This window comes from Candidatus Zixiibacteriota bacterium, assembly GCA_034003725.1.
GTDB lineage: Bacteria > Zixibacteria > MSB-5A5 > GN15 > FEB-12 > WJMS01.
In genome coordinates, this window is the sequence record JAVEYB010000009.1 from 115,344 (window position 1) to 167,882 (window position 52,539).

The window sequence follows — 52,539 nt, forward strand, 5'->3', positions numbered from 1 at the left end:
AGAGCGCTACAAAAAAGCGGTTGAGTTTTCTCCGACCAATTATGTTCTTTACGAACGGCTGGCAACCTTCTATCAGGAACGCTATGCCGCGTTCGGCAATCCTGCCGACAAAGAAAAAGGACTGGAGAATTTCAGCCGGGCCATGTTTTATGCCCCCGTGGCGCAGCATATCGCTCCGAAATATCACCGGTTACAGGTCAGTGAACCATGGCAGCTGAGAGATACAACTTCATCGTCTCAACCATAGCCCCCGCTATGAATGAGGAAGGCAATATCGACGAATTCTGTCGTCAATATGCCGACATGCTGAAAAACGCCCCCTTTCAGGGCGAACTGGTGCTGATCGACGACGGTTCTTCGGACGGCACGCTGGCCAAAATCAAGGAAAACGCCGCCCGGTATGACTTCATCCGCTGGGCGTCACACCACCGCAATCTGGGACTCACCGAGTCGCTCCAGACCGGGTTCGCGATCGCCCGAGGCGATGTCTTCGTCTTCTACCCAACCGACCTGCAGTACCGGCCCGAGGACATCCCCACGTTGGTTGCGCCCATTGCGGACGGCGCCGATGTCTGCACCGGCTGGAAACAAGGCAAATACAACAAGCGATTTGTCTCGTCGATCTATAATACGATCTCCCGGAAAATATTCGGGCTGAAAGTGCATGACCTGAACTCAGTCAAGGCCTTTCGCCGCGAGGTTGTCGAGCAGATTTTCCTCCGCAAGGACTGGCATCGCTATCTCGTCGTCCTCGCGGCTAATGCCGGCTTCCGCGTGGAAGAGTGCAAGGTCACGCTGTATGAGCGGGCCTGGGGGGAGTCGAAATTCTCGGTCTGGCGTATCCCGGTCGGTGTACTTGACATGCTGGCGGTGAAGTTCCAGATCACCTTTCTCAAGAAACCGCTGCTTTTTTTCGGCGCGCTCGGCAGCATTCTCTTCGCGCTCGGCGTCCTGGTTGGTCTATGGGCACTTTACCTCCGGTATTTCATGAACCACGGCGACCGCGCTCTTTTGTATCTCGTTATCCTGCTGCTCGGACTGGGCGGCGGGCTGTTTATGATGGGCTTTATCGCTGAGGGGCAGACCGCGATCAAGGAGGAACTCGCCGACCTGCGGAAAAAGACTCAGCGCATGCTCGACCGCGAAACGCCCGGTCAATCGGGCCCGTAGCGCCCCGGGTCAGGGCGCTGCCAAAAACTGTTGCCCCGCATTCGTTCCTGACCTATGTTGCACTCTCGGTTGTATACCCGACATAAGCCCAGGCATCCGTACAGAGGAAGGAACTTCCGGTGACACGACGGCAACAGGCGTCCCGAGCCCGCATAACAGCAGCTTCTTCATGGCAGCCGGACGGCTCCCGGTGGTTCGCATTGATCGCCTTTGTGCTGGTCGGACTCTCCCTGCTCATCCTCTTTTCCGAATTCGTGTTTTCCGACCAGATGCTCTACGGCTCCGACGTGCTTCAGGCGGGCATATTTTTCCGCGGCTTCTATGTCGAGCAATGGCAGACGCACGGGTGGTTCACCGTCCCGCAGTGGAATCCCTATATTTACGGTGGACTGCCCTTTGTCGAGGCCTTCCACGGCGACATCTTCTATCCGTTTTCCAAGTTCAAAAACATGGAACTGCTGTTTCCCTGGTGGAAGTGGCTCGGTCTGGAGTTGCTGTATCACATCTTTTTCGCCGGTGTGTTCATGTATCTGTGCGCGCGGCGGTTCGGACTCGGCAAGATTGCGTCGCTGCTCGCCGGTGTCGCCTACACCTACGCCGGGTACCTGATTTCTTTCGTCGCGCCCGGGCACGACGGCAAGATCTACGTCACCACCCTGTTTCCACTCGTGGTCATGTTCCTGCACATGGGGTTTGCGGCCCAACCCGTGCACTGGCGGACGCGATGGTTTGACCTGAAGTGGAGTCCGTTGCTGTGCTTCTCCATGACGGGGCTGGTTATCGGGCTTATCCTCCTGTCGCCTCACGCCCAGATGGCCTATTTCACTCTCTGGGTGGTTTCGCTTTACTCGGCGTTCCGGTTGATCCTGCTCTGGTATGACACCAAATCCATAAAGCCCTGCGTTAAGCCGGCGCTGCTGACAACCTTTGCGGTAGTGATCGGCGTCGCCATCTCCGCGATCCAGTTCTATCCCGGTTACATCTACACCAAGCAGTTCTCGCCCCGGGCCGCCGACGATTCCAAACACGGCTGGGAATGGGCGACATCGTGGTCGCTGCACGAAGAAGAAGCGATGAGCCTGCTCATACCGGAATTCTCCGGCACCAATACCCGGACGCCCGAGACGGTTTACTGGGGGAAGAACTTTTTCAAAGACAACTCCGAGGCGGTCCCGGTGACGGCGCTGTTTGCGGCGATGATCGGGCTGTTTTTTGCGCGGGGGCGCGAACGCTGGTTCTTTGGCGGGTTGGCGTTGTTCGCCCTCACGTATGCGCTGGGCGCGACCACGCCGCTGTTCCACCTGTACTATCTCATACCCAACGTCCCGTCGCTGCGTGCGCCATCGATGATCATGTTCCTGTTTTCATTCTCGATCGCGCTGCTGGCCGCGATGGGTGTGCAGACGTTGATCGACCGCCGTGAGACCAAAGAGCGCGAAGCGACGCCAAAATCGGAGCGAACTCTCTCTCGGTACGTTCTGGTCGTGCCTGCGCTGTTTCTCGTACTCGCGCTCGCGTTCAGCGGCGCCGGGGAAAGCATGCTGAAGCTGTGGACGTCGCTTTTCTACGACAATGTCGGTACGCCGACCGCGCAGGGATATTCGAAGTGGGACATGGCGATGGCTAACCTTCCCGCTATCAAGGCGGGAGCCTGGTTTTCGTTTCTGGCGGTCGCCCTGGCGGCGGCTGTCATCTGGTTGTACCGCCGTGGTTCGGCCGGTCGGTGGCTTCTGCTCGGGCTCTCTATAATTGTCGTTTTGAACGGTATGCGCTTCAACGGACGTTTCATCAGCACTGTCGATTTTGCGCGCGTATCGCAGAAGACGCCGACAATCCAGTTTCTCGAACAGCAGCCGGGACAGTTCCGTACCGCCGACCTTACCAGCGATCTCGCCAGCAATCTGCGCGACTACAGCAGTCTGCAGGACAATATCTACCCGGAGTTCGATCTGGCAATACCTTATGGTTATCACGGCAATCAGCTTCGCTGGTACGATCAGCTGGCCGGCGGTCCGGGTTTGGCCAATCGGCTGAACCCGCGTTTTCTGAATCTGGTTGGAGCCGAGTGGCTCGTTATCCCAAGCAATCAGGGTATTCCCGACGGCTTCTTTGGTCCCCTGCCGGTCACCGCGGCCGCCACGTTTGGTCAGGTCAGCGTCTGGCGCAATCCCAACCGTCTGCCGCGCGTCTTCCTCGCCGACCGGTATCAGGTCGTGCCGGATCGGGCGGACATCTATCCGTACATCCTGCAGGGCGGCGAGGACCTCTCGCGTCTGGTCTATCTTGAAAACGAACCGACCCCCGCACCGCAGGCCGACAGCCTGCAATCGGGTACGGCCGAGATTACCGCTTACACGCTTGACTCGATTGTCGTCGCGGTGTCGACCGACCGGCCGCAGGTGTTGGTGCTGACCGACAGCTACTACGATGCCTGGCAGGCGTCGGTTGACGGCGAACCTGCCGAGGTGCTTCGCGCCGACGGCGCGTTCCGCGCCGTGGCCCTGCCGGCCGGAGCGCAAACAGTGGTCTTCACTTTTGAATCAAAACGCTATTTAATAGGCGAGTGGGTCACCTGGGGAGCATTACTGGTGGTGATTGTTATCTGTGCAGGCTCGATGACGGCGGCGATGGGCCGTCGGCGGAATGAGCGCAACGACGGAGTATCCGATGGCAACGAGTAGGCGCGCCCTGATCATTTTCCCGACCTACAACGAGCGGGAAAACATCGAGAAGATCGTTCATGCGGTTCTTCCGCTCGACGCTCGCATACATGTGCTGATTGTCGACGACAACTCGCCCGACGGAACCGGCGAGCTGGCCGACAAGCTCGCCCGGCAGCAGAACAACGTCTATGTCCTGCACCGGGAGAGAAAAGAGGGCCTGGGCCGGGCCTATATTGCGGGCTTCAAATGGGCGATCAAAGAAGGCTTTGATTTCGTCTTCGAGATGGACGCAGACTTCTCGCACGGCCCGGAGTATATCCGCGACTTCCTGCGTGAGATTCAACACCATGATCTCGTTATCGGCTCGCGTTATATCTCCGGCGTTAACGTCATCAACTGGCCCATGTCGCGCCTGCTGCTGTCCTACTTCGCCAACGTGTACACTCGGTGGATCACCGGCCTGCCGCTTCGCGACGCCACCGGTGGGTTCAAGTGTTTCCGCCGTGAGGTTCTCGAAGCGATTAATCTTGATGACGTCAAGTCGACCGGGTACTCGTTCCAGATTGAAATGTCGATGCGGGCCTGGAAGAAAGGCTTCCGCATCAAGGAGATTCCCATCATCTTCGTCGACCGTGTCGCCGGAAGCTCCAAGATGTCAAAAAAGATCGTGCGGGAAGCCGTCTGGATGGTCTGGCTGCTTCGCCTGCGGAGCATGCTCGGCAGATTTGACTGAGGCGTACCGTGGCCTCGCGTTCCGAAACCGTCTCCATAGTCATCGTTACCTACAACTCGCAACCGGCCCTGCAGACCTGCCTGGGCGCGTTGTCCGTCTCAGTTCGCGGCATCCCCGTCGAACTTATCGTGGTCGACAACGACTCCGACACCGATCCCACCGATTCCGTGAGAGAGCGTTTTGCCGACGCCCGCGTGATCCGCCTTGCGCGCAATGTCGGTTTCGCCGCGGCCTGTAACCGAGGCGCCGCGGTGAGCGCGGGGGAGATGCTTCTTTTTCTCAACCCTGATGTTTTCATAGACGATCGTGCTGTCGAAACCCTGCGCGACAGGTGTGTCTCCGACAGCCGCGCCGGACTTCTCTCGGGGCGGCTGCGCTTTCCGGACGGTTCGTTTCAGGCGACCTGCCGGAACTTCCCGACCGCCGCCAATCTGCTGTACTCGAGGGGTTCCATCCTCAGCCGGTGGTTGACGCGCTTGTCCGGTACAAAGCCCGACCCTTATACGCTGCCCGACTCGGAGACGGTGACAGAGGTTCCGGCGGTGGCGGGGACGATGATGATGGTGCGCCGTTCACTCTTCGAGAAGGCCGGCGGCTTCGACGAACGGTTCTTCCTGTACATGGAGGATACCGATCTGTCGCTGCGCGTCAATCGCGCCGGCTATCGCAACCTATTCGTCCCGACTGCCGGCGCCGTACATGACTGGGGAAAAGGCGGCCGTATGTCACGTGTCCGGCGACTCTGGCGCCACCACTACTCCGTTTGGCAGTACTTCCTGAAACACGAGCCCAACGCGTTTGCCCTGTTTCTGCTTCCGCTTTTGTTGTTTGCCAACGGGGTTCTTATGTCCATATTGCCTCGCACGCACTTACGGAGTAGCAGTCCCCAATGATCCCGGTCATCGGAATGGCCCTTGCCGCTTTCGCCGCCGCCATGTTGACGGCCTTGCTTTGTCCCGCGGTTATCCGGCTCGGGCACCGATATGGCCTGCTGGACCTCCCGGGCAGGCACAAGCGGCACCAGATCCCGACTCCGGCGCTCGGCGGTGCGGTATTGTTTGTCGCGTTCTGGACCACCGTTGCGCTCCTGTCATTGCTGTTTCCTTCCGCCCTTGCCGAATTTCGAGGCGTGCTCGGCTTCACGTTTGCCGCGGCAACGATCATCTTCCTCGTGGGCTTGTCCGATGATCTTTCTCCCGTGTCGGCGTGGGTCAAGCTGATGTCGCAGGTGGCTGCCGGGCTCGTCCTGTATCTGGGCGGGCTGAGTGTCGACCCGCTCACGATTCCGTTTTACGGTCCTGTGCAAACCGGGGTCGCCGGGGCATTGATTACGGTCGTCTGGGTGGTCGCCCTGACCAATGCGATCAACCTGCTCGACGGTCTGGACCTGCTCGCCGCGGGCGTTTCGCTGATCGCGGCGCTGGTGTTGCTGGCGGTAGGGGTGTTGCTCAACGTGGGCACGGTGGTCATGCTCTCCGTCACGCTCGCCGGATTCCTCGTGGTTTTTCTGTATTTCAATCGGCCGCCGGCGAAACTCTTTTTGGGAGACAGCGGGTCGTTGCAGATCGGCTTTTACTTCGCCGTGCTGTCACTTTTAGTACCGATTCGCTCCTACACCGCAGCCGCGCTGTATGTTCCGCTGCTGACTCTTGGCGTTCCTCTCATGGAAGCAGGCCTCTCGATCGTCCGCCGTCTGGCGACGGGCAAGTCGGTCATGAGAGCCGACCGTCGCCACCTGTTTCATTTGCTGGCCCTGGCGGGCTGGTCGAACGGACAGGTCGTCGCCGTATTCTATGTCCTGTCAACGGTTTTCGGGGGTTTCGCCCTGTCCATGTTTTACTTCAATCGGCGATGGGTCCTTGGGTTTTTGGCCCTTTTTATGGTTGTGATTTTTGTGCTAATTCTTATCTTACTGACCAATTTGCCGAAACTGGCGCATCGCGAACACCCGGTCAGCTCCGATCGGTCAACCCCCAGTCGGCGAGGAGAGTGAGCAAGGATGGCCACAGGTCCCTATCTGGAGTTCGAACGTCCGATCATGGAACTGGAGAAGAAAATCTCCGACATGAAGGACTTTTCGATCGGGGAAAACCTCGAACTGGACGGCGAGATCGCCCAGCTCGAAAAGAAACTCGAAAAGCTCCGGGCCGAGATCTATTCCAGCCTCAGCCGCTGGCAACGCGTCCAGATTTCCCGCCATCCCAAACGTCCGTATACGCTCGACTATGTCGAGATGATGTGCACGGACTTTGTCGAGCTGCACGGTGATCGTGGATTCGCCGAGGATGCCGCCATGGTGGGCGGTTTTGCGATGCTCGACGGGCGGCGCATCATGGTGGTGGGGCAGCAAAAGGGCCGCGACACCAAGGCCAAGCTGCACCGCAATTTCGGAATGGCGCACCCCGAGGGATACCGCAAGGCCCGACGGTTGTTTTTCCTTGCCGAGAAGTTCAACGTCCCGATCGTCATCCTGGTCGATACGCCCGGCGCCTTTCCGGGTATAGGCGCCGAAGAGCGCGGGCAGGCGGAGGCGATCGCCAAAAACATCCAGACGATGTTTGAGATCCGCGTCCCGATCGTGGTTGTGGTCATCGGCGAAGGCGCGTCGGGCGGCGCGCTGGGTATCGGGATCGGCGACGAAGTCTATATGCTCGAACATTCGTGGTACTCGGTCATTTCGCCCGAGGGCTGTGCCGCCATCCTCTGGCGCGACGCCGCCAAGGCGCCCGAGGCGGCTGAGGCGCTCAGGCCGACGGCCGAAGACCTGCTCGAACTCGGCATCATCGACAAGATCATTCCCGAGCCCGAACGCGGCGCTCACAACAATCCGACCGTTATGGCCGAGCGGGTCAAAGAGCATGTCATCGAAGCGCTGGATCGGCTCGGCGCGCTCGATGTTGACGAATTGCTCCGGCGGCGGCTCGAGAAGTTCCGCCGTATTGGCGTATTTGCCGAGCTCTGATCATGGAGATAGCTCATGGCGTTATCTAGAAACCTCATTGATATGCTGATCTGCCCCAATTGCCGGCACGAAAAACTGGACTACCATCAGGCGGATGCGCGCCTCAGCTGCTCGTCCTGTCGTTTCGTGTACCGGGTGGCCGACGACATACCGGTATTACTGGTCGACGAAGCAGAAACCAAGGAGTGAAGGCACCGGCGATGAAATTGTCAAAGTTCTGTGATGAAAACCTGATCGTATTCAATCTCGCCTCCAAAACCAAAGACGAGGTCATCGAGGAACTGGTCGATCTGGCCGCTACCTCGACCATGATCAAAGATCGCGACCAGCTGCTTGCGGACGTCCGGGAACGGGAAAATCTGGTCACCACGGGCGTCGGCTACGGCGTCGCCTTTCCGCATGCCAAAACACGCTCGGCCAAAGGCATCGTGATCGCCTTCGGCAAAAGCGACGATGGTATCGAGTTCGACGCGATGGATCACCGGCCGGTCCACCTGTTTTTCCTGATTGCGGCGCCCGAAGACGCTATCGGTGCGCACCTCAACGTGATGGCACGGCTGTCTTATCTTATGAAATCCGAGGAGAACCGGGAGAAGCTCAAACAGCTTACCTCGCCGGGTGAAGTCCTTGCCCTTATGGACAACGTCGACTAACCGCCCGCGCGAACATTGCCAGGATGGCGTGATCGATGAACTGGATTTCCAACCTGTTTTTCAGGTACTGGCGTAATGTCCACTTTTCCGCTGTTGTTGTCGTTTCGATTCTGCTCATCCTGAACTTCCCGCCGGTCAACGGGCTGATTTCGCAGGCCGTGATCGGATCCTTCTACTATCCTTTCGCCAAGCTCAAAAATCTCGTGGTCCGGCTCAGCACGGTCGATCGGGAAAACGAGCGGCTTCGCCAGGCCCTCGTGGACGCTTCCGTCCGGCTGTCTAGACTCGAGGAAGCCGAACGCGAGAATCTTCGCCTTCGCGCCGTCCTCGGCTTCGAACCGCCAACCGGGTATTCGCTTCTGCCCGCCCAGGTGCTGTCCGTCAGCGGCGGGCGGGTTCCCACATCCGCTATCATCAATCGTGGGTATCGAGACTCGGTGTATGTAAACCAGCCGGTCATCAATCAGGAAGGACTCATCGGTCGGATCAACTCGGTGTCGCCGGACTTCGCAACCGTGCAGCTGCTGACAGATCCCGTCAACCGGGTGGCGGTCAGGGTGGCCGACAGTCGCGCGATGGGAATCGCCAAATTTTCGCCGCGGGGAATGGTCCTTGACAACTTCCCGATCCAGGGCGATATCGGGCCTGGCCGTCCGATCCTTTCGTCCGGACTCGGCGGCATCTATCCGGCGGGTTTGCTTGTGGGGTATGTGACCGAAGTCGAACGACCGGCTGAGGCTGCTTTCTGTGATGTGACAATCGAGCCGGCTGCCAACTTCAACTCTCTTGAGGAACTCTTCCTGTTACGCCCGGGGGGATCGTGAGACTGCTTCCCTATCTTATCTACTTGCTGCTGATAGCCATGCACCAGGTTTTCCTGCAGGACCTCACGGCGATAGTCGGCGTCCGCATTGATCTCGCCGCCCTGATCGTCATGGCCGTGGCCCTGTACAAGTCCGAGGTTGTCACCCTGTGGTTCGGGCTCGCTGCGGGCGTCGTTATGGCCGTCTCTTCGCCCGATACGCTTGGCTGGCACGGCCTGTTTATGGCTTTGCTCGGTGTCACGGCGTATCACCTGCGCGAAAAACTCAACCTGGACTTTTTCTACTCGAAAGTTCTGTTCATGCTCGGCGGACTCACCGTTCATACTATAGGCTCCGTCATCATCGACGGTGGCGGGGGCCTGCTGATGCGTCTTGCCGTGAACGCCCTGCCGGATGCGTTGTATACGACTGTAGTGGCGCTGCTGTTCCTGCTGGTCAAGGACGGCGTGATAACGTTCAGGAAGTTTAAGTCGATATTCTAGTCAGACCCATGGATCGCTTCAGACTGTCATTATCGGGCCGGGCCACGTGGGCCATGGCTATGGTCGGCGCCCTGCTGTTTTTCCTGCTGGGCGGACTCGTCAAGCTGCAGCTGATAAATCACGCGGAACTGGCGTCCCGCTCGGAAAACAACCGTCTGCGCGTCGTCCCCATCATCCCCCGGCGAGGGATCGTCTACGACCGCGAAGGTCGTGTCATTATCGATAACCGACCCTCCTATACCGTCTCCATCGTCCCCGCGGAACTGGTTTCCGACCGCACCATATCCAATCTGGCCGGTCTGATCGAACTCGACAGCACGCAGATCGTCGGCCGGATGATCCGCAACCAGGTCAGCCGATACCAGCCGTCACCCGTGAAAAAAGACATCCCGTTTGACGCTATCGCCGTGCTCGAAGAACAAAGCTTCGCGTTTCCCGGCGTCAGCTACCAGATGGAACGTGTCCGCATGTACGTCGATTCGCTCGGGGTCGAAGCCCTTACGGGTTATGTCGGAGAAGTCTCGCCTGATGATCTCGCGGAGATCGACGGCGAACGTCAGGGGTACCAGCCCGGAAGCATGATCGGCAAGAAAGGTCTGGAAAAGCAATACGATCAGTTGTTGCGGGGACGGGAAGGTACGGAATATGTCGAGATAGCGGCCTCGGGGCAGATTCTCGGTCCGTACACCGAGCGCGAGGTGCTCGAAGCCGTGCCCGGCTCCGACATCACTCTCTCGATAGACATCGACCTGCAGGAAGCCAGCGTGCACGCCCTCGACAGTTTCTGCTGCGGCGCGGTGGTTGCGATGGACCCCCGCAGCGGTGAGGTGCTGGCCGCGACGTCCTATCCGGGATTCGACGCCAACATATTCTCGTCGGTGATCCCCGAGTCTCTGTGGTCGGAAATACGGTCCGATCCGACTCACCCGCTGCTCAACCGCATTCTCAACGGTCTGTATCCGCCCGGATCGACGACCAAGCTCATTACGGTGGGGGCGGCCCTCGAGGAAGGCCTGATCAACGAGCACACCACGCTGAAACCGTGCTACGGCGGTATGCAGTTCGGCAATCGGTTCTTTCGATGCTGGGAACACAGTGGGCACGGTACGCTGAACTGCACGCATGCGATTGAGCGGTCGTGCGACGTGTTCATGTACCAGCTCGGGATCAGTCTCGGCATCGACCGACTCCACGACTATTTCGCCAAGTGCGGTTTCGGCCGGCCCACCGGTATCGATCTGCCCGGTGAATCCGACGGTCTCAACCCCGATTCGAAATACTACGACCAGCGCTACGGGAAAAACAAATGGACCCGCGCCCTGGTCCTCAACAACGCGATCGGCCAGGGGGAGATCCTCTCGACCCCGCTTCAGCTCACCCAGTTCTACTGCGGGATCGCCAACAATGGACTGGTGTACCGGCCCCATCTCGTCAAGAAAATCACCAAGCCGAACGGCGATGAAATCGTCGTTCCGCCGGTCGTGTCGTTCCGCCTGCCCTTCACACGACAGACCCTGGACATCCTGAACGAAGGCATCCGGCTCGTGGTGCAGGGAGAGCGGGGGACGGCTCGCTCCCAGCGCCGCAAGGACTACACGGTCGGCGGCAAGACCGGCACGGCGCAGAATCCCCACGGCGCCAATCACGCCTGGTTCTGCGGCGTCGCGCCGCTCGAATCTCCGGAAATCGTCGTCTGCGCTATTGTCGAGAATTCGGGCGATGGCTCCCAGTATGCGGCGCCGGTGGTCGGCAAAGTGATCAAAGCCTACATGGACAAAAAAGCCGGCCGGGCCAGCGTGGCGGCCGCTGCCCCCACCGATACCACCCATGCTGAACTATAGTGACCTCGACTGGAAACTCATCGGCGCCGCGCTCGCCCTTTCGCTGATCGGCGTTCTGCTGATTATGTCGGCCCAGCATTTCGCCGAATCCGAGTACGCCCGCGAGTACTATCAGCGCCAGTTGTTGTGGCTGGCTGTCGCGCTCGTTTTTTTTGTCGCCGTGATTCATCTGCCGTTGCGCCTGTTTGATCTCAGCGCCTACCTCCTCTACGGAATCGCGGTCATTCTTCTGATCCTCGTTCTCATGGTGGGCTCCGCACGTATGGGCGCCAGCCGCTGGTTTGCGTTCGGACCTGTCTCGCTGGCGCCGTCCGATATCGCCAAGATCGCCCTGGTGTTTACCCTCGCCCGCTTTTTTGCGTACTCCAAAAGGCCGCCCACGTCCAAACGCCGGTTAGCCATCTCGGCGATTCTGACCGTCATTCCGATCATGCTCATCCTCAAACAGCCCGACCTCGGCACCTCGCTCGTGTTTTTCTTCATTCTCTTCGTGCTCTGGTTCTGGTCGGGACTGTCTCCCTGGTATCTGTTGATGATCCTGTCGCCGCTGGCCTCGCTGGTCACGGCCTCGTACTGGTGGTCGTGGGCGTTGTACTTTGTCGTGCTGTTGACGTTTCTCGGAATCGTCCGGCCCGGTATTCTGTTCTCCGTCACGGTGGTCGTCGCCAACCTCGCCTTCGGTATCGTTACTCCCATTGTCTGGAACCGACTCGCCGAGTACCAGCGCCTTCGGATTCTCACCTTCATCAACCCCGAAATGGACCCGCGCGGAGCGGGCTACCAGATCATTCAATCAAAAATCGCGATCGGCTCCGGCGGCATCTGGGGCAAAGGATTCCTCAACGGGTCGCAATCACGGCTTGAATTCCTGCCGGAACGGCACACCGACTTCATCTTCTCCGTTCTCGGCGAAGAGTTCGGTCTCTGGGGAGCGCTGATCGTGCTGGGACTGTTCGGGTTCATTCTGGTGCGGTCAATTCGTATCGCCGCTCGCTGTCGCTCGCGTTTCGCGTCACACGTCGTTATGGGTGCAGCGTCCATCATCATCTTCCAGATGTTGGTCAACATCGGGATGACCCTCGGTTTTATGCCGGTCACGGGTCTACCGCTGCCGTTTGTCAGCTACGGCGGGACCGGCCTGGTGCTCACATGGACGCTGGTCGCACTCATCGTCTCCGCCGATTATCACTGGCAGGAGTATTGACCGATGGTTCGCTGGGGACTTCACCTGATCGCGGCCACCGCGCTCGCCGCCCCGGCAGGAGCACTAAACCTCGATTCACTGCTGGTGCAGTCAGTTGGAGGTCCGGCCGCACTCGACAGTCTCAGGACGTTTCACAACTACCGCGCCGCAGGACGGGTGTCGCTCAATGGCCGGCCGGGTGAGTTCACCATGTTTTACGCAGAGCCGGACTTGTTCTACGCAGAGATGCGCTTCGGGGCGATCTCCATGGTTCAGGCCTTTGACGGTTCCACCGCCTGGATGCGTGATTTCAACGGGCAGATCTCGGAACTGGGGGGGTTCGAGGAGAAAGAGCTGCTCAAGCAGATTTACCTGCAATCGTTCGCATATCTCATCGACGGGCGCGTGCCCGGCAGCACCGCGTATGTCGGTTCGGCTGCGATCGACGGTCGCGCGTACCACGAGGTGTTGTTCCTGCCGCTGAACGACGACACGATCCGCGTATATTTCGATGCGCAAACCGCGCATCCGGTTTTCATGCACAGCAAGCTGGACAATATCGCAACCCGCTCGGTCAACTCGGACTTCCGTGTCGTCTCGGGGGTGCTGTTGGCCTTTTGTACCCAATCCGAGGCGGTGGGCGCGCCGATCAGCACTGAAACGCAAATCGATGAGCTTGTCTTTAACGCTTCGTTCGATCACGCAGTCTTCTATCGCGAGGGGAAGTCGGCCGTCGATTTCCACTTCCCCGCCGATGCTGATTCGATCGCAATCCCGTTTGAGTACGAGGATGGTCACGTCATCGTTCCTGTTGTTCTGAACGGAGCGGCCAAGTCGTGGTTCATCCTTGACTCCGGGGCCTCTGCGAATCTGATCGATCAGGCGCTTGCCGAACACCTGAAGTTGACCGAAGTGGGTACAATCGCTGCGCGCGGGGTCGCCGGATTCGACGAGGTTGATCTGGTGCAGTCGGACTCCATTTCTGTCGGCGAACTCGTGCTGTATAGCCAGACCGCCGGCCGACTTGACTTGTCCGCAGTCCTCCGCCGCAACAATGACAAACCACGCGGCGGTATTCTCGGATACGATTTTCTGTCTCGCTTCCCGGTCCTGGTGGACTACGAGTCCCGCCGGCTCATCGTGTACAATCCCGATACGTTCAGACCTGCCGAAGGGGGAGTAGTCATTCCGTTTTCACTGACCTCGAGGGTGCCGACTATCGAAGCAGCCATCGACGGCGTGCGCGGTTCCTTTGTCGTTGATGTGGGGAACGCTTTCGGACTTATCCTGCACGGGCATTTTGTCGCTGCCGGCGATATAGAACGCCGGCTGATCGACGAAAGCGAGCCGTCCGGCACTCTGGGCGGAGTCGGCGGAACACTTTCCGGCCGGGCCGCGCTCGTGCCGTCCCTGTCATTCGGTTCCGTGCACCTGGACAGCGTCCCCGTCATTATTCCCGACTCGCACATGGGGCTCAGCGGCTCCGAGTCGCTGGCCGGGAATATCGGCAACCGGATCCTCCAGCGTTTCAGTGTGTTGTTTGATTACCAGGCCAGCCGACTGATCTTCTATCCGAATGAACGATAGGACCCGTTTGGGTGTTATCACCTAAAGACTGGCCGCCCAATGTGGATTTGAGAGGTTCTGAATGATGTGTACGACAAGATGGACCAATCCTTGACTTGGTCGTTGCGTCCGATATATTGCACCACAGGCACAGCCACCAGCATAAGGATTTGCGACATGACGTCTCAGGCAGCGACTCCAAAGGCCATCCGTTCCATCTTAGGCGCCCTTATAGTATGGGCTGTGGTCGTATTCGTGATGCCGACGTGCCCCGCATCCGCCCAGACAGATCAGAATATCGCCCCCTTGTTCAGCCGCCAGCATCAAGTCGGGGTCCGTCTGGGGATGTGGTCCAACAACGGCGCCACTCCGCCGGCCAGCTCCTCCGACTCCGTCAGCGGAATCATTCAGACCAGTGACATCAACTCCGCGAGCTTTTTCCTGGAGGGTTTCTTCGGGTATCGTTTCACCCGGCTTTTGATGGGCGAGCTCTCGTTCGGGCTGTCGAATCGTGGCGATGTCATTACCCGGGACACCCAGTTCGGTATCAACGATGTCGCAGCGTTAAATATCTATCCTATTTTGCTCCAGATTAAGCTGTATGCGCCGCCGCTGATGAACGGCAAGCTGTATCCGTACGCGGCCGCCGGCGGGGGCATCTACTATGCGCGAAATTCCATTCAAGTTACCGATGAATACTACTATGCGCAGTTCCGTGAAGCGTCGGAGACCGATTTTAACTATGTCCTTGGCGGTGGATTCGACTACGTGCTGGCCAGCCAGATCGGACTCGATTTCAACGTCAAGTATATGCCGGTCACATTCTCCGATCGATTGGTCGGTGTGACCGACTACTCCGCGCTCACAATCACGGTGGGTGTGAAATACCTCTACCTGCCGACCGGCAAGTAGTCATTCGGGATCAGAGGTCAAAGGAGGACACAATGAAAGTCGGAATCAACGGATTCGGTCGCATTGGGAGAATCGTGCTTCGCGCCGCCCGCAAAAGCAGCATCGAATTCGTGGGCATCAACGACATTACCGACGCCCACACGCTGGCGCACCTTCTGAAGTACGATTCCATCCACGGCAGATTCCCCGGTCAGGTGTCGGTCGAAGGTGACAAGCTCGTGGTCGACGGCAAGAAGATTCCGGTTTTCGCGGAACGTGATCCCGGCAAACTGCCGTGGTCGAAAGTGGGCGCCGACGTCGTCCTTGAGTGCACCGGTCTCTTCCGTAAGAAAGAGGAAGCCGCGAAGCACATCAGCGCGGGCGCTAAAAAGGTACTGATCTCGGCGCCGGCGAAAGGGCACGACGGCACGTTCCTGATTGGTGTCAATTCGGACCAGTACGACAAGAACAAGCACCATGTGATCTCGATCGGGTCCTGTACCACCAACTGTCTGGCCCCGGTGACCAAAGTCCTTCATGACAATTTCAAGATCGTCAAGGGCTTTATGACCACCATTCACTCGTATACCGCGGACCAGCGCCTGCAGGATGCTCCCCACAAGGACCTGCGCCGGGCCCGTGCCGCCGCGTTGTCGATGGTGCCAACCTCCACCGGCGCCGCCAAGGCCATCGCCGAAGTTATTCCTGAGATGAAGGGACGGCTCGACGGTATCGCGATCCGCGTCCCCACGCCCGACGCGTCGGTTGTCGATCTCGCGGTGGTCGTCGAAAAAGAGACCACGCGCGACGAGGTGAACGCCGCCATGAAAAAGGCCGCCGCCTCCGGGCCGCTCGCACAAACGCTCGAATACTGCGAAGACCCGATCGTCTCGACCGACGTCATCGGCAACCCGGCCGGTTCGATTTTTGACGCCGAACTGACCGCGGTGCATGGCAATCTCGTCAAGGTCTACAGCTGGTACGATAACGAATACGGTTTCTGCTGCCGTATGGTCGATATGATGGAGATGATGCTCTAAACAGGAGCGTGTGATTATGGATAAAGTATCCGTTGCCGATATCAACTTCCGCGGTCGGACCGCGCTCGTGCGCGTCGATTTTAACGTCCCGCTCGACGAACACCAGCAGATCACCGATGACCGTCGTATTCGCGAAGCGCTGCCCACCCTGCAGAAGATCATGAAGGACGGGGGGAAGGTGATCGCCTGTTCGCATCTCGGCCGCCCCGAGGGTCAGTTTGTTGCGGAGATGTCGCTTCGCCCGGTCGCCGACCGCCTTGCCGAGTTGCTCGGAAAACCGGTCATGTTCGCCGAGGACTGTATCGGTCCCGAGGCCGCCAACCTGGTTGACCGTATGAAACCCGGAGATTGTCTCCTGCTGGAGAACCTTCGTTTCCACAAGCAGGAAACCAAAAACGACCCCGAGTTCGCGCGCCGGCTGGCCGAACTGGCTGACATCTTCGTCAACGATGCGTTTGGGTCGGCCCATCGGGCTCACGCCTCCACCGAGGGTGTCGCCCGCCTGTTTAACCAGGCCGTGGCCGGCTTCCTCATGGAGAAGGAACTGAAATACCTCGGTGCGGCGGTTGCACACCCTGCGCGGCCGTTTGCCGCTATTCTCGGCGGAGCGAAGATCTCCGGCAAGATCGACGTCATCCAGAACCTCATCGGCAAAGTCGACAAGCTCTTCGTTGGCGGGGGCATGGTTTTCACCTTCGCCAAAGCGCAGGGCTACCGAATCGGAAAATCTCTGGTCGAGGAGGATCGGGTGGCGATGGCCCGCGAGATTATCGCCTCCGTCAACGACAGCAAGACCCGGCTCTTTTTCCCGGTGGACGCCGTCGTGGCGTCGGAGATAAGCGACACGGCTGCAACGAAGGTCGTGGATATAGAGAATATTCCGGACAGCCAGATGGGGCTGGACATAGGCCCCCGCACCATCGAACTGTTTCGCAAGGAACTGCACGGATGCAGGACGATTGTGTGGAACGGCCCCATGGGCGTTTTTGAGAAAGAACCGTTTGCAGTCGGCACCAAAGCCATTGCCGAAACGCTCGGCGAGCTGACGGCGGCCGGCGCCGTGACCGTTATCGGCGGGGGAGACTCCGCTGCGGCCGTGGCGCAGTTTGGCTTTGAAGATCGCATGACCCATATCTCGACCGGCGGCGGCGCCTCCCTCGAGTTTCTCGAAGGGAAAGTCCTCCCCGGGGTCGCGGTGTTGACGCCGAAATCCGAAGTCAGGGTGTCGTGAGATGCGACAGCAAATTGTCGCCGGCAACTGGAAGATGAACGGTGCCATTCCGGAGACCGAGAAACTGCTCTCAGCGCTCCGCAACGGCATGTCCGCCACCGCGCGGGCCACGGTTGTCGTCTGCCCGCCGTTTACCTCGCTTCTGACCGCCGCCCGGATACTCGAGGACAGCAACATCCTGTTGGGAGCCCAGGACATGTCCGAGCACCAAGAGGGCGCGTTCACCGGCGAGATCTCTGCCGGGATGCTCTTGACAGTGGGAGCCACCTTTGTTATCTTGGGCCACTCCGAACGGCGGCAGTACCATGCCGAGTCCGATGACCTGGTCAATCGGAAGGCAACCCGCGCACTGGAGGCGGGGCTGACGCCGATTATTTGTGTCGGAGAGACCCTTGACCAGCGTGAGGCCGGACAGACCGAACAGGTCGTCGGATCGCAGGTCAGCGGGTGCCTTGCCGGTATGTCGGCCGACGATCTGAACAAGATCGTCATCGCCTACGAACCGGTCTGGGCGATCGGGACCGGCCGGACGGCGACGCCCCAGCAGGCTCAGTTGGTCCACGCCTTCATTCGCGTGTTGGTACGCGACATGGATCAGAAAGCCGGCGAGCGGGTACCCATCCTGTACGGCGGCTCGGTAAAGCCGGGCAATGCGAAAGAACTTATGGCGCAGCCGGATATCGACGGTTCGCTGGTTGGCGGCGCGTCGCTCAAGGCTGACGACTTTATCGCTATTATTAACGCCTGTTAGGCGGAGGAAAGAACGGTGTTTGTTGCCTGGGTTGTTTTTCACGTGATCGTGTGCGTCGCACTGATTCTCGTCGTGCTGATGCAGTCCTCGAAGGGTGAAGGTCTGGCCGGGACGGCGCTCGGTGGCGGCGGTTCCCTGTCAGGTGCGGTTTTTGGCGGACGTGGGGCCGCGTCGTTTCTTTCCAAGGCGACCACCGTGCTGGCGATCGTGTTCATGTTCAACTGCGGCGCACTGGCCTATATGTCGGCCAGCGACCGTCCCGCGGTCGGCGTGCAGACTGCTCCGGTCGAAGGCGGCGAGTCGGTCGTACAGCGACAGGCTCAGCAGGTCGTCGAACAGCAGCAGGCCCTGCAGCAGCAGCGAGTCGCCGACTCTATCGCCAACGCTCAACAGGCTCCCGTGCAGCTTCTCGATTCGCTGACCCCGGCACCGACCGGCGATGGCAACTAAAGGCGATTATGCTGCGGAAGTGGTGAAACTGGTAGACACGCTATCTTGAGGGGGTAGTGGATTACATCCGTGCGGGTTCGAGTCCCGCCTTCCGCATTTGAAATGTCGTTGTCTGAAAGAAAACCGGCCACGGGCCGGTTTTCTCATTCCCCCCGTGTTTTTGAGAATCGTCCCCTCAGTCCGTAAACCGGAGCGCTATGAAGGTCGTATCGTCCGATGGCACTCCCGTTCCTGAGAAACCGTGCAGCGCATCCTTGAGCTGCGTAATCACGCCCTGAGCCGTGCGGTGTAACGGCGATCGCAAAACCTCTTTCAACCGATCGTCGCCGAAGAACTCGCCCCCGCGATCCTGTGATTCGACCACTCCGTCGGTGTACAACAACACCATATCACCGACCCGCAGTTTTACGACTTCCTGCTCGAATCTCGACTGCTTCACCAGTCCGACAGCCGCGCCGGTCGGATCGAGCGACTCAATCGTGGTATCGACTCGAACCACCAGCGGCGGGTTATGTCCGGCGTTGCAGTAGGTGAGAGTGCGCGCGGCAACATCGATCTTCGCCAAAAACAGCGTGACGAAATTGGTCAGATGAACATTGTGGCAAAACAAGTGGTTCAGCCGCGATACTACCTCGGCCGGCTCGCTGCTTTCAGGCGCGATAATGCGCAGCGACGCCTGCAGGCTCGCCGCGAGCATACTGGCCGGCATTCCCTTGCCCATCACGTCGGCAATCATCACGGCGTGCGTGCCGTCGCCGAACCTCAGAAAATCGAAATAATCGCCTCCCACAATCCGGGCCGGCTGGCTGTAGGCCGCGATATCGACACTCGGAATCGACGGCAAAACCTGAGGCAGCAGCGCCTGCTGGACCTTCTGCGACAGCGCCAGATCGTTTTCCAGGACCCTCCGCTCCTCGGCCGAGAGGTGATCGAGACAAATGCACGCCGTGTAATCCATCTCGAGCCGGGCCGCCTCGACGTAGTCATGGCATACCTCGCACACGCCCAGCGTCTTCTCCTCGGCTTTCTGCACGGCCGTTCTCAGCAGCGACAGCTCTTCCGCAGCCGCCTGCTCATCGGCCGGCCCCAGCCGAAGCTGCACCACCGAACGCGGCGAACCATAAAGAAAATCCGTAAGTACATGAAGCCGCGCGGCAAGCCGCTCGCGAAGCCTTTCAATCGTTCGTGCATCCATGGCAATTCTCCCGTTTGTCTCTCTAGTACGAAACCCACGAAATCCCGGTTACGTCTACTTCTACGAATGTGATATTTGCCGATGGCGTCAGTCTGTACACGCTCAACCGGAGGCACAACCCGAACAACGAAACTGCGGTTTGCCGGCGCGCCGAAAACAGGCAAAAGGCCGGGGGTGCTATCGGCCCACCCCGGTGACCCAGTCCACCGTCATAATCTCAATCTGATCCCCGTCCGGGTCGAAGGCATATACGGAACGGTGGCCGTTCGGCCACGTATGATCGCTCGGCGTACACCCACGTGCGATCAGCCTTGTCCGGTACGTGTCGTACTGCTCGGGTTCGATCTGAAAGGCGAAGTGCAGGTGTACGCCCCCGCGCACCACGCCGCCCGGCGACACCGATAACTGTTGTGTCACATGCTAGAGCGTCGAAGACGATCTGGGATGTGACACGGAAAACCCCTCCCGTTGCACATCGTTATCCACTTGCGCCGCTTCGCCATCCGCTCTACATTGCAGACCCGTCCAGTCGGGGCAGTATCATGAAGCGGTTCATTCGATCACATCCACTGGGCTTCATCCTGCTGGTGGCAATCGCCCTGCGCCTCCCGGCGGTTATCTTCTCCAAGGGCTACATGGCTTCCGACGACCAGTTCGAGACCGTCGAAATCGCCCATCGCTGGACCTACGGTCAGGTCTTTTACGACGACGGCATCCGCATGTGGCCGCAGCGTCCCGCCAACGAGCACGCCCGCTTCGTCCTCTACAATATATCGCTCTATTCGGTGATGAAACTCAACGAAGCGGTCGGGATCAACACGCTCGATGGCATGATGTACAGTATCCGTGCCATCCACGCCGGCATCTCGTTGCTGGCCGTCTGGGCGGCCCTCCAGATTGTCCTCCTGAGTACCAAGTCACGGCGCTGGGCGGTATTCGGCGGGCTGGCAGTCGCCGGGTACTTTCTGATGCCGTTCCTGTCGGTCCGCAATCTCATCGAGATGGTGGGAGGCAATCTCTGGATTGTCGCAGTCTGGCTCCTCTACCGCTATGGCGACGACCGCTCCGATCGATCCCTGATCGGGGCCGGAGTCATGACCGGTCTGGCCTGGATGATTCGCTTCGAAATCGCCTTTGCCGCGCTTGCCATTCCGTTCATCCTCTGGCGCTTGCACCGCTCGCCGCGACCGGCGCTCGTCTACACGGCGGCGGTGTTCGCCATGCTCCTGCTGTCAGGCGTGGCCGACGCCATCGTCGTCGATGGCTTTGCCGCCTCAACCGTCAGCCATATTCGACAGGTACTCACCGAGCCCCCGCCATACCAGACCGTCTGGTACTTCTACATCATGGTCCTGCTCGGAGCCTTCATCCCACCGTTCTCGCTGCTGCTGTTTGGGCTGGTTGGTAACAGGAAGTTCCTGCGAGAGCATGCGTTGCTCTGGATACCGACACTGGTCTTCATTGTCGCCCATACCCTCTCAATCAGCCGTCAGGAGCGCTACCTGATTCCGATCCTGCCGATCCTGCTGGTCATTTTCGTGCTGGCTATCCGGTACCACCAGCAGGCGAACGGCTGGTTATTTCGACACCGGCGAATGGGCATCGCGCTGCTGGCAGGGTTCCTGACAATCAACACCGTCCTGCTGGGAGCCTTCACGATCAATTACGGCCATCGTGGACTGGTCGAACCGCTGGTACGCATGCAGAACATCGAACCGTTCCCCGCCATGGTGCTCGTCTCACCGGGCCGCGGCCGACTGATGCCGTTCGCCTATGGGGGCGGAATCGAACGGCTGTATCGGACGGAAGTCGTAAACTGGCATGATCTGGATGAGTTTTCCCGGCTCCCCGAAGCACACGACAGCAGCTATTTCGTCGTGATACATCCGCACTCGGACGACGAGCGTGAACAATGGCTGGATTCACTGAAAGCGAGACTGGGATCACTGACATTAGTGACCCATGTCGGCCCCTCTACCATTGACGCGATCCTTCATTTCCTCAATCCGAAACACAATCGCACGCACGAAGCCTGGGTTTATCGACACGAGCCGCAATTGTAGAAGAGAGGACGGCACAGTGTAGGGGGAGAGGATTGTCCTATCCGCGGCAGAACGAAGTCAGGCTGAGCCCGCCGCGGTGGGTCGAAGCCCGACCTATCAGTCCCGTACGCCCCGAATCCAGTCCACCGTCATGAACTCCACGTGGTGACCGTCCGGGTCAAACGAGTAAATCGACCGCTCGCCGTTGGGCCAGACATGATCGATCGGTTCACAGCCCAGAGCGACCAGCCGTTGCCGGAATACATTGTACTTGCCGGCTTCAATCTTGAAGGCGAAATGCAGGTGGGCGGCCCCGCGACCGTCGTACAGCCCGCGCTTGCCGAGCTTCCACAGCCCGAGGGCCGATCCGTCCTCGAATACGATGGCCGCCGCGGAACCGTCAGCCCAGGTGGTCACTTGGTGGTGCGGCAGCAAGGCTCGATAAAACGCCAGCGACCGCTCCAGATCGGAGACCTCGATATGTAATTCAAGTAGACGCATAAAAAAACCGGGCGTCATGACGCCCGGTCTATCCGCCGCCACGAAGACGGGCTAATTATTGATATACTTGCCGAGAATGGCCCCCATCCGCTGGGTCATCTTGGAGTTCGGCAAAACCTCGGTGGCCCCCGCAATTTGTGCGGCTTTCATCTGGTCCGCCAGCACATGCGGCGAATAGCAGACGATCGGAATCTTCGCCGTCGCCCCGTACGACCGCAGCTTGTTGATCAGCGAGGGAGCCTCGATGCCGTTGAGATTCAGATCGATGATGATCAGATCCGGACGAAGTTCCTGGGCCTTGGTGAATATCTCATCCGAGCGGATGGCTTTGATGCCCTCAACTTCCATGCTATCCAGCACCGTCATAATCTTCGAGGTGAATATCATGTTGTTGACGGCAACAATGACCTTCTTGTTCATACAGTAGTCACCCCTCAAATAAGAATTCCTTTTCACTCTTTTTGCGGTGGTCCGCCAATATACACAATTTCCTCTCCCAGCGGAAGCGAAACCTTCAGAAATCGTTTGACAAACCGGTTTGTGATGTGCAATACATTCTGGCTTAATTAGTTAAGCCTGCCTTTCCTGTTAGCACCGCTCTTGCCTTCAATCCCCGGAACAGGCCTTTTTTGTTGATTTCACGCCCCCCGCCGGCTTCTTCCCGGTATGAAACGCACCAAGATACTCATCACCTACGGCCCCGCAACCGCCTCGCTTTCCAAAATCGCCCGCCTCGTCCAGGCCGGCGCCAACGCCTTTCGCATCAACTGCTCCCATGGCAGCTCCCAGGACTTTCTCGCCGCCGCCCGAATCATAACCGAAGGCGCCGCCCGGTCCCGTTACCCGGTCGGTCTTCTCTTTGATATCGCCGGCCCAAAACTGCGGCTGGATCGTTTCGACGGCAAGATCACCGTAACCAAAGGGATGCGTATCACCCTCTCTCACACCCGGTCCGATCCCTCCAAAGGTATCGTCGCCATGAGCCAACCCGGAGTCCTGTCGTCGGTACGCAAGGGGGAGAGGGTCCTGATCGACGACGGGAACCTTCTGTTCGATGTTGTGGCGGTCGATCGCCACGGCGTCACGCTTCGGGCGCTCAACCCCGGCACCATCCTGCCGGGCAAGGGCGTTAACCTCCCATCGACCGCCATCGATGTCCCGACGTTGTCCGACAAAGACCGGGAAGACATCAAAACCGCCGTGCGCCTCGACGCCGACTACATCGCCTTGTCATTCGTCCGATCTGCCGACGACGTCCGCGAGGCGCGCGCAATCATCAGGAAACTCGGCGGCCGTCAGAAGATCTTCGCCAAACTCGAAAAACGCGAGGCGATTGACAATCTCGACGCCATCATGGAGGCCTCGGATGGTGTCATGATCGCTCGCGGCGACCTGGGCGTCGAGATGCCTCCGGAGGCCGTGCCCAGACTCCAAAAAAAGATTATCGCGTTGTCGATCGTCTACCATAAACCGGTGATCGTCGCAACCCAGATGCTCGAATCGATGCGGTTCTCGCCCCGACCCACCCGCGCGGAAGTCAACGATGTCGCCACGGCCGTATTCGACCGGGCCGATGCCGTTATGCTGTCCGCCGAAACCGCTACCGGCAGATATCCGGTCGAGGCCGTCCGAACCATGTCCGATATCATCACCGCCGCGGAATTCGATATGTCGTCCGGATCGCCCTTCACCGCCCGGCTCGATCTCGATGCGCCGATTCCCCAGGCCGTAGCCACGGCGGTGCTCCACGCCAACGAAAGATTGGAAGCCAGCGCAATCTTCGCCTTTACGTCCACCGGATTCACGGCGCAATTGATCGCCAACCTCATGCCTCCTCAGCCGATCATTGCCGTCACCGACGACCGAAAAGTGATGCGAAGCCTCTCGTTGTACCGAGGCGTGTACGCCGTCAAAGGCGAGCACCCCGGATCCTTCAACGATCTCACCGATACCGTCAATCGAATTTGCCGGGAACACCGGCTCGCGCGCCGAGGCGCCGCCGTTTTCGTGACCGGTGGCGCGCCGTTCGGATCACGCGTTCAAACCAACCTTTTGTTCATTCACGAGGTGAAATAGCCATGACGTCCCGTCACGTCTACCCGCCGGCCCGCGTTATTCTGCCGCTGCTGTGTCTTTTCATGCTCGCTGGCATGCTGAGTACCCCGACTTTCGCCCAGCAGCAGACGCAACCGGCCAAACGCGGCGAGAAAAAACAAATCTGCATCACGTTCGACGAACTCCCCGCCGCGAGAACATTCGAAGAGGCGGACCGAAATGCCCTGTCGTACCTGGTACTCGAAACCCTCGACCGCCATGACGTCAGAGCAGCCGGCTTTGTGGTGGGGGAGACGATCGGCGACGATTTCGATCTGCTCGGCGAATGGCTCAACCGCGGACACATTCTCGGAAGCATGACCTACTCGCACCAGGATCTCCACGAACTCGGCATCGAAAACTTCATCAACGACGTCGGCCTCGGTCACGACGCGCTCGAGGAAATGCTCCGCGGATTCGGTCAGAAAAAACGGTACTTCCGTTACCCGTTCCTGCACTACGGCACCGACTCCGAAACCAAAAAACAGGTTTCGTTGTACCTCGAACATCTCAGCTGCGTGATTGCCCACGCCACCGTGGTGCCCGAAGACTTCCTGTATAACCTGACGCTGGAGAAACTGGGTAAGGTCCCGGATTCGGCCGAGTACGACGCCCTGCTCAACGAATATGTCAATCACGTGCTCGACGAAATCGAGCGCTGCCAGCTGGTCGCTATCGATCTGGTCAACCGGCCGGTACCCCAGATCCTCCTGCTTCGCCTCAATCGCCTTAACGCGATCTATCTCGACGAAATGCTGACGGCGATCGAGGACCTCGGCTACTCGTTTGTCACGCTCGACCAGGCCCTCCGTGACGAGGTGTACGACATGCCCGAGGCGTATTTCGGCGGCCGCGGCGTCGGCTATCTGGACATGCTGTACATGTCCGACCCCGATCTCATCCCGGCCGAATGATGCTATTCAAGCTGCAGATTCCGAAGCGCCAGAAAGAACGGCTGCCAGTCCTTGATCCGGACCGGAGTCTGTTCCAGTAACGCCAGGTCCTCGGGCTCGAGCAATCGCTTGTCTATTACTACCAGCAGCACCCACTCGTCGAACCACCCGTCGTACATTGTCCAGTATCCCTTGGCCCCGCGATCGCTCCCCCAGGAATTCTCCACCCGCCACTTTCTCGGCTCGCCTCCGGCCGACGTATCAACCGCGGTCAGCACCATCGCGTGATTGGGGGACATGTCCATGTACCGGATACGATCCGCTTTGGTGATGTCGAAGTCTTTGCCCAGCGCCGTGTTGAAATCATAAATGTCGATCGCAAAGATGCCCGAGTCGTTGTAATTATCCTGCCCGACATCGCAGGCGAACCACACCAGCTGGCTGTCGAGCAGCGACTTGATCGCATAATGCTTGAGCCGTTCGATCGGCAGGTTCAGCGCCCGCATATCTTTCGCTTCCTGGATATTGCGACTTCCCTCCAGCTCGTACAACTGGTTCATCTTCTCGGCGGGATTGTTGGCGATTGCCACGTACTCCGGAATCGAGTCGCCGAAAAACGCCTTCAGAAACGTCTGCGGCGTGAAAGACCGCTCCATAATCACCTTGGCCGAGTCTTCGCCCTCCTCCCAGCGAAACGTAAACTCGTTCGGCGGCTGCCCGTAACCGTACACCAGCAAATCGTACACGTCCGCCAGCATGGCTTCCTTGCGCTGCCGTATCTGCGCTTCACTTTGTCCCTCCCCGGACATCCGGCGTATCTCAGCCGCGCCCTTGCGAAGCAGTGTTGTTGCAAGGCGGTTAATCATCCCGGTCGACGAAGACTGCTTCGTCTCCGGCATCACCGAGGCCGGTACGATTCCGTACTTCTGCACCAGTCCGGTGAAATAGTGCCACCAGCCGCCGTCACCGAGCGGTTCCTGCAGGTACATCTGCACCGACCGATCGTCGATAGGCTGTTTGCGCATGGCGATCATGGATTCCAGAAAACAGTTGGCCTTTTCCAGCTTGTCATAAAACGCGAGATATGCCTGCGACAATTGGAAGTCCGACATTTTGAGTGCCGTCATGACTTTCGGCGTGACAACGTTCGCTCCGGCAAACATCCAGCACCGGCCGGTCGAATGCTGATCGATGATACCCGTGCCCTTCACCTGCACGTTGAACAGCCCGTCGTTATTGGCGAGCAAGCCGCGGTTGAGAGCGAGGTTTTTTATGTCGTTGTTGGTAACGGCGTTGATCCGGTTTCGAAGGTCCGTATCCTGGGCCGCCTGCGCCTCATACCGTTCCAGTAACTCCGGGCTGACCGCCCCCGGCTGCGCCGCCGGAGAAGAGGGGAGGGCCGACAACATCACTGCCAGAGAGAGGACAATCACGCACCGTGTAATCATGAGATGCTCCTTCCGATGACGACAATTATGCTCGCCAATATAGTATGTCTCGGCCCGACGAACAATGCCGCGGCAATCCGATCGCGAATGTGATGGCCGAAACGCGCCGCCCGACGTTATAATGCTAATGGGGTCACAATCCGACTAGAGAGAATACCGATGACGGACAAGACACATATTCAGTTGAGCGACAACGCCCTGACCGTGCTCGCGCGGCGCTATCTCATGAAAGACCGGCAGGGACGGGTGATCGAGACGCCGGCCGAGCTCTTTCGCCGGGTGGCTAACTTTATTGCCGAGGCCGACCGCACCTACGGGGCCGACGATGCCGGGGTGGCCCGTACCGCGGAGATTTTCTTCGGCATGATGGCCCGCCGCGAGTTTATGCCCAACTCGCCTACCCTCATGAACGCCGGTCGGCCCCTCGGCCAGCTCTCGGCCTGTTTTGTTCTGCCCGTGGGTGACTCGATGGAGGAAATATTCGAGGCCAACAAAAACGCCGCTCTTATTCACAAATCGGGCGGCGGAACAGGCTTCGCCTTCTCCCGCCTCCGCCCCCGAAACTCGGTCGTCGCGTCGACCTCCGGCGTTGCGTCCGGTCCGGTCTCGTTTATGAAAGTTTTTAACGCCTCCACCGAGGCCGTCAAACAGGGTGGCACCCGCCGTGGCGCCAACATGGGCATTCTCCGTATCGACCACCCCGACATCCTTGAATTTATATCCTGCAAGGACAACACCAGCGAAATTACCAACTTCAATATCTCGGTGGCCGTCACCGATCGGTTCATGGAAGCCGTCGACAAAGGATTGTCCTATCCGCTCATCGACCCTCGCACCGGGAAGACCTATATCAACGACGGTCAGGAGGTGTCACTCGATGCCCGGGAGGTTTTCGATCGGATTATTGATCACGCCTGGCGGACAGGGGAGCCGGGCGTGATATTTCTCGACCGCATAAATCGCCTCAATCCCACCCGCCCCTCCGAAACCATAGAGGCCACCAATCCCTGCGGTGAGCAACCGCTGCCGCCGTACGACTCATGCAATCTGGGGTCGATCAATCTCGGGCTGTTTGTCAGAGACCCCCTGCCGGACTCGTACGCCATCAGCTCGCCGACCGACGGCATCGACTGGGATCGCCTCGGCGAGACCGTGCGGCTGGGCGTCCATTTCCTGGATAACGTGATCGACCAGAACAGATACCCCATCCCGGCAATCGAGGCTCAGACCAAACTGAACCGGCGGATCGGCCTCGGCGTCATGGGCTGGGCTGACATGCTCGTGAAGCTTCGCCTGCCGTACAACAGTGACGGAGCCTTTGCGCTGGCCGGGAAAGTAATGGAGTTCATACACACCGAGGCGACCAATCACTCCTCGACCCTTGCCAAGACGCGCGGAAAACTGCCCAACTGGAACGGTACGGTCTACCGGGAACAGGGCGTGGCCATGCGTAACGCCACCGTCACGACTATCGCCCCGACCGGGACTATCTCCATTATCGCCGGCTGCTCCTCCGGGATTGAGCCGTTCTACGCTATCGCATTCGAGCGGAACGTGCTGGATGGAACGCGCATGACCGAAGTCAACCCGCTTTTCGAGGCGGCCGCGCGCGACGCCGGCGTGTATTCCGATGAGTTGGTTGAAAAAGTTATTTCGGTCCGCTCGATTGGGCATCTCGACCAGATCCCGGAACCTATCCGGGCGCTCTTTCTGACGGCTGCCGACATCTCGCCGCTGGAACACATCCGCATGCAGGCCGCCTTCCAGACCTTCTGCGATTCGTCGGTATCCAAGACCATTAACCTGCCGGAATCAGCTTCCCGCGACGATGTTGCGACCGCTTTTCATGCCGCGTACGATCTCGGCTGCAAAGGCGTCACCATTTACCGCGACAACTCCCGCCCCAATCAGGTACTTTCTTCCAGGCCGGCAGCTGCGTCGCCGGCTCTCTCAGAAGGACAAAGGGCGGCCGCGCCCGCTCCGACTTCCGATAAACCGGTTGAACAGCGTCCCACCGTTTTGCCCGGATTCACCGAGAAGATCAAGACCGGCTACGGCAATCTGTATGTCACGGTGAATACCCGGGATGGCCGACCGTTTGAAGTCTTTGCCCACATCGGCAAGTCCGGCTATACCACGATGGCGGATACCGAAGCGATCTGTCGCCTTATTTCTCTGGCGTTGCGATCCCACGTTCCGGTGGATCAGGTAATCCGGCAGCTTCTCGGAATCGGCGGATCCAGCCCTGTATTTGCTTCCGGCTCAAAGGTTTCGTCGATTCCCGATGCCATCGCGCAAGTCCTTCAGCGGCATTTCGGGCATCTGCAGGACCCCGCCACACGTCAGGATCAACCTGCGGAAATCTGCCCTGAATGCGCATCGCCGATGACCCTCGACTCCGGCTGCTACCTCTGCTCCTTCTGCGGTTATTCGAGCTGCTGATTCTGCCGATATATCTGAACTAGGGCGCGTGCCCTGAGCAAGAATATGGCAGCCAGCAGCTACATCCCGGTTGGGCGAACCTCTCTGGTCAAGCGCGGAGACGTCGATGTCCAGGTGCAGACCGAATACGCCACCCGTCCCTCTCCGAGGGTGACTACCACCCTTTCGTTCCAGGGACGCGTGCTCCACAAGGTGGAACGCGCCCTCGACAGAGCTGTCGGCACCTTTGAGGAACAGCGCGCAATCGAACAGGAAATGCGCCAGCAGCACGACGAAATCCTCGGGATCATCCAGAAAGACTCCTACGTCGCCGCCATGAAACTCGCCCCGCGCACGCCCGAGTCGGAACGACGGATGACTGCCTATGACCGGCTCCTGGCGATTCCCGACGTGGAACGAGTGTTCCGGGTGGACAACGACGGCGCTCTGATGGAGAGCCAGCCGGCCGAGGACTTTCAGAAGACGTTTGCCCTGATCTTCAAAAACCTCGCCGATCTCATGAACCTGTTCGCGCGGATGCCCGGACCGGGCGGACTGCGCGAGCAGGGAGTTTACGAAATCGAACGCTCCCGGCTCTACTTCGCCTCGATCGGTACCGAGTGTTTCTTCATCGTCGTCGATCCATCGGACTTGTCGATCGACTACGAGCGACTGATCAAGGGAGCGGTCACCGCGGACTGAGAGCGACCGAGGCAGATAGACCACGAATAAGAAAACCCGTCGCATCCGCGACGGGTTTGTGATTTTGGGAGAGCGGGTCGTAATTTGAAAAACTCACCAGATCTGTACGGTAATGGGTTTTTACAGCCACTTCTCGCATATAGTCTTCGCTGCTGCCGAACCCGGCAGGTCACGGCGTCGACGCGGCGGTGAAGAGACAACCATCATTTGGTAAGTTGTAAGAGAATTTCAAATGACTTCCAACTCTCCTCAACTATGCACTAGGTACGGCGACAAACGCGACTTCGCAACACTTTTTTTTCGATCGTTGCCATCCGCGGACAAAATTGATACTTTCTTAAACACATTCTAACGCGGTGCTCACACCATGATTCGTGCGATCGGACTCGACATAATTGAGACAGAGCGGATTGCCCGTGCGATCGAACGCTACGGCGAGCGCTTCGTCAACCGCGTGCTCGGCGACGACGAACGCGCTTTGTTTGTGACACGACGGGACAAGCCCCAGTTTCTCGCCGGACGATTCGCCGCCAAGGAAGCCGCGATAAAAGCGATGGCCGATTTCCTGGAGAGACGTCCGCCGTACTCCGCAATCCAGATCATTCATGAGCCCGGCGGTCGACCGGTGTTTAAATTCCATCCCGATGTCGCCGCACGGTTGTCGTCGCTCGCCTGCCACGTGTCGATCAGTCACGATCGCTCTGTCGCCGCTGCTGTTGCCGTGTTTGCGGACCGCGAGTGAACCCGCGGGGAAGACGTGTGCAGAAGGCCGCCTACGCGGGAACCGTCTCGACTACCGCCATCGGAAACTCGATCACGATCGTCGCCCCCTGTCCCGTCTGGCTGTGCACGTGCACGGTCCCGCCATGCTGGTCGACAATACGTCGACAAACAACCAGCCCGAATCCGTGACCGGTCTTTTTCGTGGTGAACTTCTCGTTGAAGGCTTTGCGAAGGATGTCTTCGGGGAAACCGACGCCCGTGTCGCTGATGGCAAACCGAAACCGGCGCGAGTCGTCTTTCTTCTCGAGGCGTACCGTGATCTCGCGCCGCTCGCAGCCTAACGTCGCGTCGGCGGCGTTGTTGAACAGGTTATACAACAGCTGAAGTATCTGGGTCGAGTCCGCCTCGAACGGTACATGCTCGTCGATTTGCGTCACGAAAATCGACACATCGCGAAATCGCTTTTGGGGACGAAGGTAATCGATCACTTCCTGAATCGTCTGATCGAACAGCAGGATCTCTCTCGTCGACGAACCGATCCGCAGGTCCATGAGATTGCCGGTGAACCGTTTCATCTTCTCGATCGTCTCGCACATAGTCGATATGTATCGTTCGACGTCGTCGAACTTCTGCTTTTTGACGTTGAACTCCAGTAGGGAAAGATTGCCGGCCACCACGCCGAGGAAGTTGTTCAATTCGTGACCGATTTCCGCCGACAGCTGCCCGCGGGTCGCCATCTTCTCCAGCTCGATCGTCTCGTCCTGCAGCTCCTTGAGCCGACGGTATGCCTGGCGTGTCTCGTCGAGCAGCGACAGGTTCTCGAGACTCATGGCGAGCTGCGTGGCGGTGATGCTCAGAAACGTCAGGTCCGCCTCGCGGATGGTGACGGTGTCACCCGGAAATCCCAGAAGCATCAGCGCGGACACGTCCCCCGCCCGCCGCACCGGCACCGCCACCGCCGACACGCCGGGCGTCAGCCACTGCGGACGGATCGCCTCAGCAAGGTCTTCGCGACGGCTTCCCTGGAAGAGCGAAAGGTCGTACAGCGAACCGATTACCGCCGGACGCTCGAACCGCGACCGCTCGATGGCACCGGCCAACCCCATGGCCGTCTCTCCCGGCAATTCGATACTGCCGATGCCGTCTCCGGCAACCGTAATCACCGAACTACTTCCGCCGTCGCCGTCGAGCACCACGATCGACCCGTACGGCGCCTTCTGATGCAGCATGGCAAACTGCAGCGACGACGTGATCAGGGAGCTTCGGTCGTTCGCCGTAAAAAGCACCTGGTTGAGATCGGACAGATGATTGAGCTTGGCGGTCTGACTCAGTTCCGCGGCCTGTCGAACCGAATCCAGCGCCTTTCGCACGGCTTGCCTGATCTCATTGAGCTCGAACGGCTTCATGATGTAGTCCGACGCGCCCTGCTTGATGGCGTCCTTCGCCGAGTTCAGATTCGCGTAGCCGGTCATGAAAATGACCGCGACGTCAGGGTATCTTTCCCGGACGCGCGATACCAGCTCGATCCCGTCCATGCCGGGCATACGGATGTCGGTGATAATCAGATCGCAGGAATGGTGTTCGATACGGGCAAGCGCATCGGGCCCGCTGAGCGCACCCTCGACGTCGACGCCCTCGTCCTCGAGCGCGTCGCGTACCAGCGAGACGACAACATCCTCGTCGTCAACCACCAGTACTCTGTATCGAGTCGCGTTTACGTCGTTCATTGTTACTGCGTTTGCCGGGTCGGCTGCAGGCAATGCTGTATCAACTGCCGAATCTGATCGAGTTCGAACGGCTTGTGTATGTACGCGTACTCGGACGCCTCGATCCGTTCCACCGCCTTCTGATCCGGCAGCGAATCCGTTATGATGAATCGCAGGTCAGGGTAACGCGCCTCCAGTTGCTGTACCACCGTCATGCCGTCGATATAGGTCAGGTGCATGTCGCAGATGCACAGCGAATACGTCCGACGATCCAGCTCTTCGACCGCTTCCTCCGGATCCTCGGTCGAAAACACTTCGAATCCTTCTTCCTGTAGAAACTCCGACAACAGATCCCGCATCACCCGGCAATCGTCGATAATCAGTATGCGCTCCATGATTGTTCCCTCACCCCGCAAGTGCCAGATCCACCGTCTGCAGCAGTTCCTTGATACTGAACGGCTTCGACAGAAATGCAAACGCCCCGTGATTGACCGACTGACTCACCGTATACAGGCTCGAATATCCCGATATGATAATCACCCGCGCGTCGGGCCGAAGCTCCCGCGCCGCTTTGACAACTTCCTCGCCCGGCACTTTGGGCATCCGGAGGTCCGTGATCACCACATCGTAGGCTTTGTCCTTCATGTGCGTGATCGCTTCGTCGCCGTCGCTGGCCAGCGTCAGGTCGTAATCCTCGAGCACTTCCGAAAGGAAGTCGCGGATGATTTCCTCGTCGTCAACGATGAGTATCGATGGGACATGTGATGGCGTCATGACGCAGCCGACCGCCTGTCATTCGGTTATTTGTTCTTGTGCACTACTGTATCAGTATCGGACAGGCTGGGATGTTTCTGAAGCGGCAAGACAATAGTAAACGTGGCCCCTCCGTTCGGGGTTTCCGAAACGTTGATTTCTCCGCCGTGGGAGCGGATTATGCCGTAGCTGACCGATAATCCAAGGCCCGTGCCTTTCCCCACTTCTTTGGTCGTAAAGAACGGCTCAAAAACCTTTTTGATATTCTCCTGGGCTATCCCGCAGCCGTGGTCGGTAAATACCAGTTCGACCGCGCCGCCGAACTCTCCCAGCGCCGGGCTGTACCGGGAGTAGATTTCGATACAACTGCCCGGCGCCGACGCGTGCATGGCGTTGATCAACAGGTTGGTGAATACCTGCTGCAACTGGCCCGTATTGCCGCGAATCATCGGCAAATTCTTCGCCAGCGTTGTCCTGAGATCGATCTTGCTCAGCCGCAACTGGTGCTCCACAAACGATATCGTCTCTTCGACGGTCCGGTTGACGTCGATCTCCTCGAAGTCCTCCGTCCGCGACGAACGCGAAAAACGCAGCAGGTTCTGCACGATCGCCTTGCAGCGACGCGCCTGTACCTCGATATCCCGTACGTACCGAAGGTAACTCTCGATCTCCTTGGAGGTCGTTTTCTCCGGCACGTTTTTCTGCAGCTTCTCCAGCGTAAACTGCGCATATCCGAGTATCCCGCCGAGCGGGTTGTTCAATTCGTGGGCGACGCCGGCCGCAAGCTGTCCGATCGCGCTCATCTTTTCCGACTGGATCAGCTGCGCCTGGGCTTCCTCCAGCTGGCGCGTCCGCTCCACGATCTTCTGTTCCAGGTTCCGATTGTATTCCTCGATCTCGTTCCGCGATTGCCGCAGGGATTCGATCATCTTGTTGAACGTGGAGGCCAGATGGCCGATCTCATCGTGCTGGTTGATCTCCACGCGACGGCTCAGATCCCCCCGGCTCACCTGGTCCGTCACGGACACCAGTTCGGTCACGGGCTTGGTGATGGCGCTGATGATAAACGCCAGCAGCACGATCGTGGCCAGCACCACCAGCACCGTGAGCAGAATCGCGATCGTCTGCGCGCGCGTCATTTCGCGATTCACCGACTCCAGCGACAGGCCCAGTTCGATTGTCCCGATCTCGCGTTTCGACTGCTGACCGCCGTTCGACGGGTCCATGCCGCCCGTCATCCCCAGCGATTCCCGGTTGATTTGCTGCGTTTGGGACCACACCGGCGCAATAACCACCATGATCTCGTGCCCGTCGTTGGTCGTGAAGTAGCGGCGGTAGTCGCCGGCGTCGTGGAAGTCGCGACGGTCCGCAAACGTACCGGTCGTCGAGTCGACGTACCGCGTCCCCGTCTGCGACAGGATCACGCCGTCTGCGTTCGTAATTACGCAATAGTCGATTCCGTCGAAACGGGCGAGCACGCGCAGCAAATCGTCGAGTTCGTACGTCGACTCGAACAACACGCCGCTCTCGGCGTTGATCGACAGCATCTTCAGCAGCGTTGCGCCGTTGGATTCCAGTTCCTTGACGAAACTGCTCGAGTGACGCTTGATCAGGTAGCCCGAGACCACAACCATGCTGAACACCAGCATCGCGGCAACCGGCAGCACGAACTTCGTGCGAAGCGACAGCTTGAATATGCGGCCCAGGAAGCTCATCGATAAACCTCCTTGGCCACTGCCGCGAGTCGATCGGGCACCGTGATATTCAGTAAATTGGCGGTCTTCTCGTTGTAGTGAAACCAGATCACGTCCGGCGCCGTGACTTGTATCCGGCCCGGCTCCGCGCCGTCGAGCACGCGATTCACGATCTCGCCGGCCTGGCGGCCGATCGCTTTGTAATCGAAATCAAGGGCGAACAGGGCGCCCGACGCCACCACGTGACGCGAAAACCCCATCAGCGGTATCCCCGATTTCAGCGTCCGCATCAAAATAAACTTCGTCGCCTGCGGCGTGAACAAACGCGGATCCGCCACCGACCAGATTCCGTCAACCGTGCGCACCAGCGAATCCAGCGCCCGAGGCAGCTCTTTCTCGTCGGTGATTTTGATCGGCACGAGTTGCAGCCCTTCCTGCTCGGCCAGAACCTTCGACGGCGCGATCAGCGACGCCGTGCTGTCGGTATAGAGCACGCCGACCCGCTTGAGATTCGGCATCAACTCGCGGAAATACATGAACTGGGTCTGCGCCGAAATATTCAGTGAGGCGCCGGTGATGTTGCGCCCCGGTGAAGACAGCGTCTCCACGAATCCCGATATGGCCGGATACAGCACGGCCGAGAAAACGATCGGGGTCTTGGAGAAATTGTCCTTGGCGAAATCCGTGGCGAGCGAGCCGACGGTAAGAATGAGATCGGGATTGATCGACCGTATCGAGTCGGCCAGCATGCTGTCGTGGCCGGCATCGGTGACCACGAATTCAACGAACGCGGCCTCGGCGTGGGCATCGGCAATGACCCGGCGGGCGCCGCTGATCGTCCGCCGTGTCGAAGTGAGATTGTCGCTCGTAACGATCGCGATCGTCTCCGCTGCGGCATCTGACGCGAAGCCGAATAACAGAAGACCGAAACCGCAGAGCACCTGTCGCAGCGCGGGTTTCATACTGCCGGTACGATGCCTCACATGATATCCTGCTGGGAGTCAGCCCGTTACCGAATGGTCCCGCTGGCCGTACCTGTCCCATGCAATTCTTTCACAATGTATCGGGAATCACCTCCAAATCTTGATCTCCCCCGGCCGGCCGTGCCCAATTTGCCGCCTTTAACCCGTCAAGAAAACGTGGACCGGACCGATAACACGGGTAAGTGGATATTCGCGACAAGTACGGTAGTAAGGGAACGTCGCGTGAAAGCTTTCACGAGAAAAATTGAGTTGTTCATGAAACACAGAGCTGGGGCATTTCGCTGTACGGCACGTGTTCTCATCGGGGTCACGACTTGGCTGTCTATACTGGCCGTTTCCGGATTCGCCGGCGTTACCGGCAAGATATCGGGCGTGGTGAACGACGCTGATAGCGGTGACCCGCTGATCGGCGCAACCGTCCGCGTCGAAAGCACTAACCTGATCACCACGACCGACGAAGATGGTGAGTACTTCATCATCGGCGTCCCGGTCGGCAAGTACGACGTGTCCGTCAGTCACGTCGGATTCGAGGCGATCGCAAAGAAGGGCGTTCGGGTCCTGCTTGACCTGACCACTCCGGTTGACTTTGATCTGGTCCAGATGGCCATCCAGCTCAACCAGGAAGTCGTGGTGATGGCCGGAGAACCCATCATTAAGCGGGACCTGACCGAATCAAAAGTCATCTTTACCGCCGACCGCCTCCGTAACCTGCCCAACATCATCAGCGTTCAGGCGGTGCTGAACAATTATCCCGGCGTCGTTATCGACGGCGCTAACCAGCTGCATGTACGCGGCGGCCGCTCCGGGCAGGTGACGTATTACTATGACGGCTTCTCGGTTGAAGACCCGTTCGTGCTCAACACCGGCATCCGTATCATGCCCAGCGCTCTCGAAGAACTGTCGCTCACCTCGGGTGGCTTCACCGCCGAGTATGGCGACGCCTTGTCGGGCGTGGTCAGCGCCGTTACCCGAGAGGGTACCCAGCAGTACCACGGATCATTCCGCACCTACGAAGAATTCACCCATCCCTATCTTTTAAATGAAGCGGACTGGGGCACGCTGGACAACCGCGGTGATCGGGCGCTCGCCTTCGACCTCTCCGGCCCGATTCCCGGTCTCGATCCCCGGCGCTACAGCTTCTTCGGCGCCGGTGAGTATCTGCGCCAGACCGGCTCGCTGCCGCACAACTGGGCTACCGGCTACACCGGAATCGCCAAGCTTGCCGTCCGACCGACCAACAGACTCAAGCTCAAATCGACCGTGACATACTATGAGTCCGACGGCGCCGTGTATGATCACCGCGACGTCAACGGCGTGTCGTTTGATTTCAATCTCGACGGACTTCCGCTGTTTGAAAAGAAGGCGTATTTGGCCGGACTCTCCGGCACGTACTCCTGGTCCGAAAACGTCATCTTCTCCGCGCACTTCAATCACTTCATGACGCGGACGTATTCCGCCCCGCAGCATTTGATGGGAGTACACTGGCGTGACTGGCCGGGATACTCAGAGGACTCGCTTGGCGATTACAACGGAACGGTCCATACCGACAACTACAGCAACAGCATGAGCACGTCCAACCCGTACGAACTGGTCGGGTTTGCGATGGGCGACCGGTTTGACCCGACCTATCGCTATCGCGAGACCAAATACAACTCGGCCAGTTTCAATGTGGTCAGCCAGCTCGACAAGGTTCACCAGGTCAAGGCGGGACTCGAGTACCGGCGATACGACGTCTTCTGGGATTTCAAACAGTTCTATAATGTCAACCCCTATGGGGAAACCTACGCCAGTAAACCGACCTATGCGTCGTTCTTCGTTCAGGACAAAATCGAATACCGAGACTTCGTGGTGAACCTCGGCGTGCGCTTCGATTATAACAATTCCGACATCTCGTACAATTCGACCCCCGAAGACACGGTCGCGAAGTGGGTCAAGGCGTCCTCGAAATCCCGCTGGTCGCCCCGTATCGGCGTCAGTTTCCCGATCTCCGAGAAGTCGGTCATGCACTTCAACTACGGTGTCTATTACCAGTCGCCGCGGTTCACATACCTGTACACCAACCTGCAGGGGGATATCTCGTCCGGCCTGCCGCTTCTGGGTAATCCGGAACTGGAACCCGAAGAGACTATCTCCTACGAGCTCGGTCTGGACCACCTGATCGGCGAGGACCTGCGCGTCGATATTACCGCTTACTTCAAGGATATCCAGAATCTCGTGACGACGCGCGAGCTGCAGGCGCTCGACAACCTGACCGTCACCAAGTTTGAAAACGAGGATTATGGATCGGTGAAGGGACTCGATGTCGCGCTCGAATACCTGCCCGGTGAAAACCTGGTGTCCGGTTCCGTCTCCTACGGTTACATGATCGCGACCGGCATCGGATCCGACGCGCTCGAGCCGTACTACACCTATATCACCGACACGCGCGATACGTTGCCGCCGCTCAAGGAATACGCCCTCGACTTCGACCAGCGCCACACCGTCACTGCCGTGGTCGACTTCCGCGTACCTCGTCGGTACAAATCGAAACTCCTCGGCGTGAGTGTCCCCGACGCGTGGGGCGTGAACATGGTCGGCTATTATGGATCCGGCCTGCCGTACACCAAGACCGATGCCAACGGCAATCGGCTCAACGAGCGCAACGACAGCCGCCTGCCTGCCAACTACCGTGTCGATATGCGCCTCAACAAAGATTTCTATATCGGGAAGGGTGATAACTTCCTGACGCTCTTTATAGAGGTGGACAACCTGTTCAACCGGCGAAACGTCCTCAACGTCTACTCGTCGACCGGCCGACCGGACTACGACAGCTATACGCCGCAGGGCGGTCTGGCGCTGGACAGCGAGCAACTCGCCGCTCTGGATCGGTTGTACGATCACAACCCGTTGAACTTCTCCCTGCCTCGGACCATCAGAATCGGGACGGAATTCAACTTCTAGGCTGAACTATGAACATGTACGCAAACCTCTCTCGGATAGCCGTTCGGACCGTGTTCGTCGCGGTGGCGTTCTCGCTCTTCGTGAGCCTGCCGGTTCTGGCCAGGCATCCCGATGCTCCGGGACCCAACGATCCGCTCACCCCGCCGCCCGGATCGCCCGTCCGCACGCCGTCGCCCATTACGGTCGACCGCATCATTCACAATCAAGGTAACGTGGCGACCACGCTCTACAACTTCGGGTACATCTCCGGCTCCGAGGCGCTCGGCTTACCCGGCGGCGAATATCCGCGCAACTCCGGACATTACTATCTCGCCGAAATCCTCTACTGGATGGGCGCCGTCACTGCCTCCGGCGATACCGTGGTCGCCGACACGTACGAAGACTTCCAGGGCTTACCGGAACTGAGTCTCGCGGACAACCCGTACAAGATTCTGCTCTCTTCCGATACGACCCGCTACTATGACTATGACCCGGCCGACGACATCGGCGCGGAGCTCGGCAATCCGGCCTATGGATGGAGGGTCTGGAATGACTCGCTCAGCCAGTGGGTCTATGCGCTGAACTATGACCCGACCAACGATACGCTGGTCGAGGGAGGCCCCGTCTCCCTGCAGGACTCCCACTATCGGTTCAACGACGCGGCACTCGGATCGTCCTTGATGGGCATCGAAATGACCCACACCGTCCTGCAGTGGAACTACTGCTACAACGAAGATTTCCTGTTTGTCATACTCGAAATCACGAACAAGTCCGGTCAGGACTACACCGACTTCGCCTTCGGGCTGTACGTCGACCTCGATATCGGCGGTCTCGACGGCACCGGTGAAAACGGACGACTCGAAGACACCGTGGCCTTTGACTCCACGGAAAACCTCGCGTGGATCGCCGATGCCCAGGGATGGGACCCGGGATGGCGGGCCAAAACCGGTATCATGGGGACCAAGTACCTCGAGACCCCGCAGGACATCGGCATGACCGGTTTCTTCACCAACGACTGGGCGCTGCTCCCCGACGATGATCCCGGTCGCTATGCCGTCATCAACGACACCACCTTCTATACGTCCCTGCCGCCCACCGACCAGTTCTACGTGCAGGCGACACGCGGGATTGACTTCGCCGACGGCCAAACCATTCGCGTGGTCTACGCCCTGATTGCCGGCGACGACGAGGATGACTTCCGCGCCAACGCGGTCGCCGCCCAGACCCTGTACGACAACTTCTTTGTCGGGCCGCAGCCGCCCGCCGCGCCGCGCCTCAGTGCCACCGCGGGCAACCGCCGCGTCTACCTGCACTGGGACAACGTCGCGGAAACCAGCGAGGACCCGCTCACCGGCGAACAGGACTTCACCGGCTACAAGCTCTATCGCAGTTCCGACCAGGGTCTGACCTGGGGCGAAAAGATCTACAACACCGGCAACAACTGCCTGACACTCGACTACGAAACTGTGGCTGACTTCTCGGTCGCCGCCCCCAGCGATCCGATTCCGCATACCTTTATCGATACCGGCCTGTACAACGGCGTTGAGTACTGGTACTGCCTCGCCGCCTATGACAGGGGAGACCTCGACGCCGGTGTCGATGCCCTGCAGTCGGGTTTCGGCTCCCCGGGCCAGGCCCGCAACGTCATTCGCGTCACGCCGCGCAATGACGCCGCCGGCTACTACGACGCCGCATCCACCGTCGAACACGTCTACTCGGGCCCCGACCAGCCCTCCGAGGGTCAGGTCTATCCGATCGTCTTCGACCAGGCGGCCCTGACCAACTCCGAATACGCCGTCAACTTCAGTGAAGACCCGTTCGGCACCTACTGGTCGCTGATCAACACGACAACGGGGGATACCCTGCTGGCCGATCAGACCCACCAGGGCGGCGACGAAGGGCTGTTCGAAGTTACCGAAGGCGTGAGAGTTCTCGTGGCCAACGGCGACCGACTCCCGCGCTCTATCGCTCAAACCGGTTTCGCCGCCGGCGATACGACTCTGCTCGCCCGCACTTTCTACGGGCCGGTCGTTGTCTACCTGACCGGCAACGAGGATTATTACTGGAGCGACGCTCCCTTCCGCAATTACTACGAGTTGCGATACTCCGCCGACTCCAGCGTATGCCCCGATGTCTACGCCTACTGGTACGGCGGCGGCACGTATCGCGTCCCGTTTGAATGCTGGAACACGACGACCTCTCAGCGCGTCTCGCTGGCGGTCGATGACCTGAATTTGGACGGTGTCTGGCAGCCGAACGAACCGCTGGCGGTCGTCGACTACCCGTACGATCCGATGCAGGATCTCACCGCCGAAGCGTTCCCGTTCTTCTATAGCTGGATGATTGATCTCGATACCGACGCCTACGCACCGTCGGTCGGCGATGTCCTGACCATCGCGGGCGCGCCGCTCAACGGCCCGAACGACTCGTTTGTGTTCTCCACCGGCGGCGTCGATGCCGTCGCCGCAGGCAATTCGCTGCATCGCATCCGGGTCGTCCCCGACCCGTACTTCGTGCAGTATTCCTCGATGGTCGAGACGAACGAGGGAGAGTCGGTGCTCGAGTTCCAGAACATACCCGACAAATGCACGATCCGCATCTACACGCTGGCCGGCGATCTGGTGAACACCCTGGAGCACTCCGACGGTACCGGCACGGCGCGCTGGGATCTGCTGTCGACCAATCGGCAGCAGGTTGCGTCCGGCATTTACATTTACCACGTGGAATCTCCGTACGGCGACCACATGGGCCGGTTCGCGGTGGTCAAATAAAGGAGGCCTGAGGTGAAACGGTTACTTATCGCGCTGGTGGTTGTGGGCCTGGCGCAGAGCGCCTCGGCCGAATTCTCCAAGGCAGGCACCGCCGGCGCACAGTTCCTCAAAATCGGTGTCGGTTCCCGGTACCAGGGGATGGCCGAAGCGTCCGTCGCCGTCAGTTCCGATATCTACGCCATGTACTGGAACCCCGCCGGACTCGTCGAAATCGAAAACTCCGCCGTCAGCTTCACCAACGTGAACTGGCTGCTCGATATCGATCTCAACTACATCGGCTATGCCCGCAACTTCGAAGATGTCGGCGTGTTCGGTATATCCGCCATGATCCTCTCCATGGAGGAACAGGAGATACGCACATTCGAACAGCAGGACGGAACCGGCCAGACCTACGGCGCATCCTCATACGCCATCGGCCTCTCGTACGCCCGGCACCTGACTGCCAAGTTCGCCTTCGGCGGCTCGATTAAATACATCGGCGAAAAAATCGACTTCGTCAAATCTCACGGCGTCGCCGTTGATTTCGGTACCCTGCTCTACACGGGCTTCAACTCCCTCAGGCTGGGTATGAGTATCACCAATATGGGACCGGAACTGACATTCTCCGGCTCCAACCTCGAGGTCAGCTACAATCCTGGCGGCAGCGGCGGCGACGTGCTTGCCGAACTGCAGGCAACAGGCTACGATTTGCCGCTCGCCTTCCGCGTCGGCATGGCCTACGACTTCGAGTTCGGGCCGCTGTCGGTCCTCACGGTTTCCGCTGAGATGAAACACCCGAATGATCACGAACAACAGGGTGCGCTCGGCGCCGAATTCGGCTACGACAAGAAGTATTTCCTCCGTGGCGGGTACAAGTTGAACTACGATGAGGAGACCCTGGCCTTCGGCGGCGGTTTACATCTGCCGGTCAGCGGCCAGACCGCTCTTGTCGTCGACTACTCGTGGCAGGATTTCGGACGGCTGGAGTCCGCCCAGCGTTTTTCAGTCGGATTCACCTTCTGACCCGAATCGTCCACATACCCCAAAAAAACCCCGCTTTCGGGGTTTTTTTGTGACGAACGCATAGTATAATAGGATACATTTCTCGGAGTAGTCAGACGTTCAACGCACCGATGGAGGGCCCGGTTCGTGCGCACATTTGTTATCGCCTGTCTTGTCATTTCGATCATCCTGAGCATCACCCCCACCGACGGGGCGCTCGCCAACTCTCAGGCCATTAGGACGCTCGAAGAATACCTCGACCTGCTGTATTCCGGCAATATCGAGTCGGCGTCGATGCTCTGGGCTGAAGCCATCCAGGAACGCGGCGCTCGTTTCGGGATCGAATACACGGGCATCCCGATCAGACACGACTGCAACTCACCCTTCATCCGCAGCATGGACCGTATGCGCGAGATCGCCCTGTCCCCGGTGAGCCGTATCAAGACGATTTCCGGTAACCAGATCTATCAGCTGGAATTCGAAAAGGTGGTCGGACAGCAGGTGGTCAAACACGTTTATTACTGCTGGAATATCGGCGGCTACTATTGGCTGGCCTATCCCCAGGACTTCTATACGCCCACCTGGCCCGTCGTCGAGTCGAAATACTTCCGGATCCACGTCCACCCCGACAAACAAAAATATCTCAATCAGTGCGTCCTCGACGAGGCCGATCGGTTTGTCGGCGCCATGCTCGATACCCTCGGCATGTCCAGCGAACTGAAATCGGAGTTTGCCGAGAAAAAGATCGAGTACTTCTATGTCGATACCGACAGCACCATTGAAGCCTGGACCGGTCACCTGACCAAAGGCATGTACGATCTGCCGACCAACGATATCCTCTCGTCGGTCTTCCCGCACTTTCACGAACTGACGCACCTGTTGCTGAATGCGCGGTTACACTCGCTGCCGTTGTACACCCTGCCGTTGCTCCGCGAAGGTATCGCCGTACGGTTCGGCGGTCGGTGGGGAAAAAACTCGGCCGCCCTTATCGATCTGGGCGTGTTCCTCCAGCGCGAACAAATCGTCCCGCTTGATTCCATCCTCACCATGTCGGGGTTTGCCAATTATGCCGGGGCGGATATCGCGTACCCGGTCTCCGGAGTCCTGTCGTATTATCTGCTCGACCACCTCGGCCTGAAAAAATACATCGACCTGTATCTTGCATTCTCGGGCGAGTTCGACCCGATCAACAGCATGTCGCCGCCCGACATCCAGGCCCGATTCGCCGAACGATGCGGCTTCGACTCCTGGGAGGCGATGATGGTCGACTTCAACTCGTATCTGGACAAGACGCTTGCCGGTCGACAGGTCGCGCTCCCCGGCGCCGGCGACAACAGCAAACTCGTGATGAGCGGCGATGACTTCACCGTCACCAACGACCGTGACTGGCTGGCCTTCGAATTCACCATCGCTGCCGACGACAGTATTGCCGGTACGCTGCTCTGGGGAAAGGACGACCGTCTCACCGACAGGGCCTCGTCGCTGTTCGAAGAACACTTCGGCAACATGCTGTTTGCCGGGTTTCGGTACGCTGTCCGTTTCGACCGCAACGAAGCGGGTCTGTATGACTACGGCACCAACCAGTTGATGGCCAAATATATCTGGGGCATCACCCCGTCCGAGAGCTATCTCGACGAGTCGACGCGCACGATCCGTATCCGCTTCAAGCGGGACATTGTCGGAGAGGTTGTTCCGATAGAGAACGATTATTACCGTCTGCCGTTCTAGCCGCCGGACCTTCGCAGCTTCCTAGTCGAGCAGGTCGGGAGGACTCTCCATGTCATCCGACGAAGGGAGCCCGCGGTCCTGTCGAAGATCGTCCAGTTTGTTCAGGGGCCGTTCCAGTGCCCGCTGCCGCGTGGTCGTGAGTGCCTCGTACTCCCGCTGGGCGTCGGCAATCTTCTTGCCCATGCTATCCATCTTCTTGACAAACTCGCCCCACTGCTTCCGGAACCCCCCCAGCAGCGACAGGATCTCGTTCGACGTCTTCTCCAGGGCGAAATTATCCACCGCCTGACGAATCACCGCCAGCACCGCAAACAAGGTCACCGGCGAGCAGATAACGACCTTGCTCTTGAGAGCGGTGTCCAGAATCTCCCGGTCCTGCTCGTGGATGAAGGCATACACCTGTTCATTCGGAATGAACATCAGGACGTAGTCGACGGTATTCTGCTGCGGATTGATGTAGTCCCGGGTCGTGACTTCTTTGATGCGTGATTTCACGTCGCGAAGGAAATCGCTTTTGTAGCGCGCTTTGTCTGTCTCCGATTCGGTTTCGAGATAGCGAAGGTAGTTATCCAGCGGAAACTTGACGTCCATATTGAGACAGAGATTCGCGGGGAGAAGAAAGGTGAAATCCGGCCGCGACCCGGCGCCTTCAATGGACTTCTGCTTGCGATAGTTGTAGTTCTCGATCAGGCCGGCCATTCGGAGCACATCTTCGGCCATCCGCTCGCCCCATTGGCCTCGCACTTTGGTGCTCGCCAGCGCCTGCCGAAGCGCCTCCGTCGTCTGCATGAGACGTTGCGTCTGCTTGCCTGTCGTCTCGAGTTGTCCCGCCAGCTGACCGAACTTCGCCTCCCGGTCTTTTTCCAGTTCCTTCGCGACCGCCGACACCTTCTCCAGCTCCCTGGTGATCTGCTCGAGCTGCTGATCGATCAATTGCTTTTTGCCGTCGAGCTCGCGGGAATTCGCGCTCCGCTGCGACTCGAACCGTTCGTTGGCCAGCTTCAGGAATTCCTCGGTCGACTGTGACAGCGCCGTCCGCGACAGGCTGCCGAAGTCAGCCCTGACGTTGGCCAGCACCGCGTCCAGTTCCGCTTTGTGCCGCGCCTCATTTTGCGCGAACAGCTCATCGGCGAGCCGCTTGGCCTCGGCCGCCTGCCCGCGACGCGCGAACCACATGATCGCCGCCCCCGCCGCAATACCGATTACCACCGCCGCCAGCGCCGTTATCCAGTCCATGAATCTCCTGTTCCCTCACGGCTGCAAGGCCGTCTTGAGCGTTTCCATCCGCCGCCGCACCCGTGTCGTGTCCGGATCGGCGGGCCCGATATCGAGAAACCTGCCGTAGAAGTAAATCGCATCGGTCGCCAGCCCTGCCCGGTCCGCCAGCACCCCTTTGACATACCAGGCGTGCGCATGAAGTGAATCCTGCGTGAGGCGGTCCGTGGCCAGTGAATCCGACGTCCGATAATCCCCGGTGCGAAGCGTCAATAACATCCGGTCGGTCATGATGAACGTGTCCGCGGGAAAGTACCGTCGCGCATACTCCAGCGCATCGAGCGCGCTGTCCGGCTTGCCCAGCGTCCGATAGTATTCGTAGCGCAGCACCAGCGCCTCCCGATTGTACGGCTCCAATAGAAGAGTCGAGTCGATCTGCGGCCTCGCCAGGTGAGGCTGCCCCATCGACAGCTGGGTGCGTGCCAGCACCGCCCGTGGCTCCCACCAGAACGGATACCCCGCGATCAACTGGTACAGGCGCGGAATCGCCTCGTCGCTGCGCCCGCTGCCCGCCAGAAACAAACACCCCTGCAAATGAATGAACGCTTCCGACTGCGTCGAAAGCTGCTGCTCCCATTCGGAGGCCCGGGCGAAGTCCCGACGATAAAAATGCGCATCGCGAAAGGCGATCGCTACAGACTGATAGTACCCCGGGTGCGCCGACACATATGGCTCCACCGCCCTGTCCGTCCGGTCGAGGTTGACGTAAACCGGTAGATAGGCCGTCGGCAGTATAACAGCCACCGCCGCGACCGCCGCCACCTGCCGCACGGGCAAAACCCCCACCGTCGATGACCCCAGAAGCGCTGCGGTCGCCAGGCTCACCGGGGCGAGGTAGGCCGCAAACCGGGGGAGATCGAGCGGCATGCTGTGCACCGGGTCAAGAACGAACACCAAAATCGCGCCACCGGCGGCCGCCAGCCATGCTGCCACGACAGCCGCGTCGCTGCGGAACTCCCGCAGCCTGCGAATGGCAATCCACTTGTACAGCACCACCAGCGGAGCTGCAAGAAACAGCAGTTGGACGTAATCACCGATATGCCGGGCGGAGAACAATCCATAATCACCGAACGGCTTCTTGCCGTCGAGAAAAAGAACCTGCGATGCGACCTCGAGCGAACTCCCGGCCCGCATGTACAGCGCCACTGTCAGCGCCACCAGCGAAGCCCCGGCAGCAACGAGACTCAAGGCCGTCGCGCGACCCTTCCCGACCAGCACGACCAGCGACACGTAGAGTACGGCAGGTATCAGGTACGCAAGAGCGCTGTGGAACATCACCCCGACAATCAGAATCAGCCACGTCGTCACCAGCCGCCGCGTGTTTCCCGTCATCGCCGATTCAACCGCCAGCGCCCCCACCCACATGGAGAACGCGACAATTATCGACTCAACGCCGATATACCCGAAATATAACAGCGTCTGCGGTCCGAAAAACGCGAGTATAGCCAGCCAGACTCGACGCGTCGCGTCGTCGGTCAACACGCTCGCCAGCCGCCACGCGGCAGCCAGGGACAACATCGCACCGACAAAACCGATAACCTGCCACACCAGCACGCCGGCGCGCGTTGTCTCCATCCCCAAACTCGTCAGCAGACAGTGAAACTGATCGGCCAGCAGCATGGCGCCGAACTCGAACCACCGATAGACCACCACGCCCCCGATCCGCTCGGCATGCGCAATCTCCCCGATCCGCGTGTTGGCGCCGGAGAATACGAATGAATCAAAACGAAACAGCCACAACGCCAGAAGCAACCCCGCCGCCACTGCCAGACGCCGGCGCGTCGTACCGGCCGCCCGGTCCAGACTATCTGCATACCGATAAGCGACAATGCAGGCGCCTGCGACCGCAGCCACCCACAGCGGACCGAAATACCACGGCAGGTGGCTCCAATGAACGAATGACCAGTTGTTGGTGAAAAGATGTAGCCCCAGCCAGCGCCCCGCGACAAACAGCGCGATCAGCCCGGCCAACGCCCCCAGCGTCCCTGCCCGCTTCCCGGTGGACATAGATGACTCTCTAATAGTTCTGCCGGCCCTCGAGCGCCCGCGCCAGCGTGATGGCATCGGCATACTCGAGATCGGACCCCACCGGCAGTCCCCGCGCAATCCTCGTGACCGTTATCCCCAGCGGCCTGATCAGCCGAGACAGGTACGCCGCTGTCGCTTCCCCCTCGACATTCGGATTGGTCGCAATGATGACTTCTTTGACGTCCCCCGTCAGCCGCGCCATCAGCTCCTGCATGTGCAGATCATCCGGACCAATTCCGTCAAGCGGGGAGAGCCGCCCCCCCAGCACGTGAAACAGCCCGTTGAACCCCTCCACCTTCATCAGCACCGAAAGATCCGCGGCCTCTTCAACCACGCAGATTACATCCCGCTGCCGCCGGGCGTCGGTACATAGCGAACACGGGTCGGTCTCTGATATATTAAAACAGGTCGAGCAGAACCCCACCCGCTCCTTGACCTCCTGGATCGCCTCCGCCAGCTCCATCGCCTCTTCCTTCGACGATTTGAGGATATGGAACGCCAGCCGCGCCGCTGTCTTGCGCCCGATCCCCGGAAGCCGCGCCAGCCGGTTGATGAGCCGCTCTACCGATCCCGCCGATTCAAACATCGTCCTGTGTGCTCAGAATGGAAGGTTGAGGCCGGGAATGTTCATGCCGCCCGTCAGCGATGACATCTGCTGCGCCTGCAGCTCCTGCACCTTCTCCCGGGCCTGGTTGATCGCCGCGATTATCAGATCCTGCAGCATCTCGACATCATCCTTGTCCACCACTTCCGGATCGATCGCGATCGACAATACGTCGGACTTCCCGTTGCAGACCACCTTCACCATGCCGCCCCCGGACGACCCTTCAACCTCGGTCCGCTCCAGTTCCGCCTGCATCTCTTCCATCTTGGCCTGCATCTTCTGCATTTGCTTCATCATATCGCCAAGTCCGCCGCGTCCCATGCCGTGCTCCTTTGCTGTATGGTCACACTTGCTCTCATTCCACTTTTCGAATGCCGATTATCTCTCCGTCGACCTTCTCCAGCAGACTGCGAAGCCGCTCGGATTTCTCGATCAGCCTGTCGGCGTCTTCCTTTTTCACCCGTCGCGGTATCTCATCCGGTACGGTCTGATCCGCCGTGTTGTCAACCGCAAACGTCACCGTCAGGTTATACCCGAAATGCCGTTGCAGCGTCCGCGTGATGAGCCCGAGGTTCTCCTGCTTTTGGACGAGTTGCATCGATGCGTCCTCGGAACTGGAAAACACCAGCTCGATACTGCTGTCCGCGACCGACCGGATCCGCGCCATGCCCAGCTGCGACGCCACCATCGGGTTGTCGCTCCGAAGCCGCGTCAAAAAGCCGTCCCATTCCGCTTTGACCTGCGCCAGATTCGGCGCCCGCCGTACGAATGTCACCGAGCGCGACTCGGTTGGCTCCGACGGTACTGCCGGCGGCCGCGACTGCGGCACGGCGCTTACCGCGGCCGGTTCAGGATTTTTTTTTTGAGCCGAGCCGAACAGGTCCGTGCCGCCCGACGGCGGCGGCGACGGGACCGCCCCTGCCTGAAGCTGCGCGAGGATGTCCTCGAAACGAACGGTCGATTCCATCTCCGCCATCTTTACGCCCGCCACCTCGATCAGCAGCCGTTCGTCCAGGCCGCTCTTGAGATCCGCGTTCAACTCGCCGAGAATCTTTATCATGCGAAGCAAATCGCCGGTCGTGAAGTATTTGGCCTGCTCCTCATACACCGGCTGCTCGCTTTCCGATATCGCGAGAATATCCAGCCCCTCCGGGTCGCTCTGCAGGATCATCAGTTGCCGAAGGTGCTCCAGCAATTCCTGCACGAAATCGGCCACATCCACGCCGCTGTCAAACAACTGCCGCGTCAGCCTGAGTACGGCCCGTCGGTCCGATTCCGCCACCGACCGCGTGTACTCGAACAAAAACGCCCGGTCGACCAGACCCAGCGCGCTGATCACGTCCTGCTCCGTCACCCGGTCGCCCGCAAACGCCGACACCTGGTCCAGAAGCGACAGCGAATCCCGCACCGACCCGTCGGCCTTCCGCGCAATCATCTTCAGCGCCGCCTCGTCGGCCGCAAACCCCTCCTTTGCGGCGATATCCCCCAGATGCCGGGCAAGGTCGTCAATCGACACACGACGAAAATCAAAACGCTGCGTCCGCGAATGAATCGTATCCGGCACCTTGACCGGCTCCGTCGTCGCGAACATGAACACCACGTGCGACGGCGGCTCCTCGAGCGTCTTGAGCAGCGCATCAAACGCCGAACCGGACAACCGATGAACTTCGTCGATAATGTAAATCCGCTTCAGTCCCGAGGTCGGCAGGTAGCGCACGTTTTCCCGAAGCTGCCGTACGTCGTCCACTCCCGTATTCGAGGCCGCGTCGATCTCGAGCACGTCCAGCGATGACCCCGAAGTAATCTCGACACAGGCCGGACACGTCCCGCACGGCGTATCGGTCGGACCATGAACGCAATTGATGGCCTTGGCCAGAAGCCGGGCGACTGTCGTTTTTCCCGTCCCGCGCGGCCCGCAGAACAAGTACCCGGACCCTATCTTGTTGTTTTTTATGGCGTTACGAAGCGTCCGGGTGACATGCTCCTGCGCCACCACCTCGTCAAATGATTGCGGTCTGTATTTTCGGGCTAGTACCAGATAGCTCATGGTCCGCCAATATACGAAAATCCCGGCCGACCCCGAAATCATATTTTGCCCGGCAGCTGCGGGCTGGACTGAAAAGCGCACTGTCACGCGACCTCGCCTCTTTCCGTGCTGTCAGGCGACCCCGCCTCTTTCCGTGCTGTCAGGTGACCTCGCCTCTTTCCGTGCTGTCAGGCGACCCCGCCTCTTTCCGTGCTGTCAGGTGACCTCGCCTCTTTCCGTGCTGTCAGGCGACCCCGCCTGACAGCCCCCCCACGCAAGTGGCCGACTATCAGACGGTCGCCCACCCGCCGCGGCGGGCTGTGGGTTCTACACGATCAAGGGAAGCCCGAAAAAACCGCTTGGCGGCCGGAGTTCGATCTGTTATCGTTCAAGCTCGAAAAGCGCACAGCCGAGCGCGTGGTGTCAGGCGACCCCGCCTGACACCACGAGTTCGGACGCAGAATTCGATGGGGCCGTAGCTCAGTTGGGAGAGCGTCGCGTTCGCAATGCGAAGGCCGCCGGTTCGATCCCGGCCGGCTCCACCAGATTTGATCGTGTGCTAGACGGGGAGCTAGCGGTGCCCTGTAACCCGGAACCCGCTATACCGGGGTTGAATTCCCACCCGAGGGTTTGTGGATCGCGTGCAGACAGCGGGTAAGCGGTGTTGATGATCGGGTCCCGTACAACATGAGGCTTTTGAACCCCGTCAGGACCGGAAGGTAGCAGCGGTAGAGAGTGACTCGTGTGTGTTGCGGGTTCGCCCGGTTTGAGCTGGCTGTTCGATGGCTGTCGTGGTTGCGGCTCGACGGTGGGTGCACACGTAAATTCCCAAAACCCCTCGCACATCCGCGAGGGGTTTTTGCATCCGTAGCCCTGCACTCCGAGGTAACTTTCGAGCACCCCACCGCTCTGCGGTGGGAATGAACCACGAGTACCCCACCGCTCTGCGGTGGGAATGAACGACACTCATCCTGTTTCGGTAGCCACGATTAACACACAAGTCGCATAAGAGATATCACACAAGGAGACCACCCATGCAACTCGGAAACTTCTCCATCAGCCTCACCGTCAAAGACATCCACACCTCAAAAGCCTTCTATGAGAAATTCGGATTCACCGCCGTCAGCGGCAATATCGAACAGAACTGGCTCGTCATGAAAAACGGCGAGGTCAAAATCGGCCTCTTCCAGGGCATGTTCGATAAAAACATCCTCACCTTCAACCCCGGCTGGGACTCCAGCGCCCGAAAGCTCGACTCCTTCACCGATGTCCGCGAGCTGCAGAAGCAACTGAAAGCGAAAGGCGTGACCATGACGGTCGAGGCCGACGAATCCACCACCGGCCCGGGGTACTTCACTACGGTCGACCCCGATGGCAACCCGATCCTCGTCGACCAGCACGTGTAATCCGGCTTGACGACGGATCTTTCCATTAGCCTTGTCTGACGCGAGATTTGAACTAAAAGGTTGGAAACAACATGAGCGAGGAAGAAGGTCGGAGGCTGCTTCTCGACGAGGCCCGACAGTGGTCTGCAAAGAGCTTCGAAGAACTCCACTCTCTCGGTAAAGATTATCGAAAGTCTTTCGATATGGCGACAGAGTCCGGAGACTACGTTCTGGAGGTGAGTTTCCTTGAATTCGCGAACGACTACGTCCACGTACTTCTGGTGATGTCCGGCACGGGTATCTCCGAATTTGTTCCGCTGACCTCCGACTTCATCTTCCATGCTGGTGGGACGGTCGATGTCGATCTGGCAGACTGGAAGTCATCAACCAACCCCCCGTATCCGACCTCCCATGGTGGTTTCACTGTGGTGCTTTTTGTTGCGTCGATGTTTGTGTTTCTCGTTATCTCGTTGTCCTCCCGGGCGTTGACCGGACTTGCCATCGGAGCCCTCATGTACGCGCTGGGCAATTGCATCAGCATGCTCGTTCACGGATTGCTGACGACACGGTGGCGGCGTTACGCCCGATACCGGAGATATTTCGCGATCCTGACTATCATTGCAGCTGCAAGCGCAGGTTACCTCTTGACCCGGTAACGGCTCGGACTGAAAGTAGTCCGACACACTGTGATGCTCCAACTTGAATTGTAATCACGAACACGAATCTGGGTTCTCATTCCTTGCTCCTGCACACCTGTGGCAACTATACGGCGTTCGGTGTCCGCGCTCGTGCAAACCACCATCCGGGAAGCGTGCCGTGCCCGTGACCTTGGTCACGGTGAGCGCACCTCCCAAACGAAAGATCTCCGTGCCCGTGACCTCGGTCACGGTGAACCAGCCTCCCAAACGAAAAATCTCCGTGCCCGTGACCTTGGTCACGGTGAACCAACCTCCCAAACGAAAAATCTCCGTGCCCGTGACCTCGGTCACGGTGAACCAGCCTCCCAAACGAAAGATCTCCGTGCCCGTGACCTCGGTCACGGTGAACCAACCTCCCAAACGAAAAATCTCCGTGCCCGTGACCTTGGTCACGGTGAACCAACCTACCAAACGAAAAATCTCCGTGCCCGTGACCTAGGTCACGGTGAACCATCCTCCCAAACGAAAAATCTCCGTGCCCGTGACCTAGGTCACGGTGAACCAACCTACCAAACGAAAGATCTCCGTG

At 59.2% G+C, this 52,539-nt stretch carries 47 protein-coding genes, 2 tRNA genes and 1 other RNA gene (1 of these 50 cut by a window edge); 34 read left to right on the forward strand and 16 right to left on the reverse strand.

Features of this window, described 5'->3' with window-relative positions; genetic code table 11:
* From RBT76_11265 to RBT76_11360, 20 genes are all read left to right on the forward strand, one after another.
* Positions 1 to 247, forward strand: the 3' end of a protein-coding gene (locus RBT76_11265) for a hypothetical protein (protein ID MDX9858363.1). Its footprint begins 1,901 nt before the window's first position; 247 of the gene's 2,148 nt are visible here — the last part of the coding sequence; its start codon lies off the left edge, out of view; the stop codon is at positions 245 to 247.
* A complete protein-coding gene (locus RBT76_11270; protein MDX9858364.1) occupies positions 208 to 1,170 on the forward strand; it encodes a glycosyltransferase family 2 protein in 963 nt (320 codons plus the stop codon). Before RBT76_11265 ends, RBT76_11270 begins: the two co-directional genes overlap by 40 nt.
* Positions 1,171 to 1,289: 119 nt before the next feature.
* Entirely contained in the window at positions 1,290 to 3,851 is a 2,562-nt protein-coding gene (locus RBT76_11275; protein ID MDX9858365.1) for a hypothetical protein, read from the forward strand.
* A complete protein-coding gene (locus tag RBT76_11280; protein MDX9858366.1) occupies positions 3,838 to 4,566 on the forward strand; it encodes a polyprenol monophosphomannose synthase in 729 nt (242 codons plus the stop codon). The genes RBT76_11275 and RBT76_11280 overlap by 14 nt, the downstream gene beginning before the upstream one ends.
* An 8-nt stretch (positions 4,567 to 4,574) precedes the next feature.
* Positions 4,575 to 5,459 carry a glycosyltransferase family 2 protein gene (locus RBT76_11285; protein MDX9858367.1) on the forward strand — a complete coding sequence of 295 codons (885 nt, stop codon included), beginning with the start codon at positions 4,575 to 4,577 and terminating at the stop codon, positions 5,457 to 5,459.
* Positions 5,456 to 6,559 carry an MraY family glycosyltransferase gene (locus RBT76_11290; GenBank protein MDX9858368.1) on the forward strand — a complete coding sequence of 368 codons (1,104 nt, stop codon included), beginning with the start codon at positions 5,456 to 5,458 and terminating at the stop codon, positions 6,557 to 6,559. The genes RBT76_11285 and RBT76_11290 overlap by 4 nt, the downstream gene beginning before the upstream one ends.
* Positions 6,560 to 6,565: 6 nt before the next feature.
* The gene (locus RBT76_11295; protein MDX9858369.1) at positions 6,566 to 7,528 is read left to right on the forward strand and encodes an acetyl-CoA carboxylase carboxyltransferase subunit alpha; all 963 of its coding nucleotides are present in this window, start codon (positions 6,566 to 6,568) and stop codon (positions 7,526 to 7,528) included.
* Between the two features lie 15 nt (positions 7,529 to 7,543).
* The gene (locus tag RBT76_11300; protein ID MDX9858370.1) at positions 7,544 to 7,717 is read left to right on the forward strand and encodes a Trm112 family protein; all 174 of its coding nucleotides are present in this window, start codon (positions 7,544 to 7,546) and stop codon (positions 7,715 to 7,717) included.
* Between the two features lie 11 nt (positions 7,718 to 7,728).
* A complete protein-coding gene (locus RBT76_11305) occupies positions 7,729 to 8,181 on the forward strand; it encodes a PTS sugar transporter subunit IIA (protein MDX9858371.1) in 453 nt (150 codons plus the stop codon).
* A gap of 35 nt (positions 8,182 to 8,216) precedes the next feature.
* Positions 8,217 to 9,005 carry a rod shape-determining protein MreC gene (gene mreC / locus RBT76_11310; GenBank protein ID MDX9858372.1) on the forward strand — a complete coding sequence of 263 codons (789 nt, stop codon included), beginning with the start codon at positions 8,217 to 8,219 and terminating at the stop codon, positions 9,003 to 9,005.
* Positions 9,002 to 9,487 carry a hypothetical protein gene (locus RBT76_11315; GenBank protein ID MDX9858373.1) on the forward strand — a complete coding sequence of 162 codons (486 nt, stop codon included), beginning with the start codon at positions 9,002 to 9,004 and terminating at the stop codon, positions 9,485 to 9,487. The genes mreC and RBT76_11315 overlap by 4 nt, the downstream gene beginning before the upstream one ends.
* Before the next feature lie 8 nt (positions 9,488 to 9,495).
* Positions 9,496 to 11,328: a penicillin-binding protein 2 gene (mrdA, locus tag RBT76_11320; protein ID MDX9858374.1), complete on the forward strand. Its 1,833-nt coding sequence runs from the start codon at positions 9,496 to 9,498 to the stop codon at positions 11,326 to 11,328.
* A complete protein-coding gene (gene rodA, locus RBT76_11325; GenBank protein MDX9858375.1) occupies positions 11,315 to 12,532 on the forward strand; it encodes a rod shape-determining protein RodA in 1,218 nt (405 codons plus the stop codon). Before mrdA ends, rodA begins: the two co-directional genes overlap by 14 nt.
* A 3-nt stretch (positions 12,533 to 12,535) precedes the next feature.
* The gene (locus RBT76_11330) at positions 12,536 to 14,098 is read left to right on the forward strand and encodes a retropepsin-like aspartic protease (protein MDX9858376.1); all 1,563 of its coding nucleotides are present in this window, start codon (positions 12,536 to 12,538) and stop codon (positions 14,096 to 14,098) included.
* A gap of 156 nt (positions 14,099 to 14,254) precedes the next feature.
* A complete protein-coding gene (locus RBT76_11335; GenBank protein ID MDX9858377.1) occupies positions 14,255 to 14,989 on the forward strand; it encodes an outer membrane beta-barrel protein in 735 nt (244 codons plus the stop codon).
* A gap of 32 nt (positions 14,990 to 15,021) precedes the next feature.
* Entirely contained in the window at positions 15,022 to 16,008 is a 987-nt protein-coding gene (gene gap / locus RBT76_11340; GenBank protein MDX9858378.1) for a type I glyceraldehyde-3-phosphate dehydrogenase, read from the forward strand.
* Positions 16,009 to 16,024: 16 nt separating this feature from the next.
* Entirely contained in the window at positions 16,025 to 17,239 is a 1,215-nt protein-coding gene (locus tag RBT76_11345; protein ID MDX9858379.1) for a phosphoglycerate kinase, read from the forward strand.
* 1 nt (position 17,240) lies between these two features.
* On the forward strand, positions 17,241 to 17,990 hold the full coding sequence (gene tpiA / locus RBT76_11350; protein MDX9858380.1) for a triose-phosphate isomerase: 750 nt from the start codon (positions 17,241 to 17,243) through the stop codon (positions 17,988 to 17,990).
* Positions 17,991 to 18,005: 15 nt separating this feature from the next.
* The gene (gene secG, locus RBT76_11355; protein ID MDX9858381.1) at positions 18,006 to 18,440 is read left to right on the forward strand and encodes a preprotein translocase subunit SecG; all 435 of its coding nucleotides are present in this window, start codon (positions 18,006 to 18,008) and stop codon (positions 18,438 to 18,440) included.
* A gap of 13 nt (positions 18,441 to 18,453) precedes the next feature.
* A tRNA-Leu gene (locus RBT76_11360) sits at positions 18,454 to 18,536 on the forward strand.
* 79 nt (positions 18,537 to 18,615) lie between these two features.
* Here the strand turns inward: RBT76_11360 and RBT76_11365 are convergent.
* Together RBT76_11365 and RBT76_11370 are read right to left on the reverse strand one after the other, a co-directional pair.
* Positions 18,616 to 19,635, reverse strand: a complete 1,020-nt coding sequence (locus RBT76_11365; protein MDX9858382.1) for a PP2C family protein-serine/threonine phosphatase — start codon at positions 19,633 to 19,635, stop codon at positions 18,616 to 18,618.
* A 177-nt stretch (positions 19,636 to 19,812) separates the two neighbouring features.
* Positions 19,813 to 20,052 (reverse strand): hypothetical protein, encoded by a 240-nt coding sequence (locus RBT76_11370; GenBank protein ID MDX9858383.1) that lies wholly within the window; start codon positions 20,050 to 20,052, stop codon positions 19,813 to 19,815.
* A 125-nt stretch (positions 20,053 to 20,177) separates the two neighbouring features.
* Here RBT76_11370 and RBT76_11375 point away from each other — a divergent pair, with 125 nt between their 5' ends.
* Positions 20,178 to 21,698: a glycosyltransferase family 39 protein gene (locus tag RBT76_11375; protein MDX9858384.1), complete on the forward strand. Its 1,521-nt coding sequence runs from the start codon at positions 20,178 to 20,180 to the stop codon at positions 21,696 to 21,698.
* A gap of 96 nt (positions 21,699 to 21,794) precedes the next feature.
* Here the strand turns inward: RBT76_11375 and RBT76_11380 are convergent, their stop codons facing one another.
* Both RBT76_11380 and RBT76_11385 read right to left on the reverse strand, forming a co-directional pair.
* Entirely contained in the window at positions 21,795 to 22,178 is a 384-nt protein-coding gene (locus RBT76_11380; GenBank protein ID MDX9858385.1) for a hypothetical protein, read from the reverse strand.
* A 51-nt stretch (positions 22,179 to 22,229) separates the two neighbouring features.
* Entirely contained in the window at positions 22,230 to 22,598 is a 369-nt protein-coding gene (locus RBT76_11385) for a hypothetical protein (GenBank protein MDX9858386.1), read from the reverse strand.
* 246 nt (positions 22,599 to 22,844) lie between these two features.
* On the opposite strand from RBT76_11385, the gene pyk reads away from it, so the two are divergent.
* Together pyk and RBT76_11395 are read left to right on the forward strand one after the other, a co-directional pair.
* Positions 22,845 to 24,254 (forward strand): pyruvate kinase, encoded by a 1,410-nt coding sequence (gene pyk / locus RBT76_11390; protein MDX9858387.1) that lies wholly within the window; start codon positions 22,845 to 22,847, stop codon positions 24,252 to 24,254.
* Positions 24,255 to 24,256: 2 nt separating this feature from the next.
* Positions 24,257 to 25,186 (forward strand): polysaccharide deacetylase family protein, encoded by a 930-nt coding sequence (locus RBT76_11395; protein ID MDX9858388.1) that lies wholly within the window; start codon positions 24,257 to 24,259, stop codon positions 25,184 to 25,186.
* 2 nt (positions 25,187 to 25,188) lie between these two features.
* On the opposite strand, the gene RBT76_11400 is transcribed toward RBT76_11395, so the two are convergent.
* Positions 25,189 to 26,613, reverse strand: coding sequence for a C1 family peptidase (locus RBT76_11400; protein ID MDX9858389.1), 1,425 nt, complete (start codon positions 26,611 to 26,613; stop codon positions 25,189 to 25,191).
* A gap of 159 nt (positions 26,614 to 26,772) precedes the next feature.
* Here RBT76_11400 and RBT76_11405 point away from each other — a divergent pair, with 159 nt between their 5' ends.
* From RBT76_11405 to acpS, 3 genes are all read left to right on the forward strand, one after another.
* Positions 26,773 to 29,055, forward strand: a complete 2,283-nt coding sequence (locus RBT76_11405; protein ID MDX9858390.1) for a vitamin B12-dependent ribonucleotide reductase — start codon at positions 26,773 to 26,775, stop codon at positions 29,053 to 29,055.
* Between the two features lie 45 nt (positions 29,056 to 29,100).
* Positions 29,101 to 29,736, forward strand: coding sequence for a hypothetical protein (locus RBT76_11410; protein ID MDX9858391.1), 636 nt, complete (start codon positions 29,101 to 29,103; stop codon positions 29,734 to 29,736).
* Between the two features lie 367 nt (positions 29,737 to 30,103).
* On the forward strand, positions 30,104 to 30,478 hold the full coding sequence (gene acpS / locus RBT76_11415; protein ID MDX9858392.1) for a holo-ACP synthase: 375 nt from the start codon (positions 30,104 to 30,106) through the stop codon (positions 30,476 to 30,478).
* Positions 30,479 to 30,509: 31 nt separating this feature from the next.
* Here the strand turns inward: acpS and RBT76_11420 are convergent, their stop codons facing one another.
* Genes RBT76_11420 through RBT76_11440 form a run of 5 tightly spaced genes read right to left on the reverse strand, consistent with a single transcriptional unit; the run spans position 30,510 to position 35,595 of the window.
* Complete coding sequence (locus tag RBT76_11420) at positions 30,510 to 32,186, reverse strand: response regulator (protein ID MDX9858393.1); 1,677 nt, start codon at positions 32,184 to 32,186, stop codon at positions 30,510 to 30,512.
* A gap of 2 nt (positions 32,187 to 32,188) precedes the next feature.
* Entirely contained in the window at positions 32,189 to 32,560 is a 372-nt protein-coding gene (locus tag RBT76_11425; GenBank protein ID MDX9858394.1) for a response regulator, read from the reverse strand.
* A gap of 10 nt (positions 32,561 to 32,570) precedes the next feature.
* A complete protein-coding gene (locus RBT76_11430) occupies positions 32,571 to 32,939 on the reverse strand; it encodes a response regulator (protein ID MDX9858395.1) in 369 nt (122 codons plus the stop codon).
* A gap of 26 nt (positions 32,940 to 32,965) precedes the next feature.
* Complete coding sequence (locus RBT76_11435; GenBank protein MDX9858396.1) at positions 32,966 to 34,633, reverse strand: ATP-binding protein; 1,668 nt, start codon at positions 34,631 to 34,633, stop codon at positions 32,966 to 32,968.
* A complete protein-coding gene (locus tag RBT76_11440; protein ID MDX9858397.1) occupies positions 34,630 to 35,595 on the reverse strand; it encodes an ABC transporter substrate-binding protein in 966 nt (321 codons plus the stop codon). Before RBT76_11440 ends, RBT76_11435 begins: the two co-directional genes overlap by 4 nt.
* A 255-nt stretch (positions 35,596 to 35,850) precedes the next feature.
* On the opposite strand from RBT76_11440, the gene RBT76_11445 reads away from it, so the two are divergent.
* The 4 genes from RBT76_11445 (at position 35,851) to RBT76_11460 (ending at position 43,994) form a co-directional block, all read left to right on the forward strand.
* Positions 35,851 to 38,535 (forward strand): TonB-dependent receptor, encoded by a 2,685-nt coding sequence (locus RBT76_11445; protein MDX9858398.1) that lies wholly within the window; start codon positions 35,851 to 35,853, stop codon positions 38,533 to 38,535.
* 8 nt (positions 38,536 to 38,543) lie between these two features.
* The gene (locus RBT76_11450) at positions 38,544 to 41,285 is read left to right on the forward strand and encodes a hypothetical protein (GenBank protein MDX9858399.1); all 2,742 of its coding nucleotides are present in this window, start codon (positions 38,544 to 38,546) and stop codon (positions 41,283 to 41,285) included.
* A gap of 12 nt (positions 41,286 to 41,297) precedes the next feature.
* Positions 41,298 to 42,287, forward strand: a complete 990-nt coding sequence (locus RBT76_11455; GenBank protein MDX9858400.1) for a PorV/PorQ family protein — start codon at positions 41,298 to 41,300, stop codon at positions 42,285 to 42,287.
* A 126-nt stretch (positions 42,288 to 42,413) separates the two neighbouring features.
* Positions 42,414 to 43,994, forward strand: coding sequence for a hypothetical protein (locus tag RBT76_11460; protein MDX9858401.1), 1,581 nt, complete (start codon positions 42,414 to 42,416; stop codon positions 43,992 to 43,994).
* Between the two features lie 21 nt (positions 43,995 to 44,015).
* Here the strand turns inward: RBT76_11460 and rmuC are convergent, their stop codons facing one another.
* The 5 genes from rmuC to dnaX are packed head-to-tail and all read right to left on the reverse strand — an operon-like array spanning position 44,016 to position 49,948.
* Positions 44,016 to 45,230: a DNA recombination protein RmuC gene (gene rmuC / locus RBT76_11465; protein ID MDX9858402.1), complete on the reverse strand. Its 1,215-nt coding sequence runs from the start codon at positions 45,228 to 45,230 to the stop codon at positions 44,016 to 44,018.
* A gap of 15 nt (positions 45,231 to 45,245) precedes the next feature.
* Entirely contained in the window at positions 45,246 to 47,276 is a 2,031-nt protein-coding gene (locus tag RBT76_11470; GenBank protein MDX9858403.1) for a hypothetical protein, read from the reverse strand.
* 10 nt (positions 47,277 to 47,286) lie between these two features.
* Complete coding sequence (gene recR / locus RBT76_11475) at positions 47,287 to 47,883, reverse strand: recombination mediator RecR (GenBank protein ID MDX9858404.1); 597 nt, start codon at positions 47,881 to 47,883, stop codon at positions 47,287 to 47,289.
* A gap of 12 nt (positions 47,884 to 47,895) precedes the next feature.
* Positions 47,896 to 48,222: a YbaB/EbfC family nucleoid-associated protein gene (locus RBT76_11480; GenBank protein MDX9858405.1), complete on the reverse strand. Its 327-nt coding sequence runs from the start codon at positions 48,220 to 48,222 to the stop codon at positions 47,896 to 47,898.
* A 34-nt stretch (positions 48,223 to 48,256) separates the two neighbouring features.
* Positions 48,257 to 49,948: a DNA polymerase III subunit gamma/tau gene (dnaX, locus tag RBT76_11485; GenBank protein MDX9858406.1), complete on the reverse strand. Its 1,692-nt coding sequence runs from the start codon at positions 49,946 to 49,948 to the stop codon at positions 48,257 to 48,259.
* A 448-nt stretch (positions 49,949 to 50,396) separates the two neighbouring features.
* Between dnaX and RBT76_11490 the strand changes: the two genes are divergently transcribed.
* From RBT76_11490 to RBT76_11505, 4 genes are all read left to right on the forward strand, one after another.
* Positions 50,397 to 50,472, forward strand: a tRNA-Ala gene (locus RBT76_11490).
* Between the two features lie 9 nt (positions 50,473 to 50,481).
* Positions 50,482 to 50,747, forward strand: an RNA gene (gene ffs, locus RBT76_11495) — signal recognition particle sRNA large type.
* Between the two features lie 214 nt (positions 50,748 to 50,961).
* A complete protein-coding gene (locus tag RBT76_11500) occupies positions 50,962 to 51,333 on the forward strand; it encodes a VOC family protein (protein ID MDX9858407.1) in 372 nt (123 codons plus the stop codon).
* Between the two features lie 71 nt (positions 51,334 to 51,404).
* Positions 51,405 to 51,968 carry a hypothetical protein gene (locus RBT76_11505; protein MDX9858408.1) on the forward strand — a complete coding sequence of 188 codons (564 nt, stop codon included), beginning with the start codon at positions 51,405 to 51,407 and terminating at the stop codon, positions 51,966 to 51,968.
* Positions 51,969 to 52,022: 54 nt separating this feature from the next.
* On the opposite strand, the gene RBT76_11510 is transcribed toward RBT76_11505, so the two are convergent.
* Positions 52,023 to 52,421: a hypothetical protein gene (locus tag RBT76_11510; protein ID MDX9858409.1), complete on the reverse strand. Its 399-nt coding sequence runs from the start codon at positions 52,419 to 52,421 to the stop codon at positions 52,023 to 52,025.
* Between the last annotated feature and the right edge of the window lie 118 nt (positions 52,422 to 52,539).

Coding starts and splice junctions, on each gene's coding strand:
- RBT76_11270 (MDX9858364.1), top strand. CDS start 208: ATGGCAGCTGAGAGATACAACTTCATCGTCTCAACCATAGCCCCCGCT.
- RBT76_11280 (MDX9858366.1), top strand. CDS start 3,838: ATGGCAACGAGTAGGCGCGCCCTGATCATTTTCCCGACCTACAACGAG.
- RBT76_11290 (MDX9858368.1), top strand. CDS start 5,456: ATGATCCCGGTCATCGGAATGGCCCTTGCCGCTTTCGCCGCCGCCATG.
- RBT76_11295 (MDX9858369.1), top strand. CDS start 6,566: ATGGCCACAGGTCCCTATCTGGAGTTCGAACGTCCGATCATGGAACTG.
- RBT76_11300 (MDX9858370.1), top strand. CDS start 7,544: ATGGCGTTATCTAGAAACCTCATTGATATGCTGATCTGCCCCAATTGC.
- RBT76_11305 (MDX9858371.1), top strand. CDS start 7,729: ATGAAATTGTCAAAGTTCTGTGATGAAAACCTGATCGTATTCAATCTC.
- mreC (MDX9858372.1), top strand. CDS start 8,217: ATGAACTGGATTTCCAACCTGTTTTTCAGGTACTGGCGTAATGTCCAC.
- mrdA (MDX9858374.1), top strand. CDS start 9,496: ATGGATCGCTTCAGACTGTCATTATCGGGCCGGGCCACGTGGGCCATG.
- rodA (MDX9858375.1), top strand. CDS start 11,315: ATGCTGAACTATAGTGACCTCGACTGGAAACTCATCGGCGCCGCGCTC.
- RBT76_11330 (MDX9858376.1), top strand. CDS start 12,536: ATGGTTCGCTGGGGACTTCACCTGATCGCGGCCACCGCGCTCGCCGCC.
- RBT76_11335 (MDX9858377.1), top strand. CDS start 14,255: ATGACGTCTCAGGCAGCGACTCCAAAGGCCATCCGTTCCATCTTAGGC.
- gap (MDX9858378.1), top strand. CDS start 15,022: ATGAAAGTCGGAATCAACGGATTCGGTCGCATTGGGAGAATCGTGCTT.
- RBT76_11345 (MDX9858379.1), top strand. CDS start 16,025: ATGGATAAAGTATCCGTTGCCGATATCAACTTCCGCGGTCGGACCGCG.
- tpiA (MDX9858380.1), top strand. CDS start 17,241: ATGCGACAGCAAATTGTCGCCGGCAACTGGAAGATGAACGGTGCCATT.
- RBT76_11365 (MDX9858382.1), bottom strand. CDS start 19,635: ATGGATGCACGAACGATTGAAAGGCTTCGCGAGCGGCTTGCCGCGCGG.
- RBT76_11375 (MDX9858384.1), top strand. CDS start 20,178: ATGAAGCGGTTCATTCGATCACATCCACTGGGCTTCATCCTGCTGGTG.
- RBT76_11380 (MDX9858385.1), bottom strand. CDS start 22,178: ATGCGTCTACTTGAATTACATATCGAGGTCTCCGATCTGGAGCGGTCG.
- RBT76_11385 (MDX9858386.1), bottom strand. CDS start 22,598: ATGAACAAGAAGGTCATTGTTGCCGTCAACAACATGATATTCACCTCG.
- pyk (MDX9858387.1), top strand. CDS start 22,845: ATGAAACGCACCAAGATACTCATCACCTACGGCCCCGCAACCGCCTCG.
- RBT76_11395 (MDX9858388.1), top strand. CDS start 24,257: ATGACGTCCCGTCACGTCTACCCGCCGGCCCGCGTTATTCTGCCGCTG.
- RBT76_11400 (MDX9858389.1), bottom strand. CDS start 26,613: ATGATTACACGGTGCGTGATTGTCCTCTCTCTGGCAGTGATGTTGTCG.
- RBT76_11405 (MDX9858390.1), top strand. CDS start 26,773: ATGACGGACAAGACACATATTCAGTTGAGCGACAACGCCCTGACCGTG.
- RBT76_11410 (MDX9858391.1), top strand. CDS start 29,101: ATGGCAGCCAGCAGCTACATCCCGGTTGGGCGAACCTCTCTGGTCAAG.
- acpS (MDX9858392.1), top strand. CDS start 30,104: ATGATTCGTGCGATCGGACTCGACATAATTGAGACAGAGCGGATTGCC.
- RBT76_11420 (MDX9858393.1), bottom strand. CDS start 32,186: ATGAACGACGTAAACGCGACTCGATACAGAGTACTGGTGGTTGACGAC.
- RBT76_11425 (MDX9858394.1), bottom strand. CDS start 32,560: ATGGAGCGCATACTGATTATCGACGATTGCCGGGTGATGCGGGATCTG.
- RBT76_11430 (MDX9858395.1), bottom strand. CDS start 32,939: ATGACGCCATCACATGTCCCATCGATACTCATCGTTGACGACGAGGAA.
- RBT76_11435 (MDX9858396.1), bottom strand. CDS start 34,633: ATGAGCTTCCTGGGCCGCATATTCAAGCTGTCGCTTCGCACGAAGTTC.
- RBT76_11445 (MDX9858398.1), top strand. CDS start 35,851: ATGAAACACAGAGCTGGGGCATTTCGCTGTACGGCACGTGTTCTCATC.
- RBT76_11450 (MDX9858399.1), top strand. CDS start 38,544: ATGAACATGTACGCAAACCTCTCTCGGATAGCCGTTCGGACCGTGTTC.
- rmuC (MDX9858402.1), bottom strand. CDS start 45,230: ATGGACTGGATAACGGCGCTGGCGGCGGTGGTAATCGGTATTGCGGCG.
- RBT76_11470 (MDX9858403.1), bottom strand. CDS start 47,276: ATGTCCACCGGGAAGCGGGCAGGGACGCTGGGGGCGTTGGCCGGGCTG.
- recR (MDX9858404.1), bottom strand. CDS start 47,883: ATGTTTGAATCGGCGGGATCGGTAGAGCGGCTCATCAACCGGCTGGCG.
- RBT76_11480 (MDX9858405.1), bottom strand. CDS start 48,222: ATGGGACGCGGCGGACTTGGCGATATGATGAAGCAAATGCAGAAGATG.
- dnaX (MDX9858406.1), bottom strand. CDS start 49,948: ATGAGCTATCTGGTACTAGCCCGAAAATACAGACCGCAATCATTTGAC.
- RBT76_11500 (MDX9858407.1), top strand. CDS start 50,962: ATGCAACTCGGAAACTTCTCCATCAGCCTCACCGTCAAAGACATCCAC.
- RBT76_11505 (MDX9858408.1), top strand. CDS start 51,405: ATGAGCGAGGAAGAAGGTCGGAGGCTGCTTCTCGACGAGGCCCGACAG.